Below are 53,326 nucleotides of genomic sequence, written 5' to 3'. Positions count from 1 at the left end.
AGGTGGCCGACCCGCGCGACAACCCCGACGCTTGGGGCACGCTGTCGTTCCGCGGGGTGCCCGATTCGAGCAGCCTCAAGCTCGACGAGAACACCGATACGAGCCCCGGCCTGCGCGCTGATCTCGGCACCTTCGAGCAGCGCGGCCTGGCCTCGTGGTACGGCCGCGGCTTCCACGGCCGCCGCACTGCCAGCGGCGAGCGCTTCGATATGAATGCCTTCACGGTGGCGCATCCGTCGCTGCCGCTGCAAAGCTGGGTGCTGGTGCGCAACCTGTCCAACGACCGCGTGGTCGTGGCCAAGGTGACGGATCGCGGCCCCTACTACGGCAAGCGCATTCTCGACATGTCGTATGCGGCAGCCAAGCGGCTCGACTTCGTCAAGCGCGGTTCGACGCAAGTGGAAATCCGCCGACTGTCGCGCGCGGAAGTTGAAGCGCTGCGCCCTGAGCTGACGCAGACCGATGTCGCCAGCAACGATGGCGATGCCGATGTGGGTGCCGATGAACCCGCACCGGTCAAGAAGAAAGCGGTCAAGCGTCGCGCCAAGCGCCGTTGATCTGCTGATCCGGCCGCCTTCCTGCTGCCTCAGTCCTTCCCTTCGTTTTTCAGTGCCAGCGCGCTTTGATACAGCGCGTCCACCGAAGCGCCCGTAATCGCGCCGGCCAGCTTGGCCGCACGCTTGGCGGGCAGTTCAGCCAACAGCAGACGCAAGACCTGGTCCGCCGCCATCGCGGTCGGTGCCGCGTCTTGTGCGCCCGCGCCTTCCACCACCAGAACGAATTCGCCCTTGCCATGCGAGGCATCGGCGGCAAGCCACGCCGGTGCATCCGCAGCCGGCAGCACGACGATCTGTTCGAACAGCTTGGTCAACTCGCGGCCGATGAGAATGCGTCGCGCCGGCAGGTGTTCCGCCAATGCAGCGAGCGTGGCTTCAATGCGATGCGGTGCCTCGTACAGAACCCACGCCGGCCCGTGCGCGGCCCATTGGCGGATGGCCGCGTCGCGCTGCCCCGCCTTGGGCGGCAGGAAGCCGACAAAGGTGAACTGCCCACCGGACGTGTCGAGCAATTCCCCGGCAGCAGAAAGCGCCGTCACCACCGCGCTCGCGCCCGGCAGCGGGATCACGCGCTGGCCCGCCGCGCGCACCGCCTCGACAATCCGCGAGCCCGGGTCCGACACGCCCGGCGTGCCCGCATCGGACACATACGCGATGCGCTCGCCCTGCGCCAGGCGCGCGACGATGCGTTCAGCGGCCTCGCGCTCGTTGTGTTCGTGCGCGGCGAGCATCGGTCGCGACAGCCCCAGCCGATTGAGCAACTGCCCGGTGTTGCGCGTGTCTTCGCAGGCCACCGCGTCGACGATGCCCAGCACGTAGCGCGCCCGCAGCGACACGTCCGCAGCGTTCCCGATGGGGGTAGCCACCACATATAATGCGCCGGCGGGATAGTGCTGGTCGTGCGCCAGCAGGGTCCAGTCAGGATCACTCACGAGAACTTCTCTCAGTTACTTGGTTCAAACCGCGAATGCATGCGCCGCAGCCCATCACAGCCGCCACCGGTGAAGCCGGTGAGGACCGCGCGCTGCGTTACCTGCAAGCGCGCGGGTTGGCCGTCGTCAGCCGCAATTATCGCTGCAAGGGCGGCGAAATCGATCTGGTGATGCGCGACGCGGCCGGCGCGCTGGTGTTTGTCGAGGTGCGTGCCCGCGTGGCGCGTTCCACGCAGCGCTTCGGCGGGGCGGCCGCGAGTGTCACGCCCGCCAAGCAGCGTCGCCTGATTGCCGCGGCTGAAGATTTTCTCGCGCGGCAGGTTGAAGATGTGCCGGCCTGCCGCTTTGACGTCATTGCCATCGACGGTGCGCGTATCGAATGGATGCGCGATGCCTTCGGCGTTGATGCGTAAATCCGCATGAACCTCGCTCTTCTTTCTTCCGGACTTCATTCAAGGACAGCATGAAACTCTCGTCGCCTACGTTTGCCCGTTTCCGTCGCACGGTCACGCGCACCGCCGTGCTGGCCGCCCTGGCCGGCATTACCGCAACGCAGTTGACCGCCTGCTTCCCGCTGTTTGCGGGCGCCGTGGCTGGCGGCGTGGCACTTGCCACCGACCGTCGCCCGACCGCCACCCAGACCATCGACCGCGGCCTACAGATGGAAGCCGAGAACACGCTGATCTCGCGCTACGACGGCCGTGCCCACGTCAACGTGACGGTCTACAACCGCAAGGTCCTGCTGACCGGCGAAGCCGGCACCGAGCAGACCAAGCAGGAGATCGGCCAATACGCGCAGAAGCTGCAGAACGCGCGCGAGGTGGTCAACGAGATCGTCGTGACGCCGGAGTCGAGCACGTTCGGCTCGCGCACCAACGATACGTACATCACCACCAAGGTGAAGAGCGTGCTGGCCGGCACGGAAGGCGTGCCCTGGAACTCCATCAAGGTGACCACCGAAGCGCAGACCGTCTTCCTGCTCGGCGTGGTGACCGAGGCCGAGGGCAACAAGGCCACCGAAGCCGTGCGCACCGTGAGCGGTGTCAACAAGGTCGTGAAGGTGTTCGACTACGTGACCGAAGACGAGCGCAAGCGCCTGGACGCGAATGCCTCGTCGACCAACCCGTCGACGGCGCCCGACGCGTCGCAAGGCACCCCAACGCGTGCGCAGGGTACGCCGACGGCCACGCAGGCACCGGCGCCCGTCACGTCGGCCTCGCCGGGCGTGACCGTGTCGCCCACCACCTCGCCCGCGCTGCCGCCGGGCAAGCAGCTGCCGTAAGCGGCCTCGGCCACATCGCAATGCAAGAAACGCAGCCACCGCGCTGCGTTTTTTGTTGGCTGCGCGCATCACCGGGCCCACGGCGCGCCGTGCGTGTTAGCGTATGACGCTTCCGCGACTTCGCTGCCCCCCGATGCCCGTCGTCCACCGCCTTGCCGCCGCAGCGTTGCTTGCGGCGCTGCTGACGGCCCCCGCGCCCACTGTGGCCCATGCGGCCGATCTTCCCCCCACCAATCTGCAGGCCCGCACCTGGGCTGCCACGTGCGCCAGCTGCCATCACGCCGATACCGCGCCCGGCGCCAAGTTGACCGCGCAGACGCTGCCGCCGCTGGCCGGTCGCTCGCAGGCCGAGTTGATCGACGCAATGCAGGCCTTCCGCAGCGGCGCGCGCCCCTCCACGGTGATGGGCCAGATCGCCCGCGGTTATGACGATGCGCAGATCGCCGCCATTGCCGGCTGGCTGTCACGCCAACCCCAGGAGGCGCCATGAGCGAATGGCTGCGCAAGGATCGGCGCGCACTGCTGCGCGCGCTCGGGGCCACTGCGCTTGCCGGGCCGCTGGCCGCCTGCGCTTCGCTGTCGGGCGTGCGCAACGCGCGCGTGGTGGTCGTGGGCGGCGGCTATGGCGGCGCAACGGCGGCCAAGTACGTGCGCGTGTTTTCCGGCGGCCGTGTCGATGTCACGTTGGTCGAGCCGAACGCCGCGTTCGTCTCGTGCCCGCTGTCGAACCTCGTGCTGTCGGGCGACCGCGACATGGCGTCGATCACCGTGCCGTATGACGCGCTGGTCGAGCGCCACGGCGTGCGCTGGGTGCGCGACCGCGCCTCGGCCATCGACCTGGACGCAAAGCAGGTGCGGCTGGCCGGCGGCGGCACGCTAGACTACGACCGGCTGATCCTCTCGCCCGGCATCGACTTCGTGCCGGGGGCGATTCCCGGTCTCGCCAATGCGGCCACCGCTGCGCAAGCGCCGCACGCCTGGAAAGCCGGCACGCAGACGCTGGCGCTTCGCCATCGGCTCGAAGCCATGCCCAACGGCGGTACGGTGGCGATCAGCATTCCGCTGGCGCCGTACCGCTGCCCGCCCGCGCCGTACGAGCGTGCGTGCCTGATCGCCAACTGGCTGCAGCGCGCCAAGCCCGATTCGCGCGTGCTCATCCTCGATGCCAACGACGACGTGACCTCCAAGGGCGCGCTGTTCAAGCGCGTCTGGGCCGAGCGCTATCCGCAGCACATCGAATATCGCCCGCAATACAACGCCGTCGACATCGATGCCACGGGCCGCGTGCTCAAGTTCGATGTGCAGGACGACCTGCAGGCCGATGTCGTCAACCTGATCCCGCCGCAGCGTGCCGGGGCAATTGCCGTGCAGGCCGGGCTGGCCACGGCCAACGGGCGCTGGTGCGAAGTGGATTTCCTCTCGTTTGAATCCAAGGTGGCACCGGGCGTGCATGTGATTGGCGATGCCATCCAGACCGCACCGCTGATGCCCAAGTCGGGCCACATGGCCAATCAGCACGGCAAGGTGGCCGCCGCCGCCGTGGTGGCGATGCTGGCCGGCCACGCGCCCGACGCATCACCGCTGTATACCAACACCTGTTACAGCTTTGCCACGCCCGACGAGGCGATGCACGTGGCAACCGTCCACCGCTACGACGCGGCCGAGCACACCATGGTGTCGGTGCCCGGCGCCGGTGGGCTTTCCGATGCACCTTCCGTAGCGGAGGGCAAGCTGGCGCAAGGCTGGAGCCGTGCGATCTGGTCGGACATGCTGGGCTAAGGAAGGCAAGGCCGAGGCGCCGGCACAAACAATGCGCAAGATTGTGCAAGTCGCCTAGGCGGCCGGCGCCTACAGTGCGTCATGTGGCCGCACGGGCGGCCGTCTGAACCTTCCGATCATCATGTCTCCCAAGGATCTGCTGCTGGCCCTGACCGTTGTGCTGGTGTGGGGCGTCAACTTTGTCGTCATCAAGGTGGGCCTGCACGGCGTGCCGCCCATGCTGCTGGGTGCGCTGCGCTTTGCGCTGGTCGCGTTCCCGGCGGTGCTGTTCGTGCCGCGCCCCAAGATTGCGCTCAAGTGGCTGGTGGCTTACGGCGCCACCATCAGCTTTGGGCAGTTCGCGTTCCTGTTCTCGGCCATGTACGTGGGCATGCCGGCGGGGCTGGCCTCGCTGGTGCTGCAGTCGCAGGCGTTCTTTACGCTGACGATTGCCGCCATCGTGCTGCGCGAGCCGATCCGCTGGTTCCATCTGGCCGGCATGGCCGTGGCGGCGGGCGGGCTGGCTGTCATCGGCATGGCGGGCGGCGGTGCGGCCACGGGCATGACCACCGCCGGCTTCCTGCTGACGCTGTGCGCGGCGTTTTCGTGGGCCAGCGGCAATATCGTCACCAAGCGCGTCGGGCCCGTGAATGTGGTGAGCCTGGTGGTGTGGGGCGCCGTCATTCCGCCGGTTCCGTTCTTCCTGCTGTCGTACTGGCTGGAGGGGCCGGAGCAGATTGCGCATAGCCTGGCGAACATCAGCGCATCGAGCATCGGCGCGATCGTCTACCTGTCCTTTGGCGCCACCATCTTCGGCTACAGCCTGTGGAGCCGCCTGCTGGCGCGCTACGCGGCCAGCCAGGTTGCGCCGCTCACGCTGCTGGTGCCGGTGGTGGGGCTGGTGTCGGCGGCCGTGCTGCTGGGCGAGCGCCTGGTGCCCGCCCAATGGCTGGGCGGCGCCGTGGTCATGGCCGGGCTGCTGCTCAACGTGTTTGGCGGCCGGCTGGCGGCACGGCGGGCGATGGCCTGATCGCCGCATCCCCAAACCAAGCGCCCGGGCCGAAAGGTACCGGGCGTTTTGCTTTGCGGGCGACATTTGCGGGCGACATAGGATTTGGCCCGTTTCGGGCACAATACCGGGTCCGATTCCCGCCATTTCGCCCGCACACGCATGCGGGCAGCCTCGTCTTCTGGAGACCACATGAAGTTCGCCCCCACGCTCGCCGCTGCGGCGGTGCTGGCCGGCCTGGCGCTGTCCGCCACGCCCGCGCTGGCTGCCGTTGATGCGGCACGCGCCTTGTCCATCGCCAACCAGAACGCCTGCATGGGCTGCCACGCTGTGGACCGCAAGCTCGTCGGCCCGGCCTACCGGGACGTTGCCGCCAAGTACAAGGGCGATGCCGGCGCGCAAGCCAAGCTCATCAAGAAGGTGCGCGAGGGCGGCATGGGCAACTGGGGCCAGATCCCGATGCCGGCCAATCCGAAGATTGCCGAGGCCGATCTGAAAACCGTGATCGACTGGGTGCTCGCGGGCGCCCCGGCCAAGTGAGGAACGCACGATGAATGACGCAATCAACCTGAGCCGCCGCGACGTGCTGCGCGCTGGCGCCATGATGGCGCTGCTGGTGTCGGCCGGCATTGCCACGCCAGCCCAGGCGGCCGAGTGGAACAAGGCCGCCTTTGCCGTGAAGGGTGTGAACGACGTGCTCAAGCAACTGGGCGGCGGCGCGGTCGACAAGGGCGGCGCCGGCATCCAGCTCACCGCACCGGACATCGCAGAAAACGGCGCCGTGGTGCCGCTGGTCGTGACGAGCACGCTGCCGGGCACCGACCTCATCGCCATCCTGGTGGAAAAGAACCCGAACACGCTGGCCGCTACGTTCGCCATTCCGGCCGGGACCGACCCGTTTGTCAGCACGCGCGTGAAGATGGGCGAGACCTCGACGGTCTACGCCGCCGTGCGTGCCAATGGCAAGTGGGTGCTGGCGAGCAAGGAAGTGAAGGTCACCCTCGGTGGCTGCGGCGGTTAAACATCAGGAGAACAACATGGCAGACCCGATGCGCATTCGCGCGATGGAAAACGGCGGCACCACCGACGTGAAGATCCTGATGAAGCACGACATGGAAACCGGCCAGCGCAAAGACGCGTCCGGCAAGGTCGTGCCCGCCTGGCACATCACCAACGTGACGGTGCAGCACAGCGGCAAGACCGTGCTCGACGCGCAGTTCGGCCCGGCCGTGTCGAAAGATCCGTTCCTCAACTTCAAGTTCAAGGGCGGCGCCAAGGGCGACAAGGTGACGGTCACGTGGGTGGACAACCACGGCGACAAGCGCACCGACGAGACGGCAATCCAATAAGGTCGATTCAGCAAAGCCTCGGAGGCTCAAATGCGACGCAGCTTCTTTCGTGTGACCGCCGCACTGGCGGCCCTGGGCGTGGCCGGCAAGGCCGCTGCCCAGAACGCCCCGCGCGCTGGCGGCGCCGGTGCCCGCTACAAGGTGGTCTACCAGTTGAGCGAAGGCATCGACCAGGCCGTGCGCGCCATCGGCAACCTGCGCAACCACCTGAACGGCGCACCCGGCACGAAGATCGTGGTGGTGGCGCTGGGCCACGGCATTGATTTCCTCGTTGAAGGCGCCAAGGACGCGCAAGGCCGCTCGTTCGATGCACCGGTGGCGGCGCTGGCCAGCATGGGCGTGGAGTTTCGCGTGTGCCACAACTCGCTGATGGCCTTCAAGGTGCCGGAAGACAAGCTGCTGCTCGAAGCCAAGGTGGTGCCGGCCGGCGTGGTGGAAATCACCCGCTTGCAGCAGGAAGAAGGTTTCGCCTATATCAAACCGTAGGCGACCCACGGAGGGGACCGTGAAACACAAGACATGGACGATGGCGCTGGCTGCGGCATTGGTTGCCGGCAGCGCCGTCATGGCATCCGCGCAGGACGCCAAGGACAGCACCGCCGCCGGCATCGCGCAGTACCGCGAGATGCTGGCCGACGGCAACCCGGCTGAGCTTTGGGAAGCCGCCGGCGAAGAACTCTGGAAGAAGCCCGCCGGCCCCAAGCAGGCCTCGCTTGAAGCGTGCGACCTGGGCCTTGGCCCCGGCGTCGTGAAGGGCGCCTACGCCAAGCTGCCGCGCTACTTCAAAGACACCGGCCGCGTGATGGACGCTGAACAGCGCCTCATGCATTGCCGCATGACGCTGCAAGGCCTGACCAAGGAAGAGGCATCGGCCCGCCCGTTCTCGTCGCCGGGCAAGGCGTCGGACATTGAACGGCTGATGGCGTACGTTGCCTCCGAATCGCGCGGCGCGGCCATCGACATTCCGCTCGCCCACCCCGAAGAAAAGCGCGTGTACGAACTCGGCCGCCGCATGTTCTTCTACCGCGGCGGCGCGTATGACTTTGCCTGCGCCACGTGCCATGCCCAGCCGGGTTTGCGCATCCGCCTGCAGGAGTTGCCTGACTTGCTGACCGCCGACGGCGCGCGCTTTGCGTATTCCACGTGGCCGGGTTATCGCGTCTCACAGGGCGAGGTACGCACGATGCAGCACCGCCTGTACGACTGCCTGCGCCAGCAGCGCTTTCCGGAACCGCTCTACGGCAGCGAGGTGATTACCGCGCTGGAGATGTTCCTTGCCCGCAACGCCAACGGCGGCAAGATGGACGCGCCGTCCATCAAACGATGACACGATGAGGCCACGCATGACCCGACTGACCCCCATCGTTCTGACGGCACTCACATTGGCCCTGGCTGCCGGCACCGCCCACGCAGCCGACGCCGCCAAGGCCGTCACCCCACCCAAGCCCGAAGCCAAGGCCGACGCGGCACTCGCCAAGGTCATCCAGGAGAGCTTTGTCTCCAAGGGCCCCGCCACCGTGGAAGGCGTGACCGAGCGCGACGACGTGCAGAAGGTCTGCAGCCAGTTTGCCGACCGCAACGCCGTGCCCGCTGCGGTTGCCAAGAAGCTGGAAGACGCGCAATTCAAGACCATCCATTACCCCGCAGACAACAAATGGCTGGGCGACTGGAAGGAAGGCGAGAAGACCGCGCAGAGCGGCCGCGGCATGCAGTTCTCCGACCCGGCCGGCGGCGCGAACGGCGCCAACTGCTACGCGTGCCACCGCCTGTCGAAAGACGAACTGTCTTACGGCACCATCGGCCCGTCGCTGTATCAGTACGGCAAGCTGCGTGGGGATTCGGAAGCGATCCTGCGCTACACGTGGGGCAAGATCTACAACTCCAACGCGTATGCGGCGTGCTCCAACATGCCGCGCTTCGGGCACAAGGGCATCCTGACCGAGCAGCAGATTCGCGACGTGATGGCGCTGTTGTTCGACCCGGCCTCTCCAGTGAATCAGTAAGCCAGTAACGCCATGCACACGCTTCGACGGTTCCTGATGTGGGCGGCAGCGGCGATGGCGTTTGCCGCAAGCACCGTGCAGGCCGTCGAAGTGGGCGATGTGGTGGCGCTGCCCGACGTGCAATTGCTCGACGGCACGCGCGTGCCGGGCGATGCGTGGCGCGGGCACCCCGTCATCATCGCCACGTGGGCGTCGTGGTGCCCGTTCTGCGCGCTGCAGAACCCGCGCCTGCAAAAGCTCTACGACGCCACGCGCGGCACCGGCCTGCGCATCCTCACCATCAGCATCGACGCCAACCCGCAGCTCGCGAAGGATTACGTCGCCAAGCGCGGCTTCACCTTTCCGGTGACGATGGAAACCGATGCGCTGTGCGCCGCCACCGGCCCGCGCAAGGGCCTGCCCGAACTGCTCGTGCTCGACGCCAAGGGGCGCGTGGTGCGCAAGGAAGTCGGCGAGATGCTGGAAGACGACGTAGCCGACCTGGCCCGCTACGCTCACAGCCCCAAACAATGAACCGTCGCGAATTCGTTCAAGCCCTGGCGATTGCCGCAGCCGCCGGCCTGCGCCTGACCGACGCCCACGCCGATACGTTCAGCTACGACGTGCCGCGTTTCGGCAACGTCCACCTGCTGCACTTCACCGATTGCCACGCGCAGCTGCTGCCCATTGAATACCGCGAGCCCAGCGTCAACCTGGGCGTGGCGCAATGGGCCGGGCAGCCGCCGCATCTGGTCGGGCACGCGCTGCTCAAGCGTTACGGCATTGCGCCGGGCTCGCGCGCCGCGCATGCCTTTACGGCGCTGGACTTTACCGAGGCCGCCCGCCGCTACGGCCGCATGGGCGGCTTCGCGCATCTGGCCACGCTCATCAAGCGGCTGCGCGCCACGCGCCCCAATGCGCTGCTGCTGGACGGCGGCGACACCTGGCAGGGCTCCGCCACCGCGCTGTGGACCAACGGCCAGGACATGGTCGACGCGGCCCTCGCGCTGGGCGTGGACGTCATGACCCCGCATTGGGAGATGACCTACGGCGCCGACCGCGTGCGCCACGTGGTCGATCACGATTTCAAGAACAAGGTCGCCTTTGTCGCGCAGAACATCCAGACCGCCGACTTTGGCGACCCGGTGTTCGACCCCTACGTGCTGCGCGAGCTGAACGGCGTGCCGGTCGCCATCATCGGGCAGGCGTTTCCGTACACCCCCATCGCCCACCCGGCCGATTTCACGCCCGACTGGACCTTCGGCATCCAGGAAGAACGGCTGCAGAAGATGATTGACGAGGCGCGCGGCAAGGGCGCCAAGGTGGTCGTGCTGCTGTCGCACAACGGCATGGATGTCGACCTGAAGCTCGCCTCGCGCGTGCGCGGGTTGGACGCCATCCTGGGCGGCCACACGCACGATGCGGTGCCCGCACCCGTCAAGGTCAGCAACCCAGGCGGCGTGACGCTCGTCACCAACGCGGGCGCCAACGGCAAGTTTGTCGGCGTGCTCGATCTGGATGTGCGCGGCGGCACCGTGCGCGACATCCGCTATACGTTGCTGCCCGTGTTTGCCGATCTGCTGCCGGCCGACCCCGCCATGACCGCGCTGATTGACCGCGTGCGGGCGCCGTACAAAGACAAGCTGGGCGAAACGCTCGCCACCAACCGTGGCCTGCTGTACCGGCGCGGCAACTTCAACGGCACGTTCGACCAGCTCATCGTTGATGGCCTGATGCACGCGCAGGGCGCCGAGATTGCCTTCTCGCCCGGCTTCCGCTGGGGCACCACGCTGCTGCCCGGCGAGGCCCTGACCATGGAAGCGCTGATGGCCCAGACCGCCATCACCTACCCGGCGACCACGCTGACCGAGATGACGGGCGCCACCATCAAGACCGTGCTGGAAGACGTGGCCGACAACCTGTTCAACCCAGACCCGTACTACCAGCAGGGCGGCGACATGGTGCGCACCGGCGGCCTGCGCTACACCATCGACCCGATGAAGCCCATGGGCCAGCGCATTACCGACATGCGCCTGGGGCCGGGAAGCGGCAAGCCCATCGACGCCGACCGCCGATACAAAGTAGCCGGCTGGGCCGCCGTATCGCCCGAAGCCCGCAAGGCTGGCGGGCGCCCCGTGTGGGACGTGCTGGCCGACTGGCTGCGCGACCAGCGCGAAGTGACCGCAAGGCCGCTGAACACGCCGCGCATTGTGGGCATGGAAGGCAATCCGGGCATGGAAAACGGGGGTTAAACCCCCGATTGAAAGGGCTCCGGAAATTCGGCTAAACTTTGTCGCCACGGGCCGATAGCTCAGCTGGGAGAGCGCCGCGTTCGCAATGCGGAGGTCGGGAGTTCGATCCTCCTTCGGTCCACCAAGTTACTGGCAGCGTTTGATGAGCGATGCCCGAAAAAAAACCCGCGAAGCGTAGAGCGTCGCGGGTTTTTTGTTGCCGGTGTGGCGTGGCTTAGATAGGCGGGCTGCGATCAACGAGAGGGCGATAGATGGCAATTCCACGTCGATCATTCATTGCAGCCGGTGCGCTGGCGCCGTTCCTGGCATCTTGTGCAACCGACCTTTCCAAGTTCGGCGGCGAACCCTTTCCAGCTCTCGCTCATCGGCTCCGTGTTTGCGCGGCAAGCTACGCCATCCTCGCGGCTGGAAAGCCCAGCACCGCCACGGTGGTGTCAAGTTGCTCGCCAGATCGCCCCATTCAGCCTGGCGCTGTCTATCAAGCGGCGTCTCTGACCAAGCCCGTGACCGCGTTTGTTGCGCTGAATCTGGTGCGCGAGGGGCGGCTCGATTTGCAGGCGCCGGTTTCGCGCTATCTGCCGGATGGCTACGAACACCGTCAGCACCCCTTTAACCCCCAAAAGGCGGCCCTGGTCGATCTCGTCCCTGCGAGCACATTGGCGCAGATTCCTGTAGCAACGCTGCTGAATCACAGCTCGGGTCTACCAAACTGGACGAGCGGCAAACTCGTTCCTGCGTTTGAGCCGGGCACGCGATGGCAATACTCGGGCGAGGGCTATGTGCTCTTGCAGGCGGTGATCGGTGCCGTGACTGGCGAGGCGTATGAAACCTGCGTGTCGAAGTCTGTTTTCCAGCCGATCGGCATGCGCCATTCCGCACTGCATCTGACGGACACCATTCACGAGCGCCTGGTAAACGGCAGTTCACGCACCCAGTTGGTGTTCAGCGAGGCCAACGCGGCTGCGTCGCTTTACACCACGGCGGAGGACTACGCAAAGCTCATCTCGGCACTGCTGGCCGACACCGCCTTGCTGGACCTGACCCTCGCCAAGCCCATCGACGTTGACCCTGCATTGGGCCTGACGTGGGGGTACGGATGGGGCATCGAGACGACCAACCACGACGCATACCTCTGGCATTGGGGAAACAACCCCGGGTATCGCGCATTTGCCATGGTGTCGCTGTCATCTCGGAACGGATTCGTTCTCTTTACCAATAGCGCGGACGGAATGCCATTGGCCGCTCCGCTCGCGCAGGCCACCATTCCGGCAGAGCACCGTGTCTTTCGTTTTTCGATGCTTGGCTGAGAGCCAGGGGCTGGACAGCGAAGGCCTGAGTTCTACGCACAGTCACAAGCTGCCTAACCCATTTGATTTACGACGAGACTAACGCCAGCGAGGAGGCTCGTGGTTCCGGTCACATAAGCACACGGCGCTTTCCCCTTAAAAATCAAAGAGAAACATCGAAGCGGGCGAACAGCCGGGGAAGGGCGTTCGGCAGTTGCAAGGCCTTATCCATTTTTGAGCCTTAGCAAAGCGAGCGTTCGACACCCCAATTTGTGGCATTTCGCGCCGAATAAATTCGTTGTAGCGTAGGTCCTCGCCGGGAGCAGGTGCACCACTTATATCTGGCCAGCGGATTATGTCCGGCACGGTTCCAGCAAATAACAAACAAGCCGCCATAGAAAGGGGTGAGGGTCGTGGGAGTACAAGATCGCGATTGGTTCAGAGACCGTCGAGAGCCGCAGCTGCGCAATCCCGACTGGCAGAAGGAATACGCCCGCTGGTATGGCAAGCCACCCCAGGGCGCCAAGCAGGGTGTGCACTGGATTATTTCCTTGATGGTGTGGGTGGCCGTTCTTTTGGTCGTCTACATCGCCGCGAAGCAATTGCGGCTCACTGGCAACGGCACAGCCGTGCCGAGCCAGCAGGCTGCTTCAACACAGCCGGCCCCCACCGCGACGCCGCCACAGCGTCAGCCGGTGCCCACCGTGCAGCAACCCACAGCACGGGCCACCACGCCTCCGGCCGGCGTCAACAAATGCGTGATCAACGGACAGACGGTCTACACGGAAGCGCCGTGTGGGCAGGCGATGCGCGCGCTCGTCGGCAATGTGCCCACCGAGGCACCGGGCAACGCTCGTCAACGTGAGATGGAAGAGGCTGCGGCAGCGGCGAAGCGCGCGGAAGAGCAGCTTGCGCGGCAGTGGGATCAGAGGACGGCGCAGCGGGATCGGGACTTGGCGGCTGAGGCGGTTGCGGTTCAGCAGCAGGTCAGCAGTGTTAATGCGGAGTGCGCGCGGCTTAAGGCGGATCGAGATGGGATTTTGCGGCTGTCTGTGACGACGCAGCAGATGTCGCCGTGGCGGGACAACTTGAATTACATCCGTAAGCGGATGAATGAGTTGCATTGTTGACACGTTAACCCCGGCAATCACACATGCGTGAACCGAACTTCTCTGAATCGCAACTCCAGCAAGCCGTGAATACAGCTTTCATCCGCAAAGTTTTTGAGCATCATGGCCACTGGGCTTTCGCCCATGTGCCGTCCCTTTTCGCTGAATTTGATCTCGGATGGGATACGGCTTTTCATCTTCCATGGTTGCGCCACGCGCCCATGCCAAATGGCGAAGGCTGCAATTTCTTCCTTCAATACAAACTCTCCGGGCAGCTTACGAGTCAGGGCGCAAAAGAGTGGTCGCACTGGGGAAGAGAGTACTTTCGCTTCAAGATTCCACACAGAACTCGTGATGCCTCTGGTGCGTTCATAGATGACTTCCATCAATGGGATAGATTGAAAGAACTTGCTGACAATGGGTACCCGACCTTTTACGCCACGAATTCAACCCTGAGCAAAGCCGAACTCCAAGCCAAGTTCGATTCTGGTTCTCTGCTTGATTACGTTCCTTTGTTGGACGTGAGAACTATTGGTGGTGTGCACAAGCATGTGACTTTCACACCAACGTCGAAGATCTTTGCTTTGCATAGCGAGAAAGAAGAGTCCAAGAAGTCGAGTTTTACGCGGGTGCTCGGCCTTCTCGCAGATGAAGAGCAATCGTCTCTGTGGGAATCCACGGAGAAGCTGCTTGAGGTACTAAAAGACATGGGGGAAGACGATGAAGGCTGGCGTCGCGACCTCGCTCGGTGGCGCGGCGATCCAAATCGATCAAGGCGAAATGACTTTTGGACTAAGCGATTATTCCTCGCTTCATTCCTGCGCAGACACGTTGGAGTTCAACTCCTATGGCTTCCGAAAGAGGAGTAGGCGCGAAGCGTTCTGGAATATACAAACCGGGGTAGAGCTTGATCGACGCCTATCGGCAACGTGATTCGTCAGAGACAAGTGAATACTGCTTGGACGGGCGAGCGAACCGCGCAGATTTCTTCGCCCCAGTTGGTAGCCCTTTGGCCATCAACTCACTGGCAGAGTTGAGACGCCACCATAATTGGGGCGCCACAAAAAAAAGCCCGCGAGCCTCTCAGCATCGCGGGCTTTCTCACATCTAGGCCACCATCAAACCATCAGCAGCCCCTCACCTCACTCCCCAACCACCTCCTCCGCCTTCTTCCGCGGCCCCCGGCTAAACCGCGCCGACAACGTACGCCGCGCCGAATCCAACCCTTCGCCCTTACCCGCAACCTTCAGGTACGTGTAACCCTCCAGCGCGGCCGTCATCAGATCACTGCCCATCGCCAGTTGCGAATCCTGCATTCGTTCCAGCAACTTCTCCACGCGGGCGAGGCGAGGGCGGAGGGTGTCGAAGCCCACCAGGTCACGTCGCATTTCCTGCAGGTTGAAATTGGCAGGAAGCACGCTGGGGTTGTTGCTCAGCAGTTCCACGGCCTGGCGGCAGAACGCTTCGGATTTGTCGCCCATCTTCATGAGCGTGCTGCGTTGCTCGACTGACAGGCCGATCAGGCCGACGAGCTTCTCTTCCAGTGTCTTCAGCGCACTGTCAATGGCGGTCAGGTCGGTGGCGCTGGGTTGAAACGAGATCAAGTTCTGAGACATTGCGTTCCTTCTAAAGCGGATATCAACGTCATGCCGATTGGCACAACCCGATGAGGTTGGCTACCGCTGCGGCGTATCGCAATGCTGTACACAACTTTTGACGGAAACCGCTGGCACATGGGGCGGGCACACCCGCCCACGCCGTTCGAGTGTTGGAACGTGAAGCGCGAGCCTCGGACAGTCGAATTCGACTCTCTGACGCTGACACTCGACCCTCAGACAGTGGAGCGTGACCCTCAGACAGTGAAGTTCGAGTGTTTGAGGCTCAAACGCGACCCTCAGAGCGTCGAATTCGACTCTTTGACACTGACGCTCGACCCTCAAACAGTGAAACGCCAGTGTTTGACCCTCGCGTTCCACTCTCTGAGGGTGAAGCGCCACTGTTTGAGGCTGGAGCGGGACCTTCCGACCGTCGCTCCCGACGAATCAAGAATCCAACTTTTGGCGCCGGCCGCATCGCTATAATCCATCCCGCTGCCGCACCAACGGCAGTCGGGTCTGGCGATTCGACATACTCACAACGAGCGTCCGCTTGGCGGATACGCTCGCGCACACTCGCGCATGCCTCCTATGGCGGGCCGGGTGGGGAGACCGCAAGGTCTGCCGGTTGCCGTGAGTACCGGTTCGCCAGCCCCGCCGTCAGGCCCGCCACCTTCGTCTGGCGACGAGAAGGCGGACCTCCGATCAATACTCACGGAGGCTCTATGCCAAATAGTCCAAGCGGGAACCGCCCCGCGTCGTACCCATCTCCACCTTCAACACCCCCCCACGGGTCTACGTCTTCCCGCGCGAGCGGACTCACCAAAAACCACGTCTACCTGAACGGCGCACTCGAAGCACGGGCGTATCTCAAACTAATGAAGATGCACCGGCCCGGTCTGAAAGACATGCGCGTGGTGGGGCGGGCAGTAGCGACGACGCTGTGCTTGACTGCGGCCACGTCCGCTTTCGGCACGGATTTCCGTCCTTTTACTACCGCACTCTCACTGCCCCGGGATGTTGCGGCTAACACGGTTGTGGCCAGAGACTATTTGACGCCTCAAAAGTTATGTGGCGAGGGCACATGCAGGTTGGTGAATTTCCTTCCTTTTAGCCAGATGCACTTCCTCCCGAGTGACGTACAGGGCGTGGCGGTGACCGGACCGATCGTTGCCACGGAAATCAAAGGCTTGAGGATGCAAGTCCTTGTCAATGGGGAGCCTCAGACAAGATTGAATGAAGATCAGTCGCCCATCACATTCTCTTCGCCCATCGAAATTCAATTGCTGAGGGACAGTACCCCCGAGTTGATTAACGGAACAACCGATGCCATTCAGTTCTGGTTCTTCACAAAGACAACGTCGGGATCCGACAGGATCATTAACTACATCCGCCTTAACACGAGGCTGACCCGAGTCGAAGGAAGCTGCTCGGTGCCAAGTCAGACCGTAGAGCTGCAACCCACCCGCGCAAGAAGCTTGACTGGTATCGGCGCAACGGCCGCCGAGCGCAGCTTCCAGATCAGCATTAACGACTGCCCGAAGGGATACAACAAGATCTTCTACAGGCTCAAGCCGGTGGGCGACACGATCGAGACTTCGGCGGGTGTATTGCCGCTTTCGCCCGAATCGACCGCCAAAGGCGTGAGGATCAAGGTAACTGACGGTGCGGGGGCGCCTGTTGTATTCGATACGTCCACCAGAATCGATGACTACAACAAGGACACCGGCGGTTCGTTCTCAATCCCGATGCGGGTGTCCTACGTTCAGACCGAAGCCAACGTCACGCCCGGCACGGTGAATGGCGCCATGTCGGTGCTGATGGAGTATCAGTAACGAGCGGCGGCGCGGAGGCGATCGACTGTAAGCGCCGCCAACAAAACCGATCGACGAATCGGCAGCAGATGACGGCGCAAGCCAGAGTGAGCAAAGCGAGATGAGTATCAAGAGGGCGCCAGAAGGAGACGCTCATCTCGCTTCGCGATCTAGCCGCCATAGAGCGGCGTGGCTACAGCCAATAACAACAGATTGACGCATTCCCGTGACGGGCGGGAATGCCTGGGTAAGGCGGGCGTGACAGTTGGGCATTCGCTGCTGGATTTGCTCGCTTCCAGTCAGAAGCGGTCCCTCCAGAGGAGCAGCCTGACTGCCGTGCTGGCAGCCAGACCTTCGCCAATTATTGGCGGTTCATCTCCACTACAGTCGGTTGGCCATTGACCATATCAAAGACCGCCATCACCTTGTCTCCTTCCTTGAAGTTCTTGAGTGCAGCCTTGTCCTTGACGGCAAACGTCATCGTCATGGCGCCCATGCCGAGGTTGTCGATATCACCGTGCTTGAGGGTAACCTTGCCGGTGTCGGGGTAGACCTTGCGGACTTCTGCTGCGACGGGCTTCGGGCCCTGGCTGGACTGACTGGCCTGGGCCGCTGTCTTCATGTCCATACCTTCCATGGGCGTGGCTGCCAATGCAAGGGGCGACGTGGCCAGCGCCAGAGTAAAAGCCAGAGCGGATGCGTATGTCATTGTGAGACCTCGTGTTGAACGTGGGGTTGGGAAGAGGACCGTGTGCCGCGCCTGCGCAGTAGCAGGTAAACAGCAGGAACAACAAATAGCGAAAGCAAAGGCGCGGTCACCATGCCGCCGACCATCGGCGCGGCGATGCGTTGCATAACTTCGGAGCCCGTGCCGTGCGACCACATGATCGGGATCAGGCCAGCCAGGATGACGGCTACCGTCATGGCTTTGGGGCGCACGCGCAGCACGGCGCCTTCCTGGATGGCATCGAGCAACGCGTCCGTGGTGGTCAGGCCCCGCTCTTGGCGCTCGGTCCAGGCCTGTTTCAGGTAGAGCAACATGATGACGCCGAACTCCGCCGCCACGCCGGCTAGCGCAATGAAGCCGACCACACCCGCGACCGACAGGTTGTAGCCCAACGCATACAGCAGCCAGAACCCGCCAATCAACGCCAGCGGCAGCGTGCCCATGATGAGCAGCGCCTCGTCGATGCGGCCGAACACCAGATACAGCAGCACGAAGATGATGAGCAGCGTGAACGGCACGACCACCTTGAGCTTGGCGCTGGCGCGCTCCAGATATTCGAACTGCCCGGACCAACTGAGCGCATAGCCGGCGGGCATTGGCACCGCCTTGGCTATCGCGGCCTGCATGTCGTGCACCGCCGATCGCAGGTCGCGCCCGCGAATGTCGACGTACACCCAGCCCGAAAGTCGCGCGTTCTCGCTCCGCAGCATCGGTGGCCCTTGCACAACCCGAATGTCGGCCACGTCGGACAGCACGATCTGCTGGCCACGGTCGGTCACGATCGGCAGACGGCGCAGTTGTTCGACCGAATCCCGGTAGTCGCGCGGGTAGCGTAGGTTGATCGGGAAACGGGCCAGCCCGTCCACGACTTCGCCCACGTTTTCACCACCGATGGCGGAGGCCACGATGTTCTGCACGTCGTCGATGTTCAGGCCGTAGCGGCCGGCTGCCACACGGTTGATGTCAACATCAATGTAGCGCCCGCCTGAGAGCCGTTCGGCGAGTGCCGAGGTCACGCCGGGAACCGTTTTGACCACCGCTTCGATCTGCGTAGTAAGTCGGTCGATCTGCTGCAGGTCGGTGCCCGCCACCTTGATGCCGACCGGGCTCTTGATGCCGGTAGCCAGCATGTCGATGCGGTTTCGGATGGGCGGCACCCAGATGTTGGACAGACCCGGCACCTTGACGACGCGGTCCAGTTCTTCGACCAGCTTGTCGGTCGTCATGCCGGGGCGCCATTGGTCGCGCGGCTTGAACTGGATGGTGGTTTCGAACATCTCCATTGGCGCTGGGTCGGTGGCGCTGTCAGCACGGCCCGCCTTGCCGAACACGGTAGCGACTTCTGGCACGGTCTTGATGAGCCGGTCCGTCTGCTGCAGCAATTGCGCCGCCTTGCCGGCCGACAATCCCGGAAGCGCCGACGGCATGTACAGCAGGTCACCTTCATCCAGCGGCGGCATGAATTCGCCGCCCGTACGCAGGATCGGCCAGGCCGTGGCTGCCAGCAATACGAGGGCAATCGCCACCGTCGCTTTCGGGTAGGTCAGAACGCGAGCCAGCACCGGCTGGTAAAGGCGGATCAGCCAGCGACTGAGCGGGTTCGACTGCTCGCTGGGGATGCGCCCGCGAATCAGATAGCCCATCAGCACGGGCACCAGCGTGACTGACAATCCGGCGGCGGCGGCCATCGAATACGTCTTGGTAAAGGCCAGCGGTGAGAACAACCGACCCTCCTGCGCCTCCAGTGTGAACACCGGAATGAACGACAGCGTGATGATCAGCAGCGAGAAGAACAGCGCCGGCCCCACCTCTGCAGCCGCTTCACCGATGATGCCCCAGCGCTCATGCCCGGTGAGATCGCGCTCTGGATGCGCCTCGTGCGAGCGCTCCAGATGCTTGTGCGCGTTCTCGATCATCACGACCGCCGCGTCCACCATCGCGCCCACCGCGATGGCAATGCCGCCCAGCGACATGATGTTGGCGTTCACGCCCTGGTAGCGCATCACCAGAAACGCGGCCAGCACGCCCAGCGGCAGCGAGACGATCGCCACCAGCGCAGAGCGCAGGTGGAACAGGAACACCGCGCACACCAGCGCCACGACGATGAACTCTTCGATCAGCTTGTGCGTGAGGTTGTCCACCGCGCGGTGGATGAGCACAGAGCGATCGTAAACCGGCACGATTTCCACGCCCGCCGGCAGGCTTTTTTGCAGCGTGGCGAGCTTGGCTTTGACAGCGTCGATGGTCTCCAGCGCGTTCTTGCCGGAGCGCATCACGATCACGCCGCCAGCGACTTCGCCCTGGCCGTCCAGTTCGGCAATGCCGCGCCGCATCTCGGGCCCAAGCTGGATAGTGGCGACATCGCCCAGCCGCACGGCGATGCCGTTGTCGCTCGTCGTTAGCGGAATCTGCCGGAAATCGTCGAGCGTTCTCAGGTAGCCACTGGCGCGCACCATGTATTCGGCTTCGCCCAGCTCAAGCACGGAGCCGCCGGTTTCCTGGTTGGCGCCCTTGAGTGCCACCAGCACCTTCGCCTGTGGCAGGTTGTACGCGCGCAGCTTGTCCGGCTGCAGCACCACCTGGAACTGCTTGACCATACCGCCCACGGAGGCCACTTCCGCCACGTTCGGCAATGCCTTCAGCTCGAAGCGTAGGAACCAGTCTTGCAGCGCCCGCAGTTGAGCCAGATCGTGCTGGCCCGTTTTGTCGACCAACGCGTATTCATAGACCCAGCCCACGCCCGTCGCGTCCGGGCCCAGCGCCGGCTTGGCCGCTGCCGGCAAGCGCGACTGCACCTGATTCAGATACTCCAGCACGCGCGAGCGCGCCCAGTACAGGTCGGTGCCGTCTTCGAACAACACGTAAACGAACGAGTCCCCGAAGAACGAATACCCTCGGACCGTCTTGGCGCCCGGCACCGACAGCATCGTGGTCGTGAGTGGGTACGTGACCTGGTTCTCCACGATCTGCGGCGCCTGCCCGGGGAAGGGCGTGCGGATGATGACCTGCACGTCCGACAGATCGGGCAGCGCGTCGAGCGGGGTGCTCCGTGCCGCCCACAGCCCCCACGCCGTCAGCAAGACGGTTGCGAGCAACACCAGGAAGCGGTTGCGGATGGAAGCAAGAATGACGCGCGCGATCATGGTTTGCCTCCAGCGTCGCCTGCGGGTTCCACTGCGGAAAGGACCGCCATGCCGTCCTTGTCGAGATGGAAACGGAAATGCACCCGGTCGCCCGGCTTCAGCCCCTTGGGCAAGCCATTGGGCGGCGAGGCAAAGTCCATGGTCATTGCCCCCCAGTGCAGTGAGGGAATCGGCCCGTGCGAGAGCGTGAGTCCATCGCCGTTTACGGCTTCAATACGGCCGGTGCCCTCGTGTTCGTTGGTGGCTGCGGCGGGCGCGGAGGCCACTGACGGCGTCGTCATCCGTTCCGTGGTGCCACGCAGGCTGGCTTCGGAGTCGATCAGGAACTGGCCGGAAGTGACGACCTTCTGCCCCGCCTGCAAGCCATGCAACACCTCAACCTTGCCGTCGACTTCGCGCCCGGTTCGGACCTCCGTAGGCACGAAGCCGGCCTTGGCATCATCGACCATCACGATGCTGCGCTCGCCGGTGCGGATCACCGCTTCAGACGGGATCAGCAGTGCTTCCTTGTCCTGTCCGCCGTCAAATCGCACGGTGGCGAACATGCCCGGCACGAGCCGCTTGCCCGGGTTCGCCAGCACGATGCGGACCTTGACCGTGCGCGTAGCCGTATTCACATCGGGCAGGATGGCGTCCACCTTGCCCGTAGCCGGATCCATCAGGGCGGCGGCGGTGACCTTGACCGGCGTGCCCGGTTGTACTGTGCGCACCTGGGCTTCCGGCACTTCCGCAACGACCCACACACGGCCGAGATCGGCCAACCGGAACAGCGTCATCCCGGGTGAGACCGTCATGCCGTCGCGCACGGCGATCTCCGTGACGAAACCGTCGATCGGGCTGGTGATGGCCAACGACGGCTGCAGCTTGCCCGACGCACTCACTGCGCTGATCTGGCCCGGCGTCATACCTGCCTGCAGCATGCGCGCCTTGGCTGCTCCCACGAGATCGGACTGGCCATGTGCAGCTTGGCGTGACACCGCCAAGTATTCCTCTTGCGCTGCCACCCAATCCGGCGAGTACAGCGACACCAGTGCCTGCCCGCGCCGCACCGGATCGAACATGGCGCGCACCGACACCTGCTGCACGAACGCGCTCGTGCGTGCCTGGATGACTTGCACGCTGCGCTCATCCACAGCCACATTGCCCGGCGCTTCCAGCACGCCGCCCAGGTGGCCGGATTGGACCTCAGCGGTGCGGATGCCCAGGTTCTGCGCGACGCGGCTGTCGATGGTGACGCCACTGCCGCCCGCGTCTCCATCTGCGTAGACGGGCACGAGCTGCATATCCATGAAGGGCGATTTGCCCGGCTTGTCGAAGCGCTGGCCGGGCACCATCGGGTCGTGCCAGTACAGCACCTTCTTGCCGGTTTGCGGGTCGATGTCACCCGCCTTGAGACTGGACGTATTCGACGCAGACGTTGCGGCTGGAGCCACCTGCATACCGCGCGACAGCCCGACGCGATAGCCGCCATAGGCCACAGCGCCGATCATCAGTGCACCCGCCACCGTGGCGATGAGCGTTTTGTTCATTGAAGGCTCCCGATGGAGGATGCAGCGGGTTCGGTCTGGGCAGTAGGTAGCGGCACAAGGAAGGCCAGGTCGGCCCACAGCTTGGCCGTCTTGGCTTCCAGCGTCAGACGTTCTTGTGCAATGTCGATGGCGCGGTGATTGGCCTCCGCCACGGCCGAGAGCGAGCCGGTGTTGCTGCGATAGGCCGTCAGGGCTGCATCCGCCTGCGCGTTGGCCAGCGGCAGCGTCGTCTCGTCATAGCGCTTGAGACGGTCCAGGTTGCGTCGCAGTTCGGCCAGCCGGGTCGCGACAAGCGCTTGCGTATTGCGCCGCAGGATTTCCCACTTGGCACGCGCCTCTTGCGCTTGGGCGAGCTTGGCCGCCACCTCTCGGTCCTGCCGGTTGCCTTGGTCCCACGGCACGGGGAAGCTGATGTTCAGCGACCCCATGTTCGAATACGCGGAGCCGCGCTGGCTATACATCAGCTCGACTGTCACGTCGGGTTTCTTAGATTCGGCCGCCGCGCGGATTTCCGATTCCGCCAGCGCAACGTCGCGTTGGGCGGCAGCTACTTCGGGCACTTCATCGAAGGCGTCTGCCGCGAGGCGTTGGGTGGATGCAGGTACCTCCAACCGCGGGCGGTCGCCCAGCGGGCGGCGTGCAGCTGGGCCAATCCAGCGCTCCAGGTTTGCCGTCGCAATTTCGATCGTCGAGCGATTTTCATCCTGGCGGTCATGCAGCTTCTGGACTTCAAGATCGGCGGCCAGCACGTCGGCGCGCGTGCCACGGCCGCCGCGGTAAGCCGCCATTGCCGCCTGGCGAGTCAGGTCCAGCGGGTGCCCATGGTGGCTGAGCAGCACGTCGGTCTGCTCGGCGTACCAGCGGTCCAGCCACGCGGCGACGGTGTTGCGCTGCACCTCTGCAAGACCGGCAGTGCGACGCGCTTCGGCGGTGGCAGCTTCGGCGGTGTAGCGGTCAGCCTTCGCGCGGCGCTTGTCCGCACGCGTGAACTCCTGCATCACGCTGATGGAGCGCTGCGTCATGGAGTCTCGGGTGAGCGAGAACTGATCCGATTTGTTGAGCGGGACGTTATCGAGCCCAAGTTTGAGCACCGGGTCTGGCAATTGACCGGCGGCGACGGCCATCTCATTGGCAGCCTGAATGGGCGCGCGGGACGTTTCTGCATCGGCAGAACGGGCCGACGCGAGGCCGATCGCCTCTTGTAGGGAAAGCGTGTCAGCGGGCTGGCCGTGCGCCAGTCGACTGCTGACAAGCAGGATGGCAGCAAGCGCAAGCCAGCGCCCGCCGCATGGGGAACAACGCAAAAGCATAGAACCTCCGCAAAGCAACGATCACCCCACCGCGCAGGCGGCAGGGCACGAAGAACGCGTTGCTTCGGAGGTTAATTTCGGAAACAGCAGTGAAGGATGGACAGCGGTGGGGGCGGCGCCCGCGCAATGGGTTCGGCTTGCGCCAGGATGAGGGGCACCGTGGCTGCAATCGGTGTCGGCTCGATCTGTCTAAGCAGGACAGGGAGGAAAGTTGGAATCTGCGGCGAGACGTGGTCTGCCGTTTTGCTACCTGCCTGGCAATGCTCCAGGCAGAGTCCGTCGTGCTGGCCGTTGTCCTGCGTCGCATTCTTCGCCATTTCGGGACACGACTCGGCCATGTCCGCCATGCCGGTCATCGCCCCCATGTCCAAGGCCGCGCGTACCGCATACCGGCCACCCGCACAGGCGTAGGCGGCCGCTGCCAGTTGCACGGTCAGGAATGTCAGGACGAGAAAGCCAGCTAACCAGAGCCGGCGCTGATAGCGGCGCACGTTGCGTATGTCGAGAGTCGCGAAATGGTATCAGTGCGTACTGCGAATGGTGCTCGCGAGATGCCTGCAGAGATGCCCATTGGCAGCGCTCCCATGTGCCACGCTAGCAGTTCCGCGCAAGTATGTTCCTTCCCACCATGGGAATGTCAAGGGCCTTCTACCCGCCGTCCCGGCATATCAATACCGATGCTCCGAATATGCAGTCATAGTCGACTTCCGTCGGAACCGTCGTTGATCGCCTGTCCCGCCACCTCTCAGCCTTTCACCCTCAGCCCGTCAGCCAAACTTGCGCGCCGCATCGCGCGCCAGGCCGGAACCGATCCCGCCGAACAGGTCGCCCTCGACGCGCCGCGCCGACGGTAGCACTTGCGCCAGTTGTTCGCGCAGCAACGGCACCCCGCTGGAGCCGCCGGCAAAGAGAATGGTATCGACCGCTTCCGCTGCAACGCCTGCCGTTTTCAGCATGGTCTGCACCGTCGAGACCGTCTTGCCGACCAGCTTCCCAATCGACTGGTCGAAATCCTCGCGCGTGACGGGCTGCTTCAACTCGGGCGCGATGCGGTGCAGGTCGATCTCCGCCACCGGAGCGTCCGACAGCGCGATCTTCGCGGCTTCCACCTGAATGGCCAGCCAGTGGCCGGCGCGCTCGCGGATCAGGCGGATGAGGCGGTCGAGTTTTTCGGTGTCGGCGGCATCTCGGTAGTTGTCCATCACCACCGTCCATGCCTTGCGCGTGTACACGTGGTTGATGGTGTGCCAGCTTGCCAGGTCGAAATACTGGCCGGACGGCATGGCCTTGCCGTTGCGCAGCGTGCTGTTCAGGCCAAGCAGCGGCATCACGCTGGCCAGGCTCAAGGCGCGGTCGAAGTCGGTACCGCCGATGTGAACGCCGCCGTTGGCGAGGATGTCTTCGCGGCGGTCCAGGCGTTTCGCGCGGTCGGGCGACAGGCGCACGAGGGAGAAGTCCGACGTACCGCCGCCAATGTCGGCCACCAGCACCAGTTCTTCACCGCTGATGCCGGCCTCGTAGTCGAACGCGGCGGCGATGGGCTCGTACTGAAAGGCGATCTCGTCAAAGCCGGCGTCGCGCGCGATGTCCGCCAGCGTGTCTTCGGCAAGCTGGTCGGCCTTGGGGTCTTCGTCGATGAAGAACACCGGGCGGCCCAGCACGGCGCGGCGGAATTCATGGCCGGCGGCATGCTCGGCGCGCCGCTTAAGTTCGCCAATGAAATGCGCCAGCAGCTTGCGGAAGGGCATGGCCTGGCCCATGACCTCGGTGCTGTCGTCCATCATCGAGGTGCCGAGCAGGCTCTTGAGCGAGCGCATCAGGCGGCCCTCGTAGCCAGCCAGATAGTCGGCCAGCGCGGCACGGCCGTAGCTGACCGTCGGGTCTTCGGCGTGAAAGAAGATGACGGAAGGCAGCGTGGCCTTGCCGTCTTCGAGCGGCAGCAGGGTGGGGGCGTCCGGTCTCAGCCAGCCGACGGTGGAGTTGGACGTGCCGAAATCGACGCCGCAGGCGTTTGACATCATAGGATTGTGGCTTCTGAAGTGCAGCGGGAGGCATGCGCCTGCACGGGATATCAGGCGCGGGTGCCACCGGCGAAGGGGCGCTATTGTAGTGGCTTTGTGCGACGGATTGCGGCGGCATGGCACTCGGCGCCGCAACCTATCCGCGTCGACGGTAGCCACGGGTTGCCGGCACACTTACCTACCGCTTCCGGCCATAAACGGCCACCCAGTATGCTGCGGGGTATCACCCGAGAAGAGAGGACGGGCCGTGGCACGCGTAGACGTCGTAGAAATTGAACTAGGCGACATTGAGTCGACCGCGCAGTTGCATGAGCGGCTGATGGACCAATTGCAGTTTCCAGGTTGGTACGGAAAAAACTGGGATGCATTCTGGGACGCAATCGTCGCGCTTGTAGAAATGCCGCGCGCTCTTCGGCTCAAAAATTGGCGCGCATTTGAGCGCAGATTCCCTCGCGATGCGAAGTTGATGGCAGATTGCTTGAGCGACATGGAAAAGCAGTTCCCTTCGCTCGCTGCGAAGATTGAGCGTGTATGACCGACGCCGACCATATAGTGAACCCATCAATGCCAGACTCGTTTCACCTCATAGCGATCTACGCCGAAGCCGAAATGCAGTCGATTGCGCGGCAATACGTTCCAGATTGCGCTGTAGCGGCGCTTGAACTTGCGCTGGCGGGACCCTGGTTCCTGATAAAGACAACGACAGATGCAGAGCGCGACCTTCTGCAAAGAGACCCCACGCTCCTAAACGCGTTCAAGGCAGTGTTTCGGGCGCGAGCGTGCCCGGAGGCCCTCGTTGAACGTCTTACGTTCACTTTCCAGTCACTTGAAACCGTGGAGCGAGACTATGCGGGCAACTGGTATTGGGCATTGAAGTAGCGCGGGCTATGAACGTCTGGCTTCCGGTCGAAAACAGACGTTCGACCAACAACACAATCCATCTATCACGACGCCAATGACTGCTCAGGAACGTCTGCACGCCGCTCGAATTGCCGCCCAGGAGGGACGATTTTCCGAGGCTCTAAGCGAATACATTTGGTTCCACGAACATGCGCTTGAAGAGCGGCCATCGTTGAGTGGAGTTCGACTGTCGTTCGCGCTTGGCTATTGGATTGAGTTGGCCGAACAATATCCGCCGGCCCGAGCAGCGTTGCAATCCATCCTGATCGAGAAGACCGCACGTTTGGAACAAGGCGACCAGGACTGGGAGCTCTTCAACGATGTGACCGCGATCAACCGGGAGTTGGGCAACGACGAGGCGACCTACGACTTGTTCGTCTTGATCAACAAGGCTGCCCCCGCTTTTTCGGCGCGGTGCGCCAGGGTCGCAATGCCCTCAATCGTCAAAGCCGCTGACTTCACGCTTGCGCGCGGATTTATCCCCGACCCGGAGAAGTCAGTGGAGCAACTCGCATCTCGATTCATTGAGGGCATTGGGTGGACAAATCGCTCATTGCCCCCGGAGAGGCAGGCTGACATCACCAATCACAAGATCCGCATCTATTCCGAGGAAGTGGGAATGCTGACGCAGATTGTCCGCATGTCCGGAGAGGGTGAACGGGCGGATGCGCTGGTAGAGCAAGCCATTTCCCTTGTAGGAAATCCGGAACTGCAGGATGCCGTTCGTGCATCGCTCACCTCACCCTGATGCCATCTGCAACGACTTCGAGAACCAATCGAATGCGCTCTCTGACGAGTGATGCAACCGTAGGTCAGCGTGCGAAGACGCGTCAACGCAATCGTCCAAACGTTGAGCATTTTTGAGGGACTGACCGCCAGCCAGCGACGGAAGGCATCAGGAAACGACGTGCGGCCGCGCCAGCATGCGGATAACGGGCAGAACGCGGCCACTGTAGATCTATCCGGAAATACCTAGAAAAAAAAGAATCCTTTTGCACTGGCTGTGCCTCTATGAAGCCATCACCAGCACACCAGAAGGATGCGTCCCTATGTTCTATCTCAAGCGGAATCTGCCCACCCCCGAGCGATGGATTCGCGCTTCCCTGGGGCTGTGCACAGCCGTCGCTACAGCAACGTTGGCCGCTACGCCGTGGGGCATGATTGCCGGCTACGCGGCCGCAGCAATTCTTGCGGGCACAGCAGTTGTCGGCTTTTGTCCGGCCTGTGCGCTTGTTGGAAGAACGCCAATAAAGAACTGAAATGATCCGTCCGTCTGATGCGCTTATTGAGGCGGCTTGCGCTGGCAACCAGGCCGCAATCTCTCAACTGTTGACGGTTTGCCAGCCGGATCTAAAGCGGTTTGCGAGACGAACGTGCACCAATAGCGAGGACGCTGAAGACGCGGTGCAGATCGCCTTATGGCGGGTGTCTCGAAAAATTGGCGCGCTACGAACGGCGGCGGCCTTTGCGAGCTGGCTATTCCGTATCGTCGAAAGGGAATGCTACCGATTCTTTACCCGGGGAAAAGCGTCCATTCCCTTGTACGAGGCCGATTTGGATGCGGTTCAGGCACCAATGATCCCAAGAGATTTGCGAACGGATCTCACCGCCGCGATCCAGACGCTTCCTCAGAACTATCGCGTGGTTCTCATCTTGCGCGATGTGGATGGACTGACGGCGCCCGAGGTGGCGGCCGAGCTAGGCCTGACCGTTGAAGCCGTCAAGAGCCGACTGCATCGTGCCCGCTCCATGGTGCGCGAGAAACTTGTCGCAAGCGGATACTGGAATTCGGCAATGGATTCGCAAAATGAGCGGTAATCCAAAACAGCAGGTATGAATGATGAGTGAATACCAGTCGCCCAAGGACTTCCAGAACATTCCAAAGCTTCTTGCCCTTGCGAAGGAGGAAGGCAACGCTTTTATGGCCTTCGATCATGCCGCGAAGCGCGCTGATGGTCTCATTCCGCCCAAGGTCAGGGAGTTCATCTCGCTCGCCGTTGCGCTGACTACGCAGTGTTCGTACTGCCTTGATGTCCATACGAAGGCAGCCAAAAAGGCCGGCGCTACTGCTGAAGAACTTGCAGAGTTGATTTCAATTGCAGCAGCGGTCCGAGCCGGCGCAACCATGGGACATGGCCTGATGGCGCTCCGCCTGTTTGAAGAGGCATAAAACCATCCACAGTCAGCGGCACCTGACGTCGTACCCCGCCACGTGTGGGAGATCGTCCTCGCCGACGGTGGTCACGGTGAGCTTGCCTGCGGGGCCAACGTAGTTGAAATCGCAATAGGCCAAGCCCGTGCCGGCGCAGGAGTTGGCCTCGCCGATGCCGCGCTTGACCAGCGCAGCCTGGCGAGGCTCGGGGCTGGCGCCACCCTTCACAGGCTTCCAGCCCTTGTCGGCGAGCGCCTTGCGCGCTTTGTCGATCGGCATGTTGTAGACATTCGGCACGTGGGCGCGACCCTGGCAGACGGCATCCTCGTCGGCCACCTTGCTCAGCCGCAGCGTGCCATCGCCGTCAACCCGCAGGTCGCCGACGGGCAGGGGAGAAATGTCACCATCCCACACGCGCACGGCGCCGCCTTCCAGCGGGGTCAGTGCGCCAATCGCGGTGTCTTCGGCTGATTTGCCGTAGGCCAGCGCGACGAGCTTGTCGTTCTGAAACACCGCTACGTTGCCTTGCGTGACGTTGCACGTGCCGCTGGTCGCGGCCTGCATCTCGCCGGCAAAGCTGACAGCGCGATAGGCGCCAAGCGGTACATCGGCCATCACCGCCCAGCCTTGCGCGGCCACCTGTTTCGCGGCCGGCGACTTGGGCTTGATGACAAGTTGCGGGCAACTGTCGCGGTCACTGGCGTCGCTACCGGCCTTGGGCAGGGCGGCAACCGCCTTCATGCGAATGTCTTTCAACTCAGACACGACCCGAAGCGCTGGCACGCTCGTTTGCGCGGCAGCCTGCAATGTGAGCGCGAGACCGAGCGTCAGCGCCGTGCCATGCAGCACGTTTGAGGCGACGGTCCTTGTGAAGGCGGAGAAGGAATGGCGAGGCTGCATACGAGGGAATGACGAGCGGCAGTTGAAGAGGCCTTCCAGACGCGACGTGTCACGGCGGTGGCCGGCGTTGCGGGAACGGAGTCGCTGCATCGAGCGACTGCGGCGGAGAATATTAAGAAGCAGAAACACATCGCCGTTGCTTCTACACCAGCATGGCGCGAATGCTGCGCTCCGGATTCTAGTCAAGATAGATCGACTGGTACATCGCCTGCAGCCTGCGTTTAATCGCTCGCGAGCGCATCTTCACCGGTGCTTGCCGATGGACAAAGGCATTGGAGGCTCCAGGCGATGGCCAAGCAGGCGGCGCTTGCTCCGCGCTTTCAGGCTGCGCTGCAAGACGCGGGTGGGCGAATCCTGCATTTCGGCCCTGTCGCGCAGGTGCTGGAGGGGGATGAAGACCCGTTGCCGATGGCCGGTATATTCGAGTTTCCGACGCTAGCCCAAGCGCTGGCTTTCTACAATTCCGAGACCTATGCGCCGATCAAGGCCGATCGGCGGGAAGCTCAGCAAGCGCGGATGTTCATCGTCGAAACGCTGTCGTGACAGACCGCTTCCGGTCAGGAGCGCCTGTTATCGGTACGCTGGAAACATGCAAGCCACTGTGGAGGATGGAAGGATGCCGACCAACTGCCGGAGCTACGTCCAGACATGACGGTCGACGAGCTTCATACCTTCTTGAGTAGCACGTTCGATTTGGTCACCGACCCAGCGGAGCGAGGCGGTGCCAGCACGTACTTCCTCGGCAACGTGGTGTGGCAGCCCGCGGCGAGCACGCGCATCCTTCATGTGGGGTGCGGTGCCGACAACCACGTCAGCCATATCAAGCGGTGCGTCTCGTCGGACAACAATCACAGCGTGCTTGTGCGGTTACCCGTGACTTGGCCGGAGCTTGAGCGGATCGTGGCCAACGAGATTTCACTGCATATGCGGAGCCGGCTGGTACATGCCAGGGGGTGACGCATTCCGCTGACGGCGGGAATGTCGTCGCCAGGCGAGCGGTGCGGGCGCAACGCGCCCACCGCGCCCACCGCGTGCACAAGGCACGGGCGGGCGCATCGCCGGCTGACCAACCCGCCCACCCCATTACTTCAACCGCGCCTTCAGCTCTTCGCTGGCTTGATGCAGCGCTGCACGGGTTGCCGGCACACCGGCCAGCGCATTGAGCAGGCCGAAGTCGTGAATCATGCCGTTGTAGCGCGTGGCGGTCACATCCACACCGGCCGCGTCGAGCTTGCGTGCATACGCTTCGCCTTCATCGCGCAAGACATCCTTCTCGGCGGTAATCACCAGCGCGGGCGGCAGCCCCTTCAACTGAGCGGGCGTGGCCAGCAGCGGCGATGCGTAGATCTCCTGACGCTGCGCCGGATCGGTCGTGTAGGCGTTCCAGAACCACTGCATCATCGGCTTGGTCAGGAAGTGTCCCTGCGCAAATTCGTCGTACGAAGCGTTCTCGAAGTTGGCATTCGTGACCGGCCAGAACAGGACTTGCGTGCGCAGTGCGGGCGTACCGTGCGCCTTGGCCATCAGGGCCACCACGGCCGCCATGTTGCCGCCCACGCTGTTGCCGGCAATCGCCAGCCGCTTGCCGTCTACGCCGATCTGGGCACCGTTTTCTGCCACCCACTTTGTGGCGGCGTAGATCTGGTTGATCACCACCGGATAACGCGCCTCGGGCGAGGGCGTGTAGTTGACGAAGACGGCGACGGCGCCGGAGTCGGCCACCAGGTCGCGCACAAAGCGCTCGTGGGTGGGGAAGTCGCCCAGCACCCAGCCCCCGCCGTGAACGAAGATGAAGCCGGGCAACGTGCCTTTCGCGCCGGCCGGGCGCACGATCGTCAGGCTGATCGGCTTGCCGTCCACGGTGATGGTTTTCTGGCTGACGTCGGCGGGCGGCAGCGACACCTTTGCGGCGGCTTGCGCGCCCACCAGCACGGCGCGGGCATCGGCGGGTGACAGGGTTTCCAGCGGTTGTCCACCGCCGGCGGCCAGGGCGTCGAGGAATGCCTGGGTGGTGCGCTCCACGCCTGGGCTGCCCGCAGCAAGGGCAACGCTTGCTGCCACAGAGAGCAGGGTGCCGGCGGCAAATTTGGTCATGCGGTTCATGGCTGGGCCTCTAATCGTGTGTTGTGCGAAGGATTGGAAGGGTGCGGATGTTGGGGAAGGGCGTACGGGTCAGATCAGGCTCAGGCGTACGTCGATGTTTCCGCGCGTCGCGTTCGAATAGGGGCAGACGATGTGGGCGCGGTCGATGAGCGATTGCGCTTCGGCCGGGTCCATGCCGGGCAGGCTGATCTTCAGGTCCACTTCAATGCCAAAGCCGTTCGGAATGACGCCGATGCCGACGCTGCCCTGCACGGACACATCCGCCGGCACGCGGATCTTGTCGCGCGCGCCCACGAACTTGATGGCGCCGAGGAAACACGCGCTGTAGCCGGCGGCAAACAGCTGCTCGGGGTTGGTGCCTTCGCCGCCGGCACCGCCGAGTTCGGTCGGCGTGGTCAGGCGGACGTCGAGCCAGCCATCGTCGGTGATGGCGCGGCCATTGCGGCCGCCGGTGGCACGAGCATGGGCACGGTAGAGGACGTTTTCGATCGACATGGTGGTTCTCCTTTGAGAGGGGTGGTGGTGCAGGCATCGGCTGTCGAGGCTGATGCCGCATTGCTTACGATTAAATAGCACGCTACTTAATCGGTTTAAAAAAACGAGCGCGATCAGGCGCCCGTCGGGCATACGTCAGTGCTCAGGCGGCGTTCTTGAAGAGCCGTCCTCGCAATGCATTCAACTGTGTGCGCAGTTCTTCCAGCTCGCCGGGCGCACACTCCATGGCCGTCGCCATGCATGCCGGCACTTTCTCGGCGCGCTTCTCCAGCTCCTTGCCGGCCGCCGTGAGCGAGATGATCACGCGCCGCTCGTCCTCGGCCGAGCGTTGCCGCTCGATCAGGCCCGATGCCTCCAGCCGTTTCAGCAGCGGGGTCAGCGTGGCGGAGTCGAGGAACAGGCGCTCGCCAATCTGCGACACCGTCTGGCTGTCTTGCTCCCACAGCACCAGCATGACGAGGTACTGCGAGTACGTCAGGTCCAGCGCCTTGAGCAGCGGCCGATACGCCTTGTTGATCCCGATCATGGTCGAGTACAGCGCAAAGCAGAGCTGCTCGTCCAGGGCGAGGTCGCGGCGTGCGGAGGAAGGCTTGCGTGTGTTCATGGAGGCAAATATATATAGCGTGCTATTGAATTGCAAGCTAATTTTTTAGACGGGTTGTTCGGGGGGCGGGGCTCCGATTGGCGTCGAAAGGTAGCGCTGTTGCCTCAGTACCCCCGTCTGGGGGACCATGCCCCAGATAGCCCACATCGTGGAGGGACCGAGCGACATAACACTCAAGCGAATGGACAACGTGCTGATCGTTGTGGACGACCTTGAAGCGGTGAAGAATTTCTTCATCGAGTTGGGCCTGAAGTTTGAGGGCCAAACCACCGTTGAAGGGCCTGCCGTCGGAAGCCTCATCGGGCTTGAAAACGTCCGAGCCACCCTTGCGATGCTGCGGACTCCCGATGGACAAGGCATTGAACTCGACAAATTCCATACGCCTGATCCGATCAGGTTCGGCCCCATAGACACACCAGTGAACGCCCTTGGTCTACGTCGCATCATGTTCGCCGTAGACGATATCGACGAGGTGGTTGCGCGAATGCAGACCAAAGGCGCCGAACTCATCGGCCGGATGGATTACGAGAAATCGTACCGGCTGGCCTATCTTCGAGGGCCCGAGGGCATCATGGTCGGGCTTGCCGAGCAGTTCGACTAGTCGATCGTTTCGGCACAGGCCGGGACCTTCTTCGATGTTATGCGCCAGTTTTCGCAGCCTGGCGATCTACGACCAGCCGAACTACAGTCGATTGCTCGACCCAAGAGAATTCCGACTGGCTAGCAACCTCACATAAAAGAGCAACCATGAAGCGCCGCTACGTGACAGCCGACGTGTTCACTGACATCCCGCTCCAGGGCAACCCAGTCGCGGTGGTGCTGGATTGCGAGGGCTTGTCGACCGAGCAGATGCAATCGATCGCGGCTGAATTTGGTTACACCGAAACGACGTTTGTCTTTCCGCCCGGAGACCCCTCGCACACCGCGTGGGTACGAATATTCACGCCATCGCGAGAGATTCCGTTTGCTGGCCATCCCAACATCGGGACGGCCTTTGTGCTGGCCACGAAAGCCGTAGAAGCAGGCGAGCCGTTACCGAACACCCTGGTCTTTGATGAGGCGGCAGGCTTGGTGCCGGTTCGGCAGCTCCTGGAAGGCAACACTGTCGTCGGTGGTGAACTTGTTGCGCCGGAGCAGTTGTCGCTGCGCTCCGAAGTTGCTGTCGACAGCGTTGCCGCCTGCCTCTCGCTTGATGCCAACGACATTCAGGTTGACGTCCACCAGCCGATCGTCGCATCGGTGGGGCTGCCGTTCCTCATTGTTGAACTCCGCTCGCGAGATGCACTGCGCCGCTGCGTACCGAACCCGGTGGCGTACAAGGCGACCTTGCCGCTCGATGGCGCCGTCTCGATCTACGCGTACACGCGAGACATCGGGGAGGACGGCATCCAGGCAGGCTGCGATCTGCAATCGCGCATGTTTACACCGCGCATGACAGAAGACCCCGCAACGGGCAGCGCAACAGGTGCAACGGTTGCCCTGCTGGCGGCAGCGCGCTCAGTGCCTGAATTGACGTTGCGCGTGCGGCAAGGCGTCGACATGGGACGCCCCAGCACACTGCTCGCGTCTTGCGAGAAGACAGGCGACACATCGACAGTCCGTGTCGGCGGAACATGCGTGGCCGTCATGGAAGGTACATTCTGGCTGCCGGTGTTGCACTGACTTGCTGGCGGCTACCGCTCATGTGAGCGCAGGATGAAGCGACACCAATGAACACCAGGAGAACCGCATGATCAAAGTGACCGTGATGTACCCCTACGCCGAAGGCGCACGCTTCGACCACACCTACTACCGTGAGCGCCACATGCCGCTGGTGAAGGCGCGACTTGGCAATGCCTGTGTGTACTACACCGTCGATAAAGGCCTGGCCGGCGGAGCACCCGGTACGCCACCTGCCTACGTGGCGATGTGCGCATTCATCTGTGAATCGGTCGAAGCCTATGAGGCCGCCATTCAACCGCACCGCGCCGAGATCCTGGGCGATATCCCCAACTACACCGACATCGTGCCGACGGTTCAGGTGAGCGAGATCGTCGTCGAGCGGTCTGGTGGTTGAGCGCAATCACGACACCTTGCCTGCATGCCACGCCACCATCACCACGTCTACGTTGTCGAACTGTCGCGGGAAGTGCTGAGCGAAGGGCGCTTCAAGAAAGCCAATCCCGATTACATGGGTGACAAGCCTTGCGTTTATGTCGGCATGACAGGGCAGTCCCCGGACGTGCGCTTTGACAAACACAAGGCGGGGCTGAAGGCGAACCGGTACGTGCGTGAGTACGGCTTGCGCCTGATGCCCGAGCTGTACGAATGCTTCAACCCCATGCCGTACGAGGCAGCGCGGGAGATGGAAGTGGAACTCGCGATCGGGCTGCGCGAGGAGGGGTATGCGGTGTGGCAGGCGTAGCTCGCAAGCGGGCGGAATGTGAACGGTCCAATAAGAGAGGGCGACCCGCTGGCCGCCCTTGTCTCGGGCTTACGACGCCGCACTCGCCTCCCGATTGGCCGAGCTTTCCGCCAGACGCGTCAGCTTGGCATCGGTGGCCTTCTCCTCGTCCAGCGTGCTGACGATCAGTGGCACCGCCTCATGAAAGCCGACCTCCTTGGCAAGCGCGGCCAACGTGCCGTATGAGGCGATCTCGTAGTGCTCGACCTTCTGCGCCGCACCGATCAGCCCGGCATCCAGCACGGGGCCCTTCGGTATCTCTTCGATCAGCTCGTTCGCCTCTTCGATCAAGCCTTCCATGGCAGCGCACTTCATGCGCTTGAGCTTGATGGCGCAGGTCTCGACGATCTGGTCGATCCGCTCGATCTGGCCTTGCGTTTCTTCCAGGTGGCTCTTGAACGCCTCTGAAAGTTCTTCGTTCTCGGCGGTGCGGGCGAGCTTGCCCAGCGCCTTGGCCAGCTGCTTCTCTGCGCTGTAAATGTCCGACAGCGAGTGGATGAACAGGTCTTCAATGGTCTTGCGGGTCATTGGTATCTCCGAATTGGGGGCAGGCGAAAAGAGGATCAGCGCTTGGCTTCCACGCCGGGCGTTTCAGCGCGCGTCAGGAACGTCACCGTGACGCCTCCAAGGTGTTCAGCCAGCCAGGCCGCCATGGCTTGCTCCTGCGGCAGGATGGCGTCGCATACGCGGACGGTTTCGACGTCGCCGCAATGCTCGGCAGCCGCGCGCAGGCTGGTGTAGGCGGCAATCTCCATGTGCTCGAAGACGTAGCCCGCCATGGAGCCTTTGACGACTTCGTCCGAAACCGCCATGCCGCTCAGCCCCTGCGCGAATGCCGCGATGCGGGCCGTGAGGTCCTTGATGACAGAGGTACTCCCGCCGAGGCGGCGGATACAGGAATCGACAAGGCGCTGCTGCTCCTGCGTCTCTTCAATATGCCGGTCGATTCGGGCCTTGAGCTGTGGATAGTGTTCGAGGCGGCCGGATTGTGCGCGCAGCATCTGCTCGGCTTGCTGTTCCATCGCGTGGGCGTCGCGCAGCCAGTCGAGCAGGTGCTCCTGGGCAGAGGTAGTCATGTTCGCTCCTGAGTAGGTGGAGCGAACGGCAACGCAACGAACGCGCCTGCGGGCGGAATGTGTTGCCTTTGGTGGGGAGATTCGGGGGGGGCGCTCGCAAAAGCACGGACTAGTCGGCCTCGTGGCAAGCCGGTCCCGGTGTCGCGTGTTCCTGGCGGTCAACCGCATTCAACGCCCGCAGGACGGAGCGCCCGGTATCGGTGAGCCGTGCACGGTGACGGTGTCCTTCGGCAGAGCGTTCGAGCATGACCAACTGCCGCTCGAGCAACGCATCCAACTCGGCGCGGTTCATGTCGACCTGCTCGGGCGACTGACTGACCAACATCAGCGTGGCAAATTCGTGTGCACTCAGCATCTTTGTCTCCTAGTAACAAACAACCGTAACCAGGGGGCACGGTGCCAAATGCAGGCGCGCAAGGGGCGCGCCCGCTTGCAAGGCAAAACGAGGGCCGGTGATGGGCTCAGCCAGCCTGGACTTCGATACGCCGCGGCTTCGCCTCGTCGCGGCGCGGGATGGTCAGCTTGAGAACCCCGTCGCGCAACTGGGCGTCGATGCGCGAAGCGTCAAAGTCGGGGCTCAGCACAAAGGTGCGCGAGAAATGCGGGTGCCGAACTTCGCCGTGCTGCAGACGCAGGCCCTGCGGCGTCGGCACCATCAAGTCGGCATCGACCGTGAGCGTGCCGTCCTGCACGCGCACATCGAGCTTGTCGCGCGGCACGCCCGGCAGGTCGGCAAACAGGGTAATGCCCTGGCGGTTTTCAAAGATGTCGACAGGCGGTGCCAGATGCGTCTGGCGTGTGGCGGGTTGCTCCGCCGGCTGCTTTGCGACCGTGGCATGGCCCGGCTGGGCGTGGGTCGCCAATTGTGTGGTGTCGTTCATGATGTGCTCCTTCATGCTTGCGCAAGCTGTGGCTCAGCCTTGCACGGTGATCTGACGCGGCTTCGATGCCTCCGACTTCCCGACGCTGATCGTCAGGCAGCCGTTGACGTACCGTGCATTGACCTTGTCGGGGTCGACGTCCTGTGGCAACTCGATCACGCGGCGGAATGCGCCCGTGAAACGCTCGTCGGCATACACGCGCGTGTCGTCGGTCATTTCGAACTCCGGGCGCTTGCGTTCGCCGCTGATCGTCAGCAGCCCCTTGTCGATCGACACGTCGATCTGCGCGGGGTCGAGCCCCGGGGCGAAGGCGACGATCTCGACCGAGTCGTCGGTGCTGCCAATGTTGACGGGAGGAAAGGTGCCGATGCGCGTTGCGCGCAGGCTTGCGGGTGCGCCCGCAAAGAGAGTGGCCATCTGCCGGTGCAGGCGGTCGAATTCGCCCAGCAGATCGGTGCCAAAAAACAGATCGCTCATGGCTGGCTCCTGGTGGGGCCCGCTCGGAGACTGAACCGAACTACGCGCTCCAGTTCATCCGTCCGTGGCGGGCCACTGACAAACAAATCGAAACACGCAGCGCGAGAACCGCGACTGCTTGACGACACCTAAAATAGGGAGGCAAGCGGAAATTTCAAGAGGCCATTCGATACGTCATTCGGAGGTTTCATGGACCTTTTCAACGCAGTGCACGAACAGATGGATGCGGTGCGCCTGCCGTTGGTCGCGGTCACCGTGACGGCGGCCCGCCGACCGAATACGCCGCTCGTGGCGATCCTGCATTGGCACGGATTCCGCCGCGCCAGTCCGCTCGTGTTACCGGGAATCGACATTCCGCCGCGCTCCGTGCCGGGCTCGGCCATTCAACTGACGCACGCCTGGCATAGCGTCGAAGCCGTTGACGAGGCGCTGCTCGATGCCGCCTGGCAGCTCGGCGCATGGGACTTGGAGCGCGTCGAGCGACGCGGTTGCAACGTGGTGGGCGCCTCCGCAGGTGAGGCGCTCGCATGCCGTCAGGCCTTCGGCGATTACGAAGGCGCTTCGGCGGACGAGGCGCTCATCGACGGCGCGCCCGATCGCGCCGAGCTGATGCAGCTTGCCGCCAACGCAGGCTACCTGCGCTGGCTGTTCCGGCCCGTCAAAGGCGGTGTGTGGCGGCAGCTGGATGAGCCGGACGACACGCTCGGCCCCGATGGCGGGCGGCAGCCGCCGTGTCCTGTGCTGCCGATACCGCCGATAGCGCGCCAGCGGCCGGCGCGCAGCCGTACGGTCTACCGCCTGGGAGCCGTCCGGCGCATCCTTTTGCCCTGAAACATTTTGTTACACACTCGGTGTTTTTTCGCCTCTTGAACTCGCGGCGGGGCGCTTCTATTTTGCATTCCGCCAAGTCTTTGGCACGGCTTGCCTGCCCTGCCGGGCGCCCTGCTTGAACGGCGCGCAAGTCGGATTCCCTTTTTTGGTGATCTATCGCTCAGGAGATGGAAATGAAGATTCGTCCCCTCTACGACCGGGTTATCGTCAAGCGAATCGAACAGCAACGGACGACGGCCTCGGGCATTGTGATTCCTGATTCCGCCGCAGAAAAACCGGAGCAGGGTGAAGTCATCGCGGTCGGCACCGGCCGCCTGCTTCAGGACGGCACGCAGCGCGAACTCCAATTGAAAGTCGGTGACCAGGTGCTGTTCGGCAAGTACGCCGGGCAGACCGTCAAGGTCGATGGCGAGGAACTGCTCGTTATGCGTGAAGAAGACGTCATGGGCGTCATCGAAAGCCACGCCCAGGCGGTTGCCAAGGCCGCCTGAAGCCTCGAGCCGCTCGCGGACACTGCCGGACATGACACCGCAACCAGCCCGGTTGTTCGCGACGTGTTGAGTCAACGACTTATCCGGAGCAACAAACATGAGTGCAAAAGACGTCAAGTTCCACGACAGCGCGCGCGTCCGTATCGTCAAGGGCGTGAATGTTCTTGCCGATGCCGTGAAGGTGACGCTCGGGCCCAAGGGCCGCAACGTGGTCATCGAGCGCAGCTTTGGCGCCCCGACCATCACCAAGGACGGCGTGTCTGTCGCCAAGGAAATCGAGCTGAAGGACCGCTTCGAGAACATGGGCGCGCAGATGGTGAAGCAGGTCGCGTCCAAGACGGCGGACATTGCCGGCGACGGCACCACCACGGCCACCGTGCTGGCCCAGGCCATCGTGCAGGAAGGCATGAAGCATGTGGCCGCCGGCATGAACCCGATGGATCTGAAGCGCGGTATCGACAAGGCCGTGGCCGCCGTGCTCGACGAGCTTCGCAACCTGTCGAAGCCGATCTCGACCAACCGCGAGATCGCCCAGGTCGGGTCCATCTCGGCCAACTCGGATGAGGCCATCGGCAAGATCATCGCCGAGGCCATGGAGAAGGTCGGCAAGGAAGGCGTTATTACCGTCGAGGATGGCAAGTCACTCGACAACGAGCTGGACGTGGTTGAAGGGATGCAGTTCGACCGCGGCTACGTCAGCCCGTACTTCATCAACGACCCGGAAAAGCAGGCGGCCTATCTGGACGACGCGCTGATCCTGCTGCACGACAAGAAGATCTCGAACATCCGCGACCTCCTGCCGATCCTGGAAGCCGCATCGAAGGCCGGCAAGCCGCTGCTGATCGTGGCGGAAGATGTGGAGAGCGAAGCGCTGGCCACCCTCGTCGTCAATGCGATGCGCGGCATCCTGAAGGTTGCGGCCGTGAAGGCGCCCGGGTTTGGCGACCGCCGCAAGGCCATGCTCGAAGACATTGCCGTGCTGACCGGCGCAACCGTCATCTCCGAGGAAACCGGCAAGCAGCTCCAGAAGGCCACGTTGGAAGACCTCGGCCGCGCCAAGCGCGTGGAGGTTCGCAAGGACGACACGATCATCATCGACGGGGCCGGTGACCAGGCCAGCATCGACGCGCGCGTCAAGTCGATCCGCGTGCAGATCGACGAAGCCACGAGCGACTACGACCGCGAGAAGCTGCAGGAGCGCGTGGCGAAGCTTGCCGGCGGCGTTGCCGTCATCAAGGTGGGCGCGGCGACCGAAGTCGAGATGAAAGAGAAGAAGGACCGCGTCGACGATGCGCTGCACGCCACGCGCGCGGCCGTCGAGGAAGGCATTGTGCCGGGCGGCGGTGTGGCCCTGCTGCGCGCGCGTTCTGCGGTGCTGAACCTCAAGGGTGCGAACAGCGACCAGGATGCCGGTATCCGGATCGTGCAGCACGCGCTGGAGGCCCCGCTGCGCGCCATCGTCGCCAACGCCGGTGAAGAGCCGTCCGTCGTGATCGCCAAGGTGTCCGAAGGCAAGGGCAACTACGGCTACAACGCGGCCACCGGCGAGTACGGCGACCTCGTGGAAGCGGGCGTCGTCGACCCGACCAAGGTCACGCGTACGGCGCTGCAGAATGCCGCGTCGGTCGCCGGGCTGATCCTGACCACGGATGCGACCATTGCGGACGCACCGAAGGAAGACAAGCCCGCGCAAATGCCGGCGCCTGAGCTGGACTACTGAACTACGCAGTTGTGCTGCCATCGACTGGCCGGTTCGCCGGCCAGTGCAACTGCATTTCGGCACCGCACGCGCTCGCTGCGGTGCCGACTTTTTCAGGTTCGATCGCCACCATGAAGCTACAACTCACCATTGACGCGAAGCATCTGGACGTTGAGATCGATGATGTCGTTGCGGGCTTGCTCGCAGCACGCCTGGGGCTGCCGGAAGGTGCCGATCACCGCGATGCGATCGCGCGGCATCTCAGCGAGGTCAGCGCTCCGTGGGTGCTCGACGATGAACACATGCGCAAACGCGTGTTGCGTCGCCTGATTCTCGAGATTGCCGATCCGACGCTGTTGATGCGCCATCTGATGACGGATTGATCCGCTGCCTGCCGTCGCGCAGCCTTCTCTTTTACAGCAGCCCCAGCGCCGACGCTTTCAACGTCGCGGCAGCACGTGTCGAACATTCAAGCTTGCGAAAGACGCTTTCGATGTGCGTGCGGACGGTGCTCGGGCTCAGGTCCAGTTCGCGCGCCGCTTCCTTGTTGCTCGCGCCGCGCCCAATCGAGCGCAGCACTTCGGTCTCGCGCGCAGAAAGCCGGACCGTCGGTTGCCGGGGCCGGCTCACACGCGATGCCGCATCCCGCGCCTCAACGAGTGCTGCCACAACGGCGCTGTCGAAACGACCTTCGCTTGCTTCGCTCTCCAACCGTTGCTGAACTTCACTTGCGGGCAGTGCGTCGCGCCATGGCCGCTTCTGGCCCAGCGCCACAAAGGCGACTGACGCGCTCAGCACGCGCGCGTCGAGCGACAAAGCCTGCCCGCCCACACCGCGGAAATACCCAGAGCCGTCGAGCCGCTCATACGCGTACGAAGCCAGCTCCGCCGCCTGCGCAAGCGTGCCGGTTTGCTTGCCGGCGCGACCGGTCCAGTACGGGACGAGCCGTACTTTTTCCCAGTCGGCGGCGGAAAGGCGCTGTGGGGCGTTCCAGATCGCATTGGGCACAGCCGCACGGCCCATGCCGTGGATCAGCGCCGCCTTGTAGAGACGCGCCGCGCTCGCATCGTCGGCGCCCAGCGCTGTGCTGCAGGCAGACGCGGTGCGCGCGACGGCGCGCGAGTAGCCCGTCATCCACGGCAGCTTCAGGTCGATCACGTCGCCAATCAGTTCGGCCGAGGTCGTCGCCTGCATGTGCTGGGTCTGGATCGACTCGTCGATTCCGGCCGGGTCGCGCGACGCCAGCAGCTCCAGCCACGGCGCCGCCCGGGCGGCCACCAGTGCGGCCAGGTCGGCCGGATACCGCGTGCCGGCCTGCGCGGCGATCATGTTGAGGGCGCTCGGCAGGCCGTAGACGCGGCTGAAGATATCCAGATCGCCTGCCAGCGACACCACGTACACCGCACGCGGCACCGCCGTACCGGCCAGTCCGTCAGGCATGCCGGTGCCGTCCCACGCCTCGAAGATATGGCGCAGCGCCAGTTCAGTGTCGGCTGTCAGGTTCAGGATCCGCGCAATTTCGCCGGAAACCTCGCAATGAATCTGCGCCAGCGGGCGCATCGTGCCGGCAATCGCTTGGGGGTCGAGCCCGGGCATCGGCACTTGCCGCCGCGCGAGCATCGCCTCGCGGCCGGCCACGTCATCGCCCAGCACATCAGCGAACTCCGGCGCATTGGCCGTGCAACCCGACCACCTCAGCAGCGCCACTTGCGCGGCCGTCTCTACCGAGGCGTCACCGTCGCCGGTTTCGCGGGCCAGCTGCGCTGCCAGCCACGCCGTTCGCAGGGAATGGTCGGTCGGCTGGCCCATGCTGAGATCGCCCACGAATGCGAGTGCCCGGACAGCGTCGTACACGCTGACCTGTGCACGTTCGCCCGGCGCGTTGCTGTGTCCGTTCACTGATCCACCAATAGAAGCGCAGCGTTGATTGCGCCCGACTATAGCGCAGCGCGTGCCGGGCTGCGTGCTTGCATGAGGTCGGTCATTTATCCGATACCGGTGCCGTGCGCCGGAGGCGATCCTTCTTCCCACGCCAATGCACCACGGTTCAACGCTTGGCGATGTTACGAGGACGTGTCTTTGAAACGGTCACCAATTCATCCCGCCTGGGTGCGCATCTTCCACTGGATCAATGCCGCCGCCGCGATCGCCATGTGCCTGAGCGGCTGGCAGGTCTACGATGCATCGCCGGTCTTCCCGGCCATCACGTTTGCGCCGTCCATCACGCTGGGCGGCTGGCTCGGCGGTGCGCTGCTTTGGCACTTCGCGGTCATGTGGGTCCTGGCGGCCAACCTGATCGCCTACCTCGTCCTGGGCGTGGCGACGGGGCGGTTGCGCAGCAGGCTGTTCCCCATTGGCGTGCGTGCCATCGTCACCGACACGCTTGCAGCGCTGCGGGGCAGGCTCAGTCACGGCGATGCTAGCCAGTACAACGCCGTGCAAAAGCTGGCGTACCTGGTCGTGATTGTCGATATCGTGCTGTTGGTGCTGTCGGGGCTGGCCATCTGGAAGCCGGTGCAGTTGCCGGTTCTGAGGACGTTGATGGGCGGTTTCGACAACGCCCGCGTCGTGCACTTCTTCGCGATGTGCGTGCTGGTCGGCTTCTTCATCGTGCATGTCGTGATGGTCGCGCTTGTGCCGCGCTCGCTGCTGACGATGATTCGGGGGCGCTGATCATGACCACACCAAAACGTTTCCTGACGACCACCCGCACCTTGTCGCTCGACGCGCCATCCATCGTCAAAGACGCGCAAAAGGAACTCGCTTCATCGCAGCGCCGCCTGTTCGGCAAGCGCATGCTGACGCTGGGCGGCTTGATGCTGCTCTCGGGCTGCGACCTGACGAACGACGCGTCGGTCAATGGCATGCTGCGCAAGCTCTCTTCGTTCAACGACGACGCCCAAGCGTTGCTCTTCGATCCGCGCAAGCTGGCGCCGACGTATCCGGAATCGATGATCGCGCGCCCGTTTCCGTTCAATGCGTACTACGACATCGACCAGGTGCCGGAAATCGACGCATCGAGCTATCGCCTCGAACTCAACGGCCGCGTGCAGGGCAGGCGCGTATGGACGTTGGATGCACTGCGCGCGCTGCCGCAACAGAGCCAGGTGACGCGCCACATCTGCATCGAGGGATGGAGCGCCATCGGCAAGTGGGGCGGTGTGCGGTTCGCCGATTTCCTTCGGTACGCCGGTGCGGACACCACCGCCAAATATGTCGCCCTCCATTGCGCCGACAACTACTGGACGAGCATCGACATGCCGACGGCGCTGCACCCGCAGACGCTGCTCACGTTGACGTACGACGGCGGCATCCTGCCCGCGAAATACGGCTTCCCGATGAAGCTGCGCATTCCGACCAAGCTCGGATACAAGAACCCGAAACATATCGTCGCCATCACCGTGACGAACACATTCCCCGGCGGCTACTGGGAGAACCAGGGATACAACTGGTTTGGCGGATCCTGAAGCCACAAGCCTGCTGACCTGCGCCGGCTGCCTACGCCGGTAAAACCGTGAAACACAACCGAACTCAAGGAGTCTCCATGTCCATCCGACGCCAACTCGCCGTTTCCGTTGCGGCGCTGACACTCGCGGGCGCCGCGCTCGCCCAATCGCCCGCCGCAAAACCCGAACGGATCCGCGGCGAGATCGTCTCGTTTTCTGACAACAGCCTGAAAGTGCATCGCCGCAGCGGTGATACCGTGCTGATCAACGTCGACCCCGCCGCCAACCTGAACGCGGTGAAAGCCATTCAGCTTTCGGACATCAAGCCGGGCTCATACGTTGGCGCTGCAGCCATGCCGGGCGCGGACGGCAAGTTGACGGCGAAGGAAGTGCTCGTCTTTCCGGAAGCGGCGCGCGGCATGGGTGAAGGCCACTACGCCTGGGATCTCGGTGCAAAGAGCACGATGACCAACGCCAACGTGGAATCGGTGGTCCAAGGCACGAACGGGCGCGACCTCAAACTTTCGTACAAGGGCGGCAGCAACACCATCATCGTGCCGACCAACGTGCCCGTCGTGACGCTGGTGCCGGCCACGCGCGCCGAATTGTCGGCAGGCAAGAAGGTCTTCGTGGTGGCGACGCCGGAGAAGGACGGCTCGTACAGCGGGCGCCAGATTGTGGTTGAGAAGGACGGTGTGGCGCCGCCGATGTAATCGCCAGCCGTCGGCACGCATCCCGGTGCCGACGGCGGTTCACCATCACGTCGCGGCGATCGTTTCGCCGTGCGCGAAGGCGAGGGCGCGTCAAACCTGCGCCATCCCCCCATCCACGAACAACTCGATGCCGTTGATAAAGCTGGCGGCGTCCGACGCAAGAAACGCGACAGCCTTGCCCACTTCGGCCGGCTCGCCCAGGCGGCCCAGCGGTACCTGTGCGGCGAGGAAGTCGAACAGGCCCTGGCGCGTTTCATCCGAGGCCAGGCCGCCCAGGCCGGGCGTGCGAATCGGGCCCGGGCTCACCACGTTCACACGGATACCGCGATCCTTCAGGTCCATCACCCACGAGCGGGCGAAGTTGCGTACCGCCGCCTTGCTGGCGCTGTAGACGCTGAAGTTGGCCGTGCCTTGAACGGACACCGTGGACGACGTGAGGATGATCGATGCGCCGTCGGTCAGCAGCGGCAGCGCCTTCTGCACCGTGAACAGCACGCCGCGCACGTTGGTGCCGAAGATCCGGTCGAAATGTTCTTCGGTGATGGCGCCCAGCGGCATCATGTCGCCGCCGCCGGCATTGGCGAACAGGATGTCCAGCTTGCCGGCCATCTTGGCGATCTGGGCGTAGACGGCGTCGAGGTCGGACAGTACCGATGCATCGGCGCGCAATGCGGTGGCGCCGGCGCCGATCTCTGCGACGGCGGCATCCAGTTCCGCCTGACGGCGGCCGGTGATGAATACCCGCGCGCCCTGGGCAGCGAGTTCCTTGGCGGTGCCAAGGCCGATGCCGCTGCTGCCGCCCGTGACGAGTGCGATCTTGCCTTCCAGTTGCTTGCTCATGATGTGCTCCATGTCGTGATTTCAGGTTTGGATGAATGACCTCGCGGCGGCTTGTGCCTTGCCTTGCTTTGCTTTGCGTGGCGCCGTCGCGTTGGGCATGGAGGCACTTTAGGGGCTGGAAACTTTTCGAAAAAGCGCTGCAAATAGAATTACTATCCACAGTTGTGGATAATTTGCGCGGACATTCGGATGGATCAACTCCTGACAATGCGCTCTTTTGCGCGGGTGGTGGAAGCGGGCAGCTTTACGCGGGCGGCCGATTCGCTCGACATCCCCATCGCCACCGTCAGCAAGCAGGTGCAGGAGCTGGAGGCCCACTTGGGCGTGCGCCTGCTGCAGCGGACGACACGGCGCGTGACGGTCACGCCCGAAGGCGAGGACTACTACGCCAAGAGCACGCGAATCCTGCGCGACCTCGAAGACATCGACGCGTCGTTCAGCGTCGCACGCGGGCGGCCGCGCGGGGCGTTGCGCATCGATGTCGGCGGCTCGACTGCGCGCGACGTGCTGATTCCGCTGTTGCCCGAGTTTGCTGCGCGCTATCCCGAGATCAGGATCGACCTGGGCGTATCAGACCGCTCGGTGGATCTGATCGCGGACAACGTCGACTGCGTGATTCGTGGCGGCCCGCTGGACAGCGCGTCCCTGGTCGCACGCCACCTGGGCAACGCACCCTTGATCACGTGCGCCACGCCGGGATACCTCAAGCAATACGGCACGCCGGCGTACCCCGATGAACTCAAGAATGGCCACCGGCTGGTGAGCTACGTCTTCAGCCAGACAGGTCGGGCGGTTCCGTTCCGCTTCGAGCGCGACGGCGAAAAGACCGAGATCAAGGTCGAGCACCGCATCGGCGTGAACGAAAGCAATGCGCATCTGGCCGCGTGCCTGGCGGGCCTGGGCATCGTGCAGACCTTTGGCTATGCGGCGCAAGCGCCGATCAACGACGGCGCGCTGGTCGAAATCCTCAAGCCGTGGCGGCCGGCGCCTTACCCGTTTCACGTCGTCTATCCGCAGACGCGCCATGTCACGCATCGGCTGCGAGTCTTCATTGACTGGCTGGTGGAGGCGTTCCCGGCGCGGCTTGCGTGGGCACCGAAGCGGTAATCGGGCGCATGCTCGTCATTGTCGCTGTGGACATGTGGATATGTGGATAAGCACGTGAAGAACTTCAGGGACAACTGTGTTGGCTGTCCGGGGTCAGGTTGTCCACAGCACGGGAATAACTTGGGGGGTTGCCGAGAAGGTCTGGCGCGCTCTGCACGAGTCATCCACGCCACGGCACACGCTGTCCGAATGGTTGTGCAGTCCGCAAGCCGTTGACGCGAAAGCGCTTTCGGCAGCTATCCACAGAAACGGTCCACCGTTATCTACTACTACTATTTTTATATACAGAAGAAATAAAGAAGACAGCACAGACGGGGCAACGCGAACGCCCACGTGCCTGATCGTTCGACGTGCGTGACGTCTGCTACGTGAGCGCACCGGGTGCAGGCTGCGCGGTCATCACCAGATTGCGGCCCGCCGCTTTGGCGCGGTACAGCGCGGCATCGGCGGTCTCGACGAGCGTATCGATGGAGAGCGCGCCGTTGCCCGGCACGGACGTGGCGCAGCCGGCGCTGACGGTCACGTAGCGCGACGGCGCAGTTGCCTCGATGCGAAGGCGCAGCACGGCTTCACGCGCGCGTTCCGCGAGGGCTTGGGCTTCGTCTGCGTCAGTGGCGGGCAGGACGACGACGAATTCCTCACCGCCGTAGCGGGCGATGAAATCTGCCGGGCGGCGCACTACACCGGCCAGTGCATGTGCCACGGCGGCGAGGCAGGCATCACCCTTGAGGTGGCCGAAGGCGTCGTTATAGCGCTTGAAGTGGTCGACATCGACCATCACCAGCGACAGCGGCTGTCCGCTGCGTTGGGCGCCGCCGATCTGGCTGACGATCTGCTCGTTGAAGTAGGCACGGTTGTACAGCCCGGTCAGCGCATCACGCACGGACGCCTGCCGCAGCGACACGTGCGCCTCGAACAACCGCCGGTACAGCGCGGTCACTTCCCACACCAGCACGCAGACCAGCACGCCGGGCGCGAACATGCTGAACAGGCGCGCCACGTACCAGCCCACGGTAAAGCGGTCGGTGCTCAGCAGGTTGAGGGTGGTGTCGGTCAGGCAGGCCAGCGCCGCAATGGCCAGCCACACGTCGAGCACCGCGCGCAGGCGGCCGCTGGCCACCACAGTGAGCACGGCAATGGCGTTGATGGCCCACAGGACGACGGCGACAGGGTTGTCGCGATTGTTGGCATGCAGCGGCGGCGGCAGGTTGGTCAGCACGGCAAAGCTGCACAGCAGCACACCCACCACCACCGGCCCGCCGATCAGCAGCCACGCCCACAGGCTCACGCGGCCAGTGGCAATGGCGTCGCGCGAGAACCGATCGCGCATGAGCACCGCCACGATCACAAACAGCGGAAAGCCGCCGTGCCAGAACACCCACATCCAGCCCGCGCTGGTGGGGCGGGCGCCAAACAGGCCCGTCGGTGAAAACACGCCGGGGAACATCAGCAACTGGAGCGCGACCGCCAGGGCGGTAAAGGCATAGGCACCGCCCAGCGCACCGAGCATCGGCTGCCGCGTAACGATGAACTGCGCGCCCAGCAGAAACGCCGCGATGCTGGCGGTAGTGAATACCGTCAAGGCGCACATCGGCATGAAGGGGTTGATCGCCGGCCATTGCAGGCCCGCACGTGGCGCGGCCACGGCCAGCGTCAGCAGGATCAGCAGCGCGATCGCGCCGGCAAGCGTCGCCTGCCGGCGTGTGGCCCGCTGAATGAGAAAGCTGTCCATCCACCCCCCGGGGTTCGAGATTGTGCGTATCGGCCTGCTCGCGTGCCGTTTGCGCCTTTCATCATAGGCAGCGGCAGGCGGTGGGAAAAGCCTAGGCAAGGATCGAGGGGAGCGGGGACATCGCTATGGAAGGCCTAAGTCGGCCGGCCCAGGCTGATCCGCGGGCGCGTTCCAAGGAAATTGAAGGAAATGTTCCGTAGTGTGGGCCGGGCATCTCACCGTTGTTGAATCACTCGGGCCCTGGGCCGCTGCTGTATGGAATCACTCAATCACACGCTGTTTCTCTGGATCAACGCGCCGGCCGACCCTTCGGCCACCACCGTCTGGCTGGCGATGGCCTTTGCCGAATACGCGATCTGGCTGGTGCCGCTCACGCTCGTGGCCGGCTGGCTGTGGGGCGAGCCCACCACGCGGCGCCAGGCCTTGCAGACCGGCGTGGCGGCCGCGTTGGCGCTGTCGATCAACGTTGCGTTCGGGCTGGCGTGGTATCACCCCAGGCCGTTTGCGATTGGCCTGGGCACCAATCTGCTGCCGCACGCACCGGATTCGTCGTTCCCTAGCGACCACTTGACCGCGCTGTGGACCGTGGCGTTCAGCCTGATGTGGAACGCACGCCTGCGGCGCGTGGGTGTGTTGCTGGCGCTGCTCGGCGTGCCGATGGCGTGGGCGCGCATCTACCTGGGCGTGCACTACCCGTTCGACATGCTGGGCGCGGCGGCCGTGTCGGCCTTATGCGCCTGGCTGTGCAGCGGGCGCGTGGCGCATACGCTGTCGGAACCGCTGCACCGCTTCGGGCTGGCCGTGCATGGCGTGCTGCTGGCGCCCTGGGTGCGGCGCGGCTGGGTGCGCAAGTAAGCGAGGCTCAGGCGTGGCGGCGCCACGCACGCCAGAACAGCACGAACGACAGCACCGTCGCCCCCACGTTGTAGAGCGTGGCCAGCGCGAACGCGTGGCCGTAGTGCGCGGCGTGGGTGGCCGCGTCCGCCGCCACTGCGCCATCGGCCCCATCCACCTGACCGAGCAGCGAGAACAGCAGCACGCCCACCACCGTCACGCCCACCGCGTTGCCGACGGCCTGCATGGTCGTGACCGTACCGGCGCCCATGCCGGCCTGGGCGGTCTCCACGCCGCTCAGGATGGTGTTGAGCGACAACGGAATCACCATGCCCTGCCCAAAGCCGTTGAGCATCAGCGGCAGGATCAGCCAGACGGTACCCGCGCCAAGCTGCGCCATGGTGGCCAGCACGACCATGCCCACGGCGAAGATCGCCACGCCGAGCAGCAACGCGCGCTGCCCGATGCGTTCAGCCAGGCGGGGCGCCGTCAGCGAGCCGGTAAAGAACGCCATGGCGGCCGGCGTGAACACCAGCCCCGCAGCCAGCGCCGACAGGCCGCGCCCGAACTGCAGCAGGATCGTCAGCGCCAGGAAGTACGAACTGATGGCCGTGTAGAACAGGAAGATCGCCAGCACGCCCAGCACGAAGCTGCGGTTGCGGAACAGCGCCATTTCGATGATCGGGACCCGGCCCGCCGCCGACAGCGCCTGCTCCACCCGCACAAAGTGGCGGAACACCAGCAACGAGGCGAGCGGCAACACCCACGACCACCACGGCCAGCCGGATTCACGGCCTTGCATGATCGGCACCAGCAGCATCGCCAGCGCCACCGCGCCGGCCACGGCGCCATGCACGTCCAGACGGGCCGCCACCGGCGCACGCGATTCGGCCACGAAGGCCCGTGCCGCCAGTAGCGCGGCGATGCCGATCGGCACGTTCACCAGGAACACCGCGCGCCAGCCCGACACGCCGGCCGCCAGCGGATGCGCAATCAGCCAGCCGCCGATGATCTGCGACACCGACGCCGCCACGCCCTGCACGGCGCCCATGGTGCCGAACGCCCGGCGCCGCGCATCGCCGTCAAACAGCACGCGCAGCGAAGCCATCACCTGCGGCATCAGAATGGCCGCGCCCAGGCCCTGGCCGACGCGCATGGCAATCAGCATCCACGGCGTGGTTGCCAGCCCGCACAGCGCAGAGGCGAGCGTGAACAGCGCCATGCCCGCCAGAAACATGCGTTTGCGCCCGAACAGGTCGCCCAGGCGGGCGCCGTTGAGCAGGAACACCGCATACGCCGCGCTGTAGCCGACCATCACCAGCTGGATTTCGGCAAAACTGGCGTGCAGGCCTGCGCGGATGTCCGGAATCGCCACATTGACGATGAACAGGTCGAGAATGGTGACGAAGTTGCCGGTCAGCAGCGCCGCCAGCGCCGGCCAGTGCCGTTTGGCGGGGGAGGCTACGCTACCGGCCGAAAGGGATTCCGTTGACATGGAGGGATCTCGGTTATTAATATACGGTCGTACGTATACTAGAGGGCGATGGGCCCACGTCAAGGGCCGATTATGTTGACCCCACTCACCGATAGGGCATTGCCATGAACGAAACCGACGGCCGGCGCCAGCGCGGCGAACGTGCGCGCGCCCAGGTGCTCGAGCACGCCACCGCCATCGCTTCCACCGAGGGGCTGGAGGGCCTCACCATCGGCCGCGTGGCCACCGACGCGGGCGTGGGCAAGGGCAATATCCAGGTGCTCTTCGGCGACAAGGAAACGCTGCAGCTCGCCACGCTGGATGCGGGCGTCGTGCATTACCGCGCGATGGTCGTCGAACCCGCGCTTGCGCTGGAAAGCCCGCTTGCCCGCCTGCGTGCGCTGACCGACGGCTGGTTCGACTACGTGGCCAGCGGGGCATCGCCGGGTGGGTGCTTTGTCTGCGCCGCCAGCTACGAATACCGGGCCCGCCCGGGCGCGATCCAGGACCGCGTGCGCGGGCATCGCGAATCGGTCCGCGCGCGGTTTCGCGAGACGATCATCGCGGCACAGGCCGCTGGAGAATTGCGCGCCGATGTCGACGTCGATCAGCTCGTCTTCGAGATCGAATCGTTTCGCTCCAACGCCAACGTGGCGTTTCTGATGGGCGACATGGCGGTGTTCGAGCGCGCGCGCCGCAGCACGCAGGCGCGCATCGACGCGGCGCTGCCCTGAGCGGACTCCCCAAGACGACGCGCGCGTGCAACGCCCGCACGTCGCGCCGGCGCTCCCCTGGTGCCACCTTTGGTTACACTTGTGCGCAATCGCAAAAAGACACCAAGTACAAGAATCCCGGGGGGAAAGGGTATGACGAGCCGAACGATTGCTGCGGCCATCGGAATCGGGGGCGCGCTGTGGCTGACCGGCTGCGCGGCCCCTTACACGGAGCCGCCTGCCGGCGCCAAAACCGCCACGGTGGATTTTGTCCGCCCGCTGACCAGCACCAGCGCGACCATCCTTGCGTTTGACGACGCCAAGCACTGCGGCAATCCGCGCACTGCGCTCAAGCCGACCGAAGCCACGCGGCCGATTCGCGTGCTGGCCGGTGTGCCGACCGCGCTGGGCGCGAGTTTCATCCGCACCTCGGGCACGCTCATCTATCGTTGCGGCGTGTCGGTGACGTTCATCCCACAGGCCGGCAAGCAATACAAGATGACGGCCAGCTACCCGACCAGCGCGCATGTGTGCCGCGCCGGCGTGGCTGAGTCCGACGACGGCCGGTCGTGGCACGCCATCAATGCCCGCTATCGCGCCTACCGCATCAACCCGTCGTGGGGCACCGGCAGTTGCCCCGACCTGACCGATGCAGACGTGGCCTTCATGCGTGACAAGACGCGCTCCGAAGACGGCTCCACCACGCTGAGCGACCTTTCCGATTTGCTGACACCGCAATGATCTGTCGCCCAGCCTTCATGATCCGCACGTTCGCGGCCGCTGCCGCGGTACTGGCCGCGTTGCCGGCGGCCGCGCTGGAGCCGGCCGAAGTGTTCGCCAAGGTCGCTCCCAGCATCTGGGAGGTGCGCGTCACCAACGCCGACGGCCAGCCGACGGCGTTGGGCAGCGCCGTGGTGATCGGCGACGGGCTGGCCGTGACCAACTGCCACGTGCTGCGCGGCGGCAAGCAGGTCACGCTCAAGCGCGGCAACGCCAGCTTTGGCGCGCGCCTGCTGTATCCCGATGTGCAGCGCGACCTCTGCCAACTGCGCGTTGCCGATTTCCACTATCCCGCTGTCAGCATCGTCCCAAGCAGCATGCTGGTGACGGGACAGAAGGTCTACGCGATCGGCAACCCGCTCGGGTTTGACCTGACGATCAGCGAGGGATTGATCTCGTCGCTGCGGCATGACGACAACGGTGTGCTGACCGCGATCCAGACGTCGGCGGCCATCTCGCACGGCTCCAGCGGCGGCGGCCTGTTCGACAGCAATGCGCGGCTGGTCGGTATCACGTCGCGCATGGTCTCCGCGGTCTACGGGCAGAACCTGAACTTTGCCGCGCCGGCCGAGTGGATCAACGATGTGCCGGCCCGTGCGCAGAAGGCGCTGGCCGAGCGCGCTGCTGCAGCGTCGGCGGTGTCGGTGAACACGGCTTCTGCCACGACGGCGGCTGCCGCCGCGCCGCAGCCGCGCAAGCGCGGTGAGCTGGGCCCCAAATCCCAGGCCGGATTTGCGGAGTATCTGCAGAAGCCCTGGCCGAAGGTGTTCGTGGCGGCCGACGGCGATGCATTCCGCTACGCGTGGGGGCAGAACGCCGAGTTTCGCGCGATGTCGTGGTGCCAGGAACAGTATCGGAACTGTTCCGTCTACGCCCGCGACGACACCATCGTCGAAGCCAGGTAACTGGCCGTTGCAACGCGCGGAATGCTATTAAGATGTCGGGCTCCGCGGCACCTTGAAGCCCTCTTTGTGCTGCGC

The 53,326-nt window shown here is 64.1% G+C and carries 63 protein-coding genes, 1 tRNA gene and 1 pseudogene (1 of these 65 running past the window's edge); 43 read left to right on the top strand and 22 right to left on the bottom strand.

The annotated features are described in order from the left end of the window. On the top strand, positions 1–557 hold the 3' portion of the coding sequence (locus ABIC76_RS08445) for a septal ring lytic transglycosylase RlpA family protein (RefSeq protein WP_354533680.1). The gene continues 175 nt to the left of window position 1, outside the view; only the last 557 of its 732 coding nucleotides appear in the window; its start codon lies beyond the left edge, outside the window; the stop codon is at positions 555–557. 29 nt (positions 558–586) lie between these two features. Here ABIC76_RS08445 and rsmI read toward each other — a convergent pair whose 3' ends face one another. Beyond that, positions 587–1,489: a 16S rRNA (cytidine(1402)-2'-O)-methyltransferase gene (gene rsmI, locus ABIC76_RS08440; RefSeq protein WP_102063859.1), complete on the bottom strand. Its 903-nt coding sequence runs from the start codon at positions 1,487–1,489 to the stop codon at positions 587–589. Between the two features lie 35 nt (positions 1,490–1,524). Here rsmI and ABIC76_RS08435 point away from each other — a divergent pair, with 35 nt between their 5' ends. The 17 genes from ABIC76_RS08435 to ABIC76_RS08355 all read left to right on the top strand — a co-directional run bounded on the left by ABIC76_RS08435 (position 1,525) and on the right by ABIC76_RS08355 (position 14,385). Further along, positions 1,525–1,902 carry a YraN family protein gene (locus tag ABIC76_RS08435; protein ID WP_004628719.1) on the top strand — a complete coding sequence of 126 codons (378 nt, stop codon included), beginning with the start codon at positions 1,525–1,527 and terminating at the stop codon, positions 1,900–1,902. A 50-nt stretch (positions 1,903–1,952) separates the two neighbouring features. Further along, positions 1,953–2,771 carry a BON domain-containing protein gene (locus ABIC76_RS08430; protein WP_102063861.1) on the top strand — a complete coding sequence of 273 codons (819 nt, stop codon included), beginning with the start codon at positions 1,953–1,955 and terminating at the stop codon, positions 2,769–2,771. Positions 2,772–2,904: 133 nt separating this feature from the next. Next, positions 2,905–3,261: a c-type cytochrome gene (locus tag ABIC76_RS08425; RefSeq protein WP_354533679.1), complete on the top strand. Its 357-nt coding sequence runs from the start codon at positions 2,905–2,907 to the stop codon at positions 3,259–3,261. Continuing rightward, entirely contained in the window at positions 3,258–4,550 is a 1,293-nt protein-coding gene (locus ABIC76_RS08420; RefSeq protein ID WP_354533678.1) for an FCSD flavin-binding domain-containing protein, read from the top strand. Before ABIC76_RS08425 ends, ABIC76_RS08420 begins: the two co-directional genes overlap by 4 nt. A gap of 121 nt (positions 4,551–4,671) precedes the next feature. Next, on the top strand, positions 4,672–5,559 hold the full coding sequence (locus ABIC76_RS08415; protein WP_102063864.1) for an EamA family transporter: 888 nt from the start codon (positions 4,672–4,674) through the stop codon (positions 5,557–5,559). Positions 5,560–5,730: 171 nt separating this feature from the next. After that, complete coding sequence (locus ABIC76_RS08410) at positions 5,731–6,078, top strand: c-type cytochrome (RefSeq protein ID WP_354533677.1); 348 nt, start codon at positions 5,731–5,733, stop codon at positions 6,076–6,078. Between the two features lie 10 nt (positions 6,079–6,088). Further along, positions 6,089–6,559, top strand: a complete 471-nt coding sequence (gene soxY / locus ABIC76_RS08405; RefSeq protein ID WP_037027121.1) for a thiosulfate oxidation carrier protein SoxY — start codon at positions 6,089–6,091, stop codon at positions 6,557–6,559. A gap of 16 nt (positions 6,560–6,575) precedes the next feature. After that, positions 6,576–6,887, top strand: coding sequence for a thiosulfate oxidation carrier complex protein SoxZ (gene soxZ / locus ABIC76_RS08400; protein WP_102063865.1), 312 nt, complete (start codon positions 6,576–6,578; stop codon positions 6,885–6,887). 30 nt (positions 6,888–6,917) lie between these two features. Further along, the gene (locus ABIC76_RS08395; RefSeq protein WP_354533676.1) at positions 6,918–7,373 is read left to right on the top strand and encodes a DsrE family protein; all 456 of its coding nucleotides are present in this window, start codon (positions 6,918–6,920) and stop codon (positions 7,371–7,373) included. A 40-nt stretch (positions 7,374–7,413) separates the two neighbouring features. After that, on the top strand, positions 7,414–8,214 hold the full coding sequence (soxA, locus tag ABIC76_RS08390; protein WP_354534203.1) for a sulfur oxidation c-type cytochrome SoxA: 801 nt from the start codon (positions 7,414–7,416) through the stop codon (positions 8,212–8,214). 16 nt (positions 8,215–8,230) lie between these two features. Next, complete coding sequence (gene soxX, locus ABIC76_RS08385; RefSeq protein WP_104566650.1) at positions 8,231–8,890, top strand: sulfur oxidation c-type cytochrome SoxX; 660 nt, start codon at positions 8,231–8,233, stop codon at positions 8,888–8,890. 12 nt (positions 8,891–8,902) lie between these two features. Beyond that, positions 8,903–9,403 carry a TlpA family protein disulfide reductase gene (locus ABIC76_RS08380; protein ID WP_354533675.1) on the top strand — a complete coding sequence of 167 codons (501 nt, stop codon included), beginning with the start codon at positions 8,903–8,905 and terminating at the stop codon, positions 9,401–9,403. Next, positions 9,400–11,121, top strand: a complete 1,722-nt coding sequence (gene soxB / locus ABIC76_RS08375; RefSeq protein WP_354533674.1) for a thiosulfohydrolase SoxB — start codon at positions 9,400–9,402, stop codon at positions 11,119–11,121. Before ABIC76_RS08380 ends, soxB begins: the two co-directional genes overlap by 4 nt. 48 nt (positions 11,122–11,169) lie before the next feature. Beyond that, positions 11,170–11,245: transfer RNA gene (locus ABIC76_RS08370), tRNA-Ala, on the top strand. A gap of 127 nt (positions 11,246–11,372) precedes the next feature. Beyond that, a complete protein-coding gene (locus ABIC76_RS08365; protein ID WP_354533673.1) occupies positions 11,373–12,428 on the top strand; it encodes a serine hydrolase domain-containing protein in 1,056 nt (351 codons plus the stop codon). 392 nt (positions 12,429–12,820) lie between these two features. Beyond that, positions 12,821–13,537: a hypothetical protein gene (locus ABIC76_RS08360; RefSeq protein ID WP_354533672.1), complete on the top strand. Its 717-nt coding sequence runs from the start codon at positions 12,821–12,823 to the stop codon at positions 13,535–13,537. Between the two features lie 23 nt (positions 13,538–13,560). Beyond that, positions 13,561–14,385: a hypothetical protein gene (locus tag ABIC76_RS08355; protein ID WP_354533671.1), complete on the top strand. Its 825-nt coding sequence runs from the start codon at positions 13,561–13,563 to the stop codon at positions 14,383–14,385. Positions 14,386–14,658: 273 nt separating this feature from the next. Here ABIC76_RS08355 and ABIC76_RS08350 read toward each other — a convergent pair whose 3' ends face one another. Further along, entirely contained in the window at positions 14,659–15,132 is a 474-nt protein-coding gene (locus tag ABIC76_RS08350; protein ID WP_354533670.1) for a hypothetical protein, read from the bottom strand. Positions 15,133–15,989: 857 nt separating this feature from the next. Here ABIC76_RS08350 and ABIC76_RS08345 point away from each other — a divergent pair. Further along, on the top strand, positions 15,990–16,946 hold the full coding sequence (locus ABIC76_RS08345; protein WP_354533669.1) for a fimbrial protein: 957 nt from the start codon (positions 15,990–15,992) through the stop codon (positions 16,944–16,946). 40 nt (positions 16,947–16,986) lie between these two features. Here ABIC76_RS08345 and ABIC76_RS08340 read toward each other — a convergent pair. The 7 genes and pseudogenes from ABIC76_RS08340 to ABIC76_RS08310 all read right to left on the bottom strand — a co-directional run. Beyond that, a pseudogene (locus tag ABIC76_RS08340) lies at positions 16,987–17,070 on the bottom strand (IS5/IS1182 family transposase); the annotation flags it as partial. A gap of 216 nt (positions 17,071–17,286) precedes the next feature. Beyond that, a complete protein-coding gene (locus ABIC76_RS08335; protein ID WP_316891725.1) occupies positions 17,287–17,634 on the bottom strand; it encodes a copper-binding protein in 348 nt (115 codons plus the stop codon). Beyond that, positions 17,631–20,795 carry an efflux RND transporter permease subunit gene (locus ABIC76_RS08330; RefSeq protein WP_354533668.1) on the bottom strand — a complete coding sequence of 1,055 codons (3,165 nt, stop codon included), beginning with the start codon at positions 20,793–20,795 and terminating at the stop codon, positions 17,631–17,633. The genes ABIC76_RS08335 and ABIC76_RS08330 overlap by 4 nt, the downstream gene beginning before the upstream one ends. After that, entirely contained in the window at positions 20,792–22,324 is a 1,533-nt protein-coding gene (locus ABIC76_RS08325; RefSeq protein WP_354533667.1) for an efflux RND transporter periplasmic adaptor subunit, read from the bottom strand. Before ABIC76_RS08325 ends, ABIC76_RS08330 begins: the two co-directional genes overlap by 4 nt. Then, a complete protein-coding gene (locus ABIC76_RS08320; RefSeq protein WP_354533666.1) occupies positions 22,321–23,634 on the bottom strand; it encodes a TolC family protein in 1,314 nt (437 codons plus the stop codon). The genes ABIC76_RS08325 and ABIC76_RS08320 overlap by 4 nt, the downstream gene beginning before the upstream one ends. A gap of 71 nt (positions 23,635–23,705) precedes the next feature. Beyond that, positions 23,706–24,125, bottom strand: coding sequence for a copper resistance protein (locus tag ABIC76_RS08315; RefSeq protein ID WP_354533665.1), 420 nt, complete (start codon positions 24,123–24,125; stop codon positions 23,706–23,708). Between the two features lie 276 nt (positions 24,126–24,401). Continuing rightward, complete coding sequence (locus tag ABIC76_RS08310; protein WP_354533664.1) at positions 24,402–25,655, bottom strand: Hsp70 family protein; 1,254 nt, start codon at positions 25,653–25,655, stop codon at positions 24,402–24,404. Between the two features lie 247 nt (positions 25,656–25,902). On the opposite strand from ABIC76_RS08310, the gene ABIC76_RS08305 reads away from it, so the two are divergent. The 6 genes from ABIC76_RS08305 to ABIC76_RS08280 all read left to right on the top strand — a co-directional run bounded on the left by ABIC76_RS08305 (position 25,903) and on the right by ABIC76_RS08280 (position 28,725). Beyond that, positions 25,903–26,190, top strand: coding sequence for a barstar family protein (locus tag ABIC76_RS08305; RefSeq protein WP_354533663.1), 288 nt, complete (start codon positions 25,903–25,905; stop codon positions 26,188–26,190). Continuing rightward, positions 26,187–26,534 (top strand): hypothetical protein, encoded by a 348-nt coding sequence (locus ABIC76_RS08300; protein WP_354533662.1) that lies wholly within the window; start codon positions 26,187–26,189, stop codon positions 26,532–26,534. The genes ABIC76_RS08305 and ABIC76_RS08300 overlap by 4 nt, the downstream gene beginning before the upstream one ends. Before the next feature lie 76 nt (positions 26,535–26,610). Then, positions 26,611–27,303: a hypothetical protein gene (locus tag ABIC76_RS08295; protein WP_354533661.1), complete on the top strand. Its 693-nt coding sequence runs from the start codon at positions 26,611–26,613 to the stop codon at positions 27,301–27,303. A 301-nt stretch (positions 27,304–27,604) separates the two neighbouring features. After that, a complete protein-coding gene (locus ABIC76_RS08290) occupies positions 27,605–27,814 on the top strand; it encodes a YgaP-like transmembrane domain (protein WP_354533660.1) in 210 nt (69 codons plus the stop codon). Between the two features lies 1 nt (position 27,815). Beyond that, entirely contained in the window at positions 27,816–28,373 is a 558-nt protein-coding gene (locus ABIC76_RS08285; protein WP_354533659.1) for an RNA polymerase sigma factor, read from the top strand. Positions 28,374–28,392: 19 nt separating this feature from the next. Then, the gene (locus ABIC76_RS08280) at positions 28,393–28,725 is read left to right on the top strand and encodes a carboxymuconolactone decarboxylase family protein (protein WP_226946954.1); all 333 of its coding nucleotides are present in this window, start codon (positions 28,393–28,395) and stop codon (positions 28,723–28,725) included. A gap of 12 nt (positions 28,726–28,737) precedes the next feature. Here the strand turns inward: ABIC76_RS08280 and ABIC76_RS08275 are convergent, their stop codons facing one another. Continuing rightward, positions 28,738–29,697, bottom strand: coding sequence for a PASTA domain-containing protein (locus ABIC76_RS08275; RefSeq protein ID WP_354533658.1), 960 nt, complete (start codon positions 29,695–29,697; stop codon positions 28,738–28,740). 198 nt (positions 29,698–29,895) lie between these two features. On the opposite strand from ABIC76_RS08275, the gene ABIC76_RS08270 reads away from it, so the two are divergent. Next, a complete protein-coding gene (locus tag ABIC76_RS08270; protein ID WP_354533657.1) occupies positions 29,896–30,150 on the top strand; it encodes a DUF1330 domain-containing protein in 255 nt (84 codons plus the stop codon). A gap of 105 nt (positions 30,151–30,255) precedes the next feature. Further along, positions 30,256–30,564, top strand: a complete 309-nt coding sequence (locus ABIC76_RS08265) for a hypothetical protein (protein ID WP_354533656.1) — start codon at positions 30,256–30,258, stop codon at positions 30,562–30,564. Between the two features lie 126 nt (positions 30,565–30,690). On the opposite strand, the gene ABIC76_RS08260 is transcribed toward ABIC76_RS08265, so the two are convergent. From ABIC76_RS08260 to ABIC76_RS08250, 3 genes are all read right to left on the bottom strand, one after another. Continuing rightward, positions 30,691–31,710, bottom strand: coding sequence for an alpha/beta hydrolase (locus ABIC76_RS08260; protein WP_354533655.1), 1,020 nt, complete (start codon positions 31,708–31,710; stop codon positions 30,691–30,693). A 69-nt stretch (positions 31,711–31,779) separates the two neighbouring features. Beyond that, entirely contained in the window at positions 31,780–32,205 is a 426-nt protein-coding gene (locus ABIC76_RS08255; RefSeq protein WP_354533654.1) for an organic hydroperoxide resistance protein, read from the bottom strand. A gap of 142 nt (positions 32,206–32,347) precedes the next feature. Next, positions 32,348–32,809 (bottom strand): MarR family winged helix-turn-helix transcriptional regulator, encoded by a 462-nt coding sequence (locus ABIC76_RS08250; protein WP_354533653.1) that lies wholly within the window; start codon positions 32,807–32,809, stop codon positions 32,348–32,350. 166 nt (positions 32,810–32,975) lie between these two features. On the opposite strand from ABIC76_RS08250, the gene ABIC76_RS08245 reads away from it, so the two are divergent. The 4 genes from ABIC76_RS08245 (at position 32,976) to ABIC76_RS08230 (ending at position 35,213) form a co-directional block, all read left to right on the top strand. Beyond that, the gene (locus ABIC76_RS08245; protein WP_354534202.1) at positions 32,976–33,410 is read left to right on the top strand and encodes a VOC family protein; all 435 of its coding nucleotides are present in this window, start codon (positions 32,976–32,978) and stop codon (positions 33,408–33,410) included. Positions 33,411–33,556: 146 nt separating this feature from the next. Further along, positions 33,557–34,471: a PhzF family phenazine biosynthesis protein gene (locus ABIC76_RS08240; RefSeq protein ID WP_102063888.1), complete on the top strand. Its 915-nt coding sequence runs from the start codon at positions 33,557–33,559 to the stop codon at positions 34,469–34,471. Between the two features lie 67 nt (positions 34,472–34,538). Beyond that, a complete protein-coding gene (locus ABIC76_RS08235) occupies positions 34,539–34,865 on the top strand; it encodes an EthD family reductase (RefSeq protein WP_102063889.1) in 327 nt (108 codons plus the stop codon). 24 nt (positions 34,866–34,889) lie between these two features. Then, on the top strand, positions 34,890–35,213 hold the full coding sequence (locus ABIC76_RS08230) for a hypothetical protein (RefSeq protein WP_102063890.1): 324 nt from the start codon (positions 34,890–34,892) through the stop codon (positions 35,211–35,213). Between the two features lie 69 nt (positions 35,214–35,282). Here the strand turns inward: ABIC76_RS08230 and ABIC76_RS08225 are convergent, their stop codons facing one another. The 5 genes from ABIC76_RS08225 to ABIC76_RS08205 all read right to left on the bottom strand — a co-directional run bounded on the left by ABIC76_RS08225 (position 35,283) and on the right by ABIC76_RS08205 (position 37,686). Then, positions 35,283–35,780: a YciE/YciF ferroxidase family protein gene (locus tag ABIC76_RS08225; RefSeq protein ID WP_027680486.1), complete on the bottom strand. Its 498-nt coding sequence runs from the start codon at positions 35,778–35,780 to the stop codon at positions 35,283–35,285. Between the two features lie 35 nt (positions 35,781–35,815). Further along, positions 35,816–36,328 carry a ferritin-like domain-containing protein gene (locus ABIC76_RS08220; protein ID WP_102063891.1) on the bottom strand — a complete coding sequence of 171 codons (513 nt, stop codon included), beginning with the start codon at positions 36,326–36,328 and terminating at the stop codon, positions 35,816–35,818. Between the two features lie 109 nt (positions 36,329–36,437). Continuing rightward, complete coding sequence (locus tag ABIC76_RS08215; RefSeq protein ID WP_102063892.1) at positions 36,438–36,683, bottom strand: hypothetical protein; 246 nt, start codon at positions 36,681–36,683, stop codon at positions 36,438–36,440. A gap of 106 nt (positions 36,684–36,789) precedes the next feature. Continuing rightward, positions 36,790–37,209, bottom strand: a complete 420-nt coding sequence (locus tag ABIC76_RS08210) for an Hsp20/alpha crystallin family protein (protein WP_102065083.1) — start codon at positions 37,207–37,209, stop codon at positions 36,790–36,792. A 33-nt stretch (positions 37,210–37,242) separates the two neighbouring features. Further along, entirely contained in the window at positions 37,243–37,686 is a 444-nt protein-coding gene (locus tag ABIC76_RS08205) for an Hsp20/alpha crystallin family protein (RefSeq protein ID WP_102063893.1), read from the bottom strand. Between the two features lie 189 nt (positions 37,687–37,875). Here ABIC76_RS08205 and ABIC76_RS08200 point away from each other — a divergent pair, with 189 nt between their 5' ends. From ABIC76_RS08200 to ABIC76_RS08185, 4 genes are all read left to right on the top strand, one after another. Further along, positions 37,876–38,517: a diguanylate cyclase gene (locus ABIC76_RS08200; protein WP_102063894.1), complete on the top strand. Its 642-nt coding sequence runs from the start codon at positions 37,876–37,878 to the stop codon at positions 38,515–38,517. Positions 38,518–38,690: 173 nt separating this feature from the next. Then, positions 38,691–39,008 (top strand): co-chaperone GroES, encoded by a 318-nt coding sequence (locus ABIC76_RS08195; protein ID WP_102063895.1) that lies wholly within the window; start codon positions 38,691–38,693, stop codon positions 39,006–39,008. A gap of 97 nt (positions 39,009–39,105) precedes the next feature. Then, entirely contained in the window at positions 39,106–40,728 is a 1,623-nt protein-coding gene (groL, locus tag ABIC76_RS08190) for a chaperonin GroEL (protein WP_354533652.1), read from the top strand. Positions 40,729–40,838: 110 nt separating this feature from the next. Continuing rightward, a complete protein-coding gene (locus ABIC76_RS08185; RefSeq protein ID WP_102065084.1) occupies positions 40,839–41,090 on the top strand; it encodes a hypothetical protein in 252 nt (83 codons plus the stop codon). Between the two features lie 31 nt (positions 41,091–41,121). Here the strand turns inward: ABIC76_RS08185 and ABIC76_RS08180 are convergent, their stop codons facing one another. Next, positions 41,122–42,606, bottom strand: a complete 1,485-nt coding sequence (locus tag ABIC76_RS08180) for an HD domain-containing phosphohydrolase (protein ID WP_354533651.1) — start codon at positions 42,604–42,606, stop codon at positions 41,122–41,124. Between the two features lie 180 nt (positions 42,607–42,786). On the opposite strand from ABIC76_RS08180, the gene ABIC76_RS08175 reads away from it, so the two are divergent. From ABIC76_RS08175 to ABIC76_RS08165, 3 genes are all read left to right on the top strand, one after another. Further along, a complete protein-coding gene (locus ABIC76_RS08175) occupies positions 42,787–43,380 on the top strand; it encodes a cytochrome b/b6 domain-containing protein (protein ID WP_354533650.1) in 594 nt (197 codons plus the stop codon). 2 nt (positions 43,381–43,382) lie between these two features. Next, positions 43,383–44,174: a molybdopterin-dependent oxidoreductase gene (locus tag ABIC76_RS08170; RefSeq protein WP_354533649.1), complete on the top strand. Its 792-nt coding sequence runs from the start codon at positions 43,383–43,385 to the stop codon at positions 44,172–44,174. Between the two features lie 77 nt (positions 44,175–44,251). Further along, the gene (locus ABIC76_RS08165) at positions 44,252–44,866 is read left to right on the top strand and encodes a hypothetical protein (RefSeq protein WP_354533648.1); all 615 of its coding nucleotides are present in this window, start codon (positions 44,252–44,254) and stop codon (positions 44,864–44,866) included. Between the two features lie 90 nt (positions 44,867–44,956). Here the strand turns inward: ABIC76_RS08165 and ABIC76_RS08160 are convergent, their stop codons facing one another. After that, positions 44,957–45,706 (bottom strand): SDR family oxidoreductase, encoded by a 750-nt coding sequence (locus ABIC76_RS08160; protein WP_354533647.1) that lies wholly within the window; start codon positions 45,704–45,706, stop codon positions 44,957–44,959. 189 nt (positions 45,707–45,895) lie between these two features. Here ABIC76_RS08160 and ABIC76_RS08155 point away from each other — a divergent pair, with 189 nt between their 5' ends. Continuing rightward, positions 45,896–46,813 (top strand): LysR family transcriptional regulator, encoded by a 918-nt coding sequence (locus ABIC76_RS08155; RefSeq protein ID WP_354533646.1) that lies wholly within the window; start codon positions 45,896–45,898, stop codon positions 46,811–46,813. Between the two features lie 364 nt (positions 46,814–47,177). Here the strand turns inward: ABIC76_RS08155 and ABIC76_RS08150 are convergent, their stop codons facing one another. Then, positions 47,178–48,545 (bottom strand): sensor domain-containing diguanylate cyclase, encoded by a 1,368-nt coding sequence (locus tag ABIC76_RS08150; RefSeq protein WP_354533645.1) that lies wholly within the window; start codon positions 48,543–48,545, stop codon positions 47,178–47,180. Between the two features lie 255 nt (positions 48,546–48,800). Between ABIC76_RS08150 and ABIC76_RS08145 the strand changes: the two genes are divergently transcribed. Beyond that, positions 48,801–49,400 (top strand): undecaprenyl-diphosphatase, encoded by a 600-nt coding sequence (locus ABIC76_RS08145; protein WP_354533644.1) that lies wholly within the window; start codon positions 48,801–48,803, stop codon positions 49,398–49,400. A gap of 7 nt (positions 49,401–49,407) precedes the next feature. Here the strand turns inward: ABIC76_RS08145 and ABIC76_RS08140 are convergent, their stop codons facing one another. Then, positions 49,408–50,874, bottom strand: coding sequence for an MFS transporter (locus tag ABIC76_RS08140; protein WP_354533643.1), 1,467 nt, complete (start codon positions 50,872–50,874; stop codon positions 49,408–49,410). Between the two features lie 104 nt (positions 50,875–50,978). Here ABIC76_RS08140 and ABIC76_RS08135 point away from each other — a divergent pair, with 104 nt between their 5' ends. From ABIC76_RS08135 to ABIC76_RS08125, 3 genes are all read left to right on the top strand, one after another. Further along, the gene (locus tag ABIC76_RS08135; RefSeq protein WP_354533642.1) at positions 50,979–51,587 is read left to right on the top strand and encodes a TetR/AcrR family transcriptional regulator; all 609 of its coding nucleotides are present in this window, start codon (positions 50,979–50,981) and stop codon (positions 51,585–51,587) included. Positions 51,588–51,719: 132 nt separating this feature from the next. Next, positions 51,720–52,307 (top strand): hypothetical protein, encoded by a 588-nt coding sequence (locus tag ABIC76_RS08130; RefSeq protein WP_102063905.1) that lies wholly within the window; start codon positions 51,720–51,722, stop codon positions 52,305–52,307. Positions 52,308–52,324: 17 nt separating this feature from the next. Further along, on the top strand, positions 52,325–53,251 hold the full coding sequence (locus ABIC76_RS08125) for a S1C family serine protease (RefSeq protein ID WP_354533641.1): 927 nt from the start codon (positions 52,325–52,327) through the stop codon (positions 53,249–53,251). The last annotated feature ends 75 nt before the right edge of the window (positions 53,252–53,326 follow it).

The sequence above is a fragment of the Ralstonia sp. 1138 genome (assembly GCF_040544795.1).
Lineage (GTDB): Bacteria > Pseudomonadota > Gammaproteobacteria > Burkholderiales > Burkholderiaceae > Ralstonia > Ralstonia flatus.
This window is presented reverse-complemented; position numbering and strand designations above follow the sequence as displayed.

Bases quoted from the DNA above. Each gene is read 5' to 3' on its own strand.
- ABIC76_RS08220 (WP_102063891.1), bottom strand. From the start codon at position 36,328: ATGACTACCTCTGCCCAGGAGCACCTGCTCGACTGGCTGCGCGACGCC.
- ABIC76_RS08310 (WP_354533664.1), bottom strand. From the start codon at position 25,655: ATGATGTCAAACGCCTGCGGCGTCGATTTCGGCACGTCCAACTCCACC.
- ABIC76_RS08200 (WP_102063894.1), top strand. From the start codon at position 37,876: ATGGACCTTTTCAACGCAGTGCACGAACAGATGGATGCGGTGCGCCTG.
- ABIC76_RS08225 (WP_027680486.1), bottom strand. From the start codon at position 35,780: ATGACCCGCAAGACCATTGAAGACCTGTTCATCCACTCGCTGTCGGAC.
- ABIC76_RS08275 (WP_354533658.1), bottom strand. From the start codon at position 29,697: ATGCAGCGACTCCGTTCCCGCAACGCCGGCCACCGCCGTGACACGTCG.
- ABIC76_RS08255 (WP_354533654.1), bottom strand. From the start codon at position 32,205: ATGTCGATCGAAAACGTCCTCTACCGTGCCCATGCTCGTGCCACCGGC.
- ABIC76_RS08380 (WP_354533675.1), top strand. From the start codon at position 8,903: ATGCACACGCTTCGACGGTTCCTGATGTGGGCGGCAGCGGCGATGGCG.
- ABIC76_RS08285 (WP_354533659.1), top strand. From the start codon at position 27,816: ATGATCCGTCCGTCTGATGCGCTTATTGAGGCGGCTTGCGCTGGCAAC.
- ABIC76_RS08325 (WP_354533667.1), bottom strand. From the start codon at position 22,324: ATGAACAAAACGCTCATCGCCACGGTGGCGGGTGCACTGATGATCGGC.
- ABIC76_RS08250 (WP_354533653.1), bottom strand. From the start codon at position 32,809: ATGAACACACGCAAGCCTTCCTCCGCACGCCGCGACCTCGCCCTGGAC.
- ABIC76_RS08230 (WP_102063890.1), top strand. From the start codon at position 34,890: ATGCCACGCCACCATCACCACGTCTACGTTGTCGAACTGTCGCGGGAA.
- ABIC76_RS08135 (WP_354533642.1), top strand. From the start codon at position 50,979: ATGAACGAAACCGACGGCCGGCGCCAGCGCGGCGAACGTGCGCGCGCC.
- ABIC76_RS08415 (WP_102063864.1), top strand. From the start codon at position 4,672: ATGTCTCCCAAGGATCTGCTGCTGGCCCTGACCGTTGTGCTGGTGTGG.
- ABIC76_RS08350 (WP_354533670.1), bottom strand. From the start codon at position 15,132: ATGTCTCAGAACTTGATCTCGTTTCAACCCAGCGCCACCGACCTGACC.
- groL (WP_354533652.1), top strand. From the start codon at position 39,106: ATGAGTGCAAAAGACGTCAAGTTCCACGACAGCGCGCGCGTCCGTATC.
- soxY (WP_037027121.1), top strand. From the start codon at position 6,089: ATGAATGACGCAATCAACCTGAGCCGCCGCGACGTGCTGCGCGCTGGC.
- ABIC76_RS08335 (WP_316891725.1), bottom strand. From the start codon at position 17,634: ATGACATACGCATCCGCTCTGGCTTTTACTCTGGCGCTGGCCACGTCG.
- ABIC76_RS08355 (WP_354533671.1), top strand. From the start codon at position 13,561: ATGCGTGAACCGAACTTCTCTGAATCGCAACTCCAGCAAGCCGTGAAT.
- soxX (WP_104566650.1), top strand. From the start codon at position 8,231: ATGACCCGACTGACCCCCATCGTTCTGACGGCACTCACATTGGCCCTG.
- ABIC76_RS08425 (WP_354533679.1), top strand. From the start codon at position 2,905: ATGCCCGTCGTCCACCGCCTTGCCGCCGCAGCGTTGCTTGCGGCGCTG.
- ABIC76_RS08125 (WP_354533641.1), top strand. From the start codon at position 52,325: ATGATCCGCACGTTCGCGGCCGCTGCCGCGGTACTGGCCGCGTTGCCG.
- ABIC76_RS08265 (WP_354533656.1), top strand. From the start codon at position 30,256: ATGACGGTCGACGAGCTTCATACCTTCTTGAGTAGCACGTTCGATTTG.
- ABIC76_RS08205 (WP_102063893.1), bottom strand. From the start codon at position 37,686: ATGAGCGATCTGTTTTTTGGCACCGATCTGCTGGGCGAATTCGACCGC.
- ABIC76_RS08270 (WP_354533657.1), top strand. From the start codon at position 29,896: ATGGCCAAGCAGGCGGCGCTTGCTCCGCGCTTTCAGGCTGCGCTGCAA.
- ABIC76_RS08435 (WP_004628719.1), top strand. From the start codon at position 1,525: ATGCATGCGCCGCAGCCCATCACAGCCGCCACCGGTGAAGCCGGTGAG.
- ABIC76_RS08330 (WP_354533668.1), bottom strand. From the start codon at position 20,795: ATGATCGCGCGCGTCATTCTTGCTTCCATCCGCAACCGCTTCCTGGTG.
- ABIC76_RS08235 (WP_102063889.1), top strand. From the start codon at position 34,539: ATGATCAAAGTGACCGTGATGTACCCCTACGCCGAAGGCGCACGCTTC.
- ABIC76_RS08410 (WP_354533677.1), top strand. From the start codon at position 5,731: ATGAAGTTCGCCCCCACGCTCGCCGCTGCGGCGGTGCTGGCCGGCCTG.
- ABIC76_RS08145 (WP_354533644.1), top strand. From the start codon at position 48,801: ATGGAATCACTCAATCACACGCTGTTTCTCTGGATCAACGCGCCGGCC.
- ABIC76_RS08430 (WP_102063861.1), top strand. From the start codon at position 1,953: ATGAAACTCTCGTCGCCTACGTTTGCCCGTTTCCGTCGCACGGTCACG.
- ABIC76_RS08260 (WP_354533655.1), bottom strand. From the start codon at position 31,710: ATGAACCGCATGACCAAATTTGCCGCCGGCACCCTGCTCTCTGTGGCA.
- ABIC76_RS08165 (WP_354533648.1), top strand. From the start codon at position 44,252: ATGTCCATCCGACGCCAACTCGCCGTTTCCGTTGCGGCGCTGACACTC.
- ABIC76_RS08420 (WP_354533678.1), top strand. From the start codon at position 3,258: ATGAGCGAATGGCTGCGCAAGGATCGGCGCGCACTGCTGCGCGCGCTC.
- ABIC76_RS08210 (WP_102065083.1), bottom strand. From the start codon at position 37,209: ATGAACGACACCACACAATTGGCGACCCACGCCCAGCCGGGCCATGCC.
- ABIC76_RS08345 (WP_354533669.1), top strand. From the start codon at position 15,990: ATGAAGATGCACCGGCCCGGTCTGAAAGACATGCGCGTGGTGGGGCGG.
- ABIC76_RS08170 (WP_354533649.1), top strand. From the start codon at position 43,383: ATGACCACACCAAAACGTTTCCTGACGACCACCCGCACCTTGTCGCTC.
- ABIC76_RS08140 (WP_354533643.1), bottom strand. From the start codon at position 50,874: ATGTCAACGGAATCCCTTTCGGCCGGTAGCGTAGCCTCCCCCGCCAAA.
- ABIC76_RS08365 (WP_354533673.1), top strand. From the start codon at position 11,373: ATGGCAATTCCACGTCGATCATTCATTGCAGCCGGTGCGCTGGCGCCG.
- ABIC76_RS08155 (WP_354533646.1), top strand. From the start codon at position 45,896: ATGGATCAACTCCTGACAATGCGCTCTTTTGCGCGGGTGGTGGAAGCG.
- ABIC76_RS08195 (WP_102063895.1), top strand. From the start codon at position 38,691: ATGAAGATTCGTCCCCTCTACGACCGGGTTATCGTCAAGCGAATCGAA.
- soxA (WP_354534203.1), top strand. From the start codon at position 7,414: ATGGCGCTGGCTGCGGCATTGGTTGCCGGCAGCGCCGTCATGGCATCC.
- ABIC76_RS08300 (WP_354533662.1), top strand. From the start codon at position 26,187: ATGACCGACGCCGACCATATAGTGAACCCATCAATGCCAGACTCGTTT.
- ABIC76_RS08215 (WP_102063892.1), bottom strand. From the start codon at position 36,683: ATGCTGAGTGCACACGAATTTGCCACGCTGATGTTGGTCAGTCAGTCG.
- ABIC76_RS08160 (WP_354533647.1), bottom strand. From the start codon at position 45,706: ATGAGCAAGCAACTGGAAGGCAAGATCGCACTCGTCACGGGCGGCAGC.
- ABIC76_RS08130 (WP_102063905.1), top strand. From the start codon at position 51,720: ATGACGAGCCGAACGATTGCTGCGGCCATCGGAATCGGGGGCGCGCTG.
- ABIC76_RS08185 (WP_102065084.1), top strand. From the start codon at position 40,839: ATGAAGCTACAACTCACCATTGACGCGAAGCATCTGGACGTTGAGATC.
- ABIC76_RS08320 (WP_354533666.1), bottom strand. From the start codon at position 23,634: ATGCTTTTGCGTTGTTCCCCATGCGGCGGGCGCTGGCTTGCGCTTGCT.
- ABIC76_RS08150 (WP_354533645.1), bottom strand. From the start codon at position 48,545: ATGGACAGCTTTCTCATTCAGCGGGCCACACGCCGGCAGGCGACGCTT.
- ABIC76_RS08290 (WP_354533660.1), top strand. From the start codon at position 27,605: ATGTTCTATCTCAAGCGGAATCTGCCCACCCCCGAGCGATGGATTCGC.
- ABIC76_RS08280 (WP_226946954.1), top strand. From the start codon at position 28,393: ATGATGAGTGAATACCAGTCGCCCAAGGACTTCCAGAACATTCCAAAG.
- ABIC76_RS08295 (WP_354533661.1), top strand. From the start codon at position 26,611: ATGACTGCTCAGGAACGTCTGCACGCCGCTCGAATTGCCGCCCAGGAG.
- soxZ (WP_102063865.1), top strand. From the start codon at position 6,576: ATGGCAGACCCGATGCGCATTCGCGCGATGGAAAACGGCGGCACCACC.
- ABIC76_RS08395 (WP_354533676.1), top strand. From the start codon at position 6,918: ATGCGACGCAGCTTCTTTCGTGTGACCGCCGCACTGGCGGCCCTGGGC.
- soxB (WP_354533674.1), top strand. From the start codon at position 9,400: ATGAACCGTCGCGAATTCGTTCAAGCCCTGGCGATTGCCGCAGCCGCC.
- ABIC76_RS08240 (WP_102063888.1), top strand. From the start codon at position 33,557: ATGAAGCGCCGCTACGTGACAGCCGACGTGTTCACTGACATCCCGCTC.